Source organism: Corynebacterium sp. HMSC30G07, assembly GCF_001806945.1.
GTDB lineage: Bacteria > Actinomycetota > Actinomycetes > Mycobacteriales > Mycobacteriaceae > Corynebacterium > Corynebacterium riegelii.
Map to the genome: position 1 here is coordinate 1 of NZ_KV786459.1, position 45073 is coordinate 45073.

The 45073-nt window shown below is 61.1% G+C and carries 32 protein-coding genes; 17 read left to right on the plus strand and 15 right to left on the minus strand.

Features of this window, described 5'->3' with window-relative positions; all coding sequences use genetic code 11:
• Window positions 1–407: 407 nt before the first annotated feature.
• The 7 genes from HMPREF3104_RS04745 to HMPREF3104_RS04775 form a co-directional block, all read right to left on the minus strand.
• Window positions 408–1691, minus strand: coding sequence for a pyridoxal phosphate-dependent aminotransferase (locus HMPREF3104_RS04745; protein ID WP_070494607.1), 1284 nt, complete (start codon window positions 1689–1691; stop codon window positions 408–410).
• 9 nt (window positions 1692–1700) lie between these two features.
• Window positions 1701–2354, minus strand: coding sequence for a DUF1707 SHOCT-like domain-containing protein (locus tag HMPREF3104_RS04750; RefSeq protein WP_070494608.1), 654 nt, complete (start codon window positions 2352–2354; stop codon window positions 1701–1703).
• Between the two features lie 32 nt (window positions 2355–2386).
• Entirely contained in the window at window positions 2387–3313 is a 927-nt protein-coding gene (locus HMPREF3104_RS04755; RefSeq protein WP_070494609.1) for a substrate-binding domain-containing protein, read from the minus strand.
• Window positions 3306–3620: a hypothetical protein gene (locus tag HMPREF3104_RS12450; RefSeq protein WP_052205901.1), complete on the minus strand. Its 315-nt coding sequence runs from the start codon at window positions 3618–3620 to the stop codon at window positions 3306–3308. The genes HMPREF3104_RS04755 and HMPREF3104_RS12450 overlap by 8 nt, the downstream gene beginning before the upstream one ends.
• Before the next feature lie 34 nt (window positions 3621–3654).
• Complete coding sequence (locus HMPREF3104_RS04765; RefSeq protein ID WP_083278938.1) at window positions 3655–4902, minus strand: Na/Pi symporter; 1248 nt, start codon at window positions 4900–4902, stop codon at window positions 3655–3657.
• A 172-nt stretch (window positions 4903–5074) separates the two neighbouring features.
• Window positions 5075–6907 (minus strand): ABC transporter ATP-binding protein, encoded by a 1833-nt coding sequence (locus tag HMPREF3104_RS04770; protein WP_070494610.1) that lies wholly within the window; start codon window positions 6905–6907, stop codon window positions 5075–5077.
• Window positions 6904–8571 carry an ABC transporter ATP-binding protein gene (locus HMPREF3104_RS04775; RefSeq protein WP_070494611.1) on the minus strand — a complete coding sequence of 556 codons (1668 nt, stop codon included), beginning with the start codon at window positions 8569–8571 and terminating at the stop codon, window positions 6904–6906. The genes HMPREF3104_RS04770 and HMPREF3104_RS04775 overlap by 4 nt, the downstream gene beginning before the upstream one ends.
• Before the next feature lie 659 nt (window positions 8572–9230).
• Here HMPREF3104_RS04775 and HMPREF3104_RS04780 point away from each other — a divergent pair.
• Window positions 9231–10313 carry a Fic family protein gene (locus HMPREF3104_RS04780; RefSeq protein WP_083278939.1) on the plus strand — a complete coding sequence of 361 codons (1083 nt, stop codon included), beginning with the start codon at window positions 9231–9233 and terminating at the stop codon, window positions 10311–10313.
• A 46-nt stretch (window positions 10314–10359) separates the two neighbouring features.
• On the opposite strand, the gene HMPREF3104_RS04785 is transcribed toward HMPREF3104_RS04780, so the two are convergent.
• Complete coding sequence (locus HMPREF3104_RS04785) at window positions 10360–11724, minus strand: FAD-dependent oxidoreductase (protein WP_070494612.1); 1365 nt, start codon at window positions 11722–11724, stop codon at window positions 10360–10362.
• Between the two features lie 259 nt (window positions 11725–11983).
• Here HMPREF3104_RS04785 and HMPREF3104_RS04790 point away from each other — a divergent pair, with 259 nt between their 5' ends.
• The 15 genes from HMPREF3104_RS04790 (at window position 11984) to HMPREF3104_RS04865 (ending at window position 34305) form a co-directional block, all read left to right on the plus strand.
• The gene (locus HMPREF3104_RS04790; protein ID WP_070494613.1) at window positions 11984–13660 is read left to right on the plus strand and encodes a nitrite/sulfite reductase; all 1677 of its coding nucleotides are present in this window, start codon (window positions 11984–11986) and stop codon (window positions 13658–13660) included.
• Window positions 13661–13933: 273 nt separating this feature from the next.
• Window positions 13934–14713 carry a phosphoadenylyl-sulfate reductase gene (locus HMPREF3104_RS04800; RefSeq protein ID WP_371441039.1) on the plus strand — a complete coding sequence of 260 codons (780 nt, stop codon included), beginning with the start codon at window positions 13934–13936 and terminating at the stop codon, window positions 14711–14713.
• Between the two features lie 15 nt (window positions 14714–14728).
• A complete protein-coding gene (gene cysD / locus HMPREF3104_RS04805; protein WP_070494615.1) occupies window positions 14729–15637 on the plus strand; it encodes a sulfate adenylyltransferase subunit CysD in 909 nt (302 codons plus the stop codon).
• A complete protein-coding gene (locus HMPREF3104_RS04810; protein WP_070494616.1) occupies window positions 15637–16920 on the plus strand; it encodes a sulfate adenylyltransferase subunit 1 in 1284 nt (427 codons plus the stop codon). Before cysD ends, HMPREF3104_RS04810 begins: the two co-directional genes overlap by 1 nt.
• Before the next feature lie 13 nt (window positions 16921–16933).
• Complete coding sequence (locus HMPREF3104_RS04815; RefSeq protein WP_070494617.1) at window positions 16934–17638, plus strand: sirohydrochlorin chelatase; 705 nt, start codon at window positions 16934–16936, stop codon at window positions 17636–17638.
• Window positions 17631–18575, plus strand: coding sequence for a sulfite exporter TauE/SafE family protein (locus HMPREF3104_RS04820; RefSeq protein ID WP_070494618.1), 945 nt, complete (start codon window positions 17631–17633; stop codon window positions 18573–18575). Before HMPREF3104_RS04815 ends, HMPREF3104_RS04820 begins: the two co-directional genes overlap by 8 nt.
• Window positions 18576–18895: 320 nt before the next feature.
• Window positions 18896–19513, plus strand: coding sequence for a hypothetical protein (locus HMPREF3104_RS12280; RefSeq protein WP_141738131.1), 618 nt, complete (start codon window positions 18896–18898; stop codon window positions 19511–19513).
• Window positions 19514–19516: 3 nt separating this feature from the next.
• On the plus strand, window positions 19517–22204 hold the full coding sequence (locus tag HMPREF3104_RS04830) for a vWA domain-containing protein (protein ID WP_070494620.1): 2688 nt from the start codon (window positions 19517–19519) through the stop codon (window positions 22202–22204).
• A gap of 42 nt (window positions 22205–22246) precedes the next feature.
• A complete protein-coding gene (locus tag HMPREF3104_RS04835; RefSeq protein ID WP_070494621.1) occupies window positions 22247–25933 on the plus strand; it encodes a tubulin-like doman-containing protein in 3687 nt (1228 codons plus the stop codon).
• Window positions 25934–25961: 28 nt separating this feature from the next.
• Window positions 25962–28655, plus strand: coding sequence for a hypothetical protein (locus HMPREF3104_RS04840; protein ID WP_070494622.1), 2694 nt, complete (start codon window positions 25962–25964; stop codon window positions 28653–28655).
• 3 nt (window positions 28656–28658) lie between these two features.
• Window positions 28659–30917, plus strand: a complete 2259-nt coding sequence (locus tag HMPREF3104_RS04845) for a SaeA-related protein (protein WP_070494623.1) — start codon at window positions 28659–28661, stop codon at window positions 30915–30917.
• Window positions 30917–31897, plus strand: a complete 981-nt coding sequence (locus HMPREF3104_RS04850) for a GAP1-N2 domain-containing protein (protein ID WP_070494624.1) — start codon at window positions 30917–30919, stop codon at window positions 31895–31897. Before HMPREF3104_RS04845 ends, HMPREF3104_RS04850 begins: the two co-directional genes overlap by 1 nt.
• A gap of 15 nt (window positions 31898–31912) precedes the next feature.
• The gene (locus tag HMPREF3104_RS04855) at window positions 31913–32875 is read left to right on the plus strand and encodes a hypothetical protein (protein WP_070494625.1); all 963 of its coding nucleotides are present in this window, start codon (window positions 31913–31915) and stop codon (window positions 32873–32875) included.
• Entirely contained in the window at window positions 32872–33972 is a 1101-nt protein-coding gene (locus HMPREF3104_RS04860; protein WP_052205940.1) for a TRAFAC clade GTPase domain-containing protein, read from the plus strand. The genes HMPREF3104_RS04855 and HMPREF3104_RS04860 overlap by 4 nt, the downstream gene beginning before the upstream one ends.
• A gap of 18 nt (window positions 33973–33990) precedes the next feature.
• Window positions 33991–34305, plus strand: coding sequence for a hypothetical protein (locus HMPREF3104_RS04865; protein WP_070494626.1), 315 nt, complete (start codon window positions 33991–33993; stop codon window positions 34303–34305).
• A gap of 15 nt (window positions 34306–34320) precedes the next feature.
• Here HMPREF3104_RS04865 and HMPREF3104_RS04870 read toward each other — a convergent pair whose 3' ends face one another.
• From HMPREF3104_RS04870 to HMPREF3104_RS04900, 7 genes are all read right to left on the minus strand, one after another.
• Entirely contained in the window at window positions 34321–35100 is a 780-nt protein-coding gene (locus HMPREF3104_RS04870) for a hypothetical protein (protein ID WP_070494627.1), read from the minus strand.
• A 16-nt stretch (window positions 35101–35116) separates the two neighbouring features.
• Window positions 35117–37030, minus strand: a complete 1914-nt coding sequence (locus HMPREF3104_RS04875; RefSeq protein ID WP_070494628.1) for a hypothetical protein — start codon at window positions 37028–37030, stop codon at window positions 35117–35119.
• 13 nt (window positions 37031–37043) lie between these two features.
• Complete coding sequence (locus tag HMPREF3104_RS04880; protein ID WP_070494629.1) at window positions 37044–38645, minus strand: Hsp70 family protein; 1602 nt, start codon at window positions 38643–38645, stop codon at window positions 37044–37046.
• Between the two features lie 13 nt (window positions 38646–38658).
• Window positions 38659–39354: a nucleotide exchange factor GrpE gene (gene grpE, locus HMPREF3104_RS04885; protein WP_070494630.1), complete on the minus strand. Its 696-nt coding sequence runs from the start codon at window positions 39352–39354 to the stop codon at window positions 38659–38661.
• Window positions 39351–41357 (minus strand): hypothetical protein, encoded by a 2007-nt coding sequence (locus HMPREF3104_RS04890; RefSeq protein ID WP_141738133.1) that lies wholly within the window; start codon window positions 41355–41357, stop codon window positions 39351–39353. Before HMPREF3104_RS04890 ends, grpE begins: the two co-directional genes overlap by 4 nt.
• Window positions 41358–41468: 111 nt before the next feature.
• Window positions 41469–42005 carry a type 1 glutamine amidotransferase domain-containing protein gene (locus HMPREF3104_RS04895; protein ID WP_070494632.1) on the minus strand — a complete coding sequence of 179 codons (537 nt, stop codon included), beginning with the start codon at window positions 42003–42005 and terminating at the stop codon, window positions 41469–41471.
• A gap of 53 nt (window positions 42006–42058) precedes the next feature.
• The gene (locus HMPREF3104_RS04900) at window positions 42059–43435 is read right to left on the minus strand and encodes an AI-2E family transporter (RefSeq protein ID WP_083278940.1); all 1377 of its coding nucleotides are present in this window, start codon (window positions 43433–43435) and stop codon (window positions 42059–42061) included.
• A gap of 90 nt (window positions 43436–43525) precedes the next feature.
• On the opposite strand from HMPREF3104_RS04900, the gene HMPREF3104_RS04905 reads away from it, so the two are divergent.
• Window positions 43526–44863 (plus strand): thioredoxin domain-containing protein, encoded by a 1338-nt coding sequence (locus HMPREF3104_RS04905; protein ID WP_070494633.1) that lies wholly within the window; start codon window positions 43526–43528, stop codon window positions 44861–44863.
• The last annotated feature ends 210 nt before the right edge of the window (window positions 44864–45073 follow it).

Below are 45073 nucleotides of genomic sequence, written 5' to 3' on the forward strand. Positions count from 1 at the left end.
TCGGCGAAAACGATCGCAAAAGAGGGCCAATCTCTCCTACTCGGTGAAGCCGATTTCATTAGAAAAGTTAGCCAATTTTCGGGCGGCAGAATCTCGACGATCAAACTCTCGATCGGCACTTTCCAAGACATTCAGGATGGTCGCGGCCTGATCTTGGGAAAGTATGACTGATGACGATGATGCCATTGCTGCCTCGTTCATTGCGCGGCGAAGAGCGTTCGCGTTTCTACGGAACGTCTCTCTGGGTACTGGCACCGAAATCATGAGTGCAGCATACACCGGCAGGGCGGAAGCGGGAAGGCCAAACCAGCCCGGCCAGATGCTTGAAGACCCCAATCAGGCTGGACCCCCGACTGGAAGGCCGCCTCACCGGACACATTCCGGCCGGTGTAGGGGCTGGTAGGCCCCTAGTGCTGGTGGTAGTCCGCCAAGAAGTTGCCCAGGCGCTCGATGGCGTTTTCCAGCTGGGATGCCCACGGCAGGGTGACCACGCGGAAGTGGTCCGGGGTGGGGTAGTTAAACCCGGTGCCCTGGACCATGAGGATCTTCTCGGACTTGAGCAGATCCAGCATGAAACGTTCATCGTCGTGGATGTTGTACATCTCCGCGTCGATCTTGGGGAAGCAGTACAGCGCACCTTTCGGCTCCACCACGGAGATGCCGGGGATTTCGCGCAGCTTCTTCACCGCAACGTCGCGCTGCTCGTGCAAACGCCCACCATCTGCAGTCAGCTCATAGATGGACTGGCGGCCACCAAGCGCCACCTGGATCGCGTGCTGGCCTGGCACGTTCGCACATAGACGGGTGCCGGAGAGCAGGTCAAGGCCTTCGATGAAGCCTGCCGCGCGTCGACGCGGACCCGTAATAATCATCCACCCAGAGCGGTAACCACACACGCGGTACGCCTTGGATAGGCCGTTGAAGGTCACGCACACCAGGTCGGGGGCGACTTCGGCCATGGAGATGTGCTTCGCACCGTCATAAAGCACGCGGTCATAAATCTCATCCGCAAGCACCATCAGCTCATGCTCACGAGCAATGTTGGCAATGCCTTCAAGAATCTCACGCGAGTACACCGCACCCGTCGGGTTGTTCGGGTTGATCACCACAATCGCCTTGGTGCGCGGCGTGATCTTTGAACGGATGTCCTCCAGCGACGGGTTCCAGTTGTCCTCCTCATCACACATGTAGTGGACCACCTTGCCGCCGGCCAGGGTCGAAGCAGCAGTCCACAGAGGGTAGTCGGGGGCGGGGATGAGGATCTCGTCACCGTCGTTAAGAAGTGCCTGAGTGACCATGCTGATCAGCTCACTGACGCCATTGCCCAGGTAGACATCATCAACGTCAAAATCCGGGAAGTCCTCAATCGTCTCGTAACGGGTCACCACGGCGCGACGTGCGCTGATGATGCCTTTAGACGTGGTGTAGCCCTGCGACGTTGGCAGATTGGCAATCATGTCACGCATGATCACGTCCGGCGCCTCAAAACCGAAGATCGCCGGGTTGCCGGTATTCAGCTTCAAGATGGTGTGGCCGTCACGCTCCATCTGCTCCGCAGTCGCCGTCACCGGGCCACGGATGTCATAGAACACGTTCTTGAGCTTCTCCGCCTGATCAAAATGGCGGTGCTTTTTCAACTGCTTCTTCACCTTCTTTTTACCGCTCTTCTTACCGCTGCCGTTTTTCGCCATGTGGCAATACTAGTCCCGCGGCTTGAAACGATTCATCGTTTGCTGCGCCATATTCAACGCATCCCCCGTCAACCGGTCAATCTGCGCCCTACGCTCCAATTTGCGCTGCGCCAACTCGTACGCCTGGGACTGCTCAAGCTCCAACTGACGCGCACGCACCACCTGGCGGCGCTGCTTCTCCAGCTCACGGATGGAGGGCTGGTACCAATTGTCGGGCCCAACCTTCATCACGTACAGCAACACAAACAGCGTTGGAATGACCAAGAGCAGCAGGCTAGACATCATGGGCCCCGCTAAGGCGCTCGCGGCAAAACTGGCACCGACCGTGCCCAACGTGCCCAGCCAGAACACGCCCGCGCGGGTCCTTTGACCTTGCCTACGCGCAAGCACAATCTCGCGCGCCGAGTACAGCTTGTCCGCACCCTGGCCACCAAACTCCACAGGTTGCAAGGTGTTTGCGGGCTGCGTGCTCGGCGGCGCCGACGGCAGGTCCGCCAAGATCGGGCGCAGATCATTGTTCGTCTGCGCGCTGGCAACCTGGTTGCAGCGCTGGTCGAACTCGTCCATGGTCAACCGGCCCTCGCCAAGCGCGCGGCCAAGGGTGTCCATGGCGTGCATACGCTCAGCGTCGCCGATCCTCATATTGCCGTAGGGAGTGCTCACAATTCCTTTATCCTAGCGGCCCAGCAGGTGCCTTACTGCCAGCGCTGGTCAGCACCAGTGACGCGGTCCGCGTAACGCTGTTGGGACGCGGCATACTCCTCTTCCGGCAGCTGGTAAAAGTACACGCGCGGCAACACAGCCTCGACCTTGTCTAGGTACGTGGTCACAAACGCGTCGACCTCATCGCGCTGAGCGGCGTCCTCGCTGACGTAGATGAACAGCGGACGTGCCAGCGGGTAGTTGCCGCTACGCGCTTCGTCTAACGACGGCGCAACGCCGTCCACCAGCACATTATCGATGTGGGTGCGCGTGTGATCCTCCGTAGCCAAGTAATTGCCAATGCCCATGAAGCTCAACGCATTGACGTCTTCAGCAACCCAACCCGAGAGCTCCTGGATGTCATCGGTGGCCTGGTAATCATCACGAATCTCATCGTTGCCAAGCACCAGCTGCTGGAAAATGCCCAAGGTGCCGGATCCTTCCGGACGCCCATACAACGCGATTTCCTCATCCGGCCAGGACGGATCGATGTCAGACCACTTGGTTACATCCGAATCCTTCGCCCAGATGTCATGCAGCTGCTCAAGGGTAAGGTCCTGCGCCCAATCGTTGTCGCGGTGTTTGACCAGCGTGATGGCGTCCAGCGCAATCGGCAGCTCAACAAAGTTCACACCGTTGTCAGCGCACAGCTGCTGCATGTCCGCCGGGACAGGCACGGAGGAGTCATTGATGTCAGCATCGCCAGCGCAGAACGTGGCGAAACCGTCGGTGGAACCAACCGCGTCAATCTCCACATCAAAGCCGTAACGGTTGGCCATGTACGCACTGATCGGTGCAACGGTAGAGGAACCAGTGATGCGGATTGGCTCACCGCCTGCGGCGTCTGTCCCGCCGGAAGCACAGCCCACGGTCAGTGCGGCAACGGCAGCCAGTGCGGTAAGCACGAGTGGTTTACGCATCCTTCTTGCCCTTCCCCATCTCATCACGGAACTCACGCAACAGCTTGAACAGGTTGCTCCACGAGCCCTTCGAGTTAGCCCAGTACTCCGGGAAGTGCTCGAGCTCCTCTTCCTGCTCCGGGGTAACGTTCGGGTTGATCTTGCGACCGTGACGCTCCTCAAGCTCGGAGCGAAGCTCCTCAGCGGTTTCTTCAAGCTCCTGCAGCAGGGCGTGCAGGGCCTCATCCGGCGCCGCGTTGCGGATCAGGTTATCCGCCAACGGCGACAGGTCTGGGGTTTCGTTGTCCTCTGGGTTGCTGATGTTCATGAGTTAGGTCCTTTGAAGTCTTTAGGTGAAGTCTTTAAGTCAGCGCGTTAGAGATCACAACAGCAAGAATCGGAAGGATGAAGAAAATACCGCCAATCCAAGCCACGACGTAGAGCTTGTTCTTGGTAGCCAGCTCCGCCAACCAGTCAGAACACAGCGGCGGCAGTTTACGCATGAACGGGATGCCCAAGATCAGGATCGCCGCAAAGGTGTTGAACAAGGTGTGGACCAAGGCGCCGGCCATCGCGGCTTCCGCCTCAGCACCAGACGCGGAGAACGCCGCGATCAAGCCTGTCACCGTGGTGCCGATGTTGGCGCCCACCACAAACGGGAACAGCGTACGAACCTCAAACTTGCCGGACGCTGCCAGCGGCACCGTCAGCGCCGTGGTGGTGGAGGAGGACTGCACCAAGGTGGTGATCGTTGCGCCGGAAAGCACACCGACGAACGCGTTCTTACCCAGTGCGGCGTACAGGATCTCCTGCGCCTTGCCCACCAGCAGTGCAGTCAAAATGTTGCCGATGAACTGGATGGAGAACAAGATCAGCACAATACCTACGACGGCAAGGGCGACGCCTCCCCACACGTCTCCAAGCGGGGCGGCCAACGTGCCGGCCAGGCCAACGAGGGGTTCCGTGATCAGGTCAATGAAATCACCGATCGCCTCAAAGATGCCGGAGACAACACCATCACCCTGGCCAGATAGCGACGGCGAGATCGCGGTTGCCGTCTTGCCCAGGAAGCCGGTGAAGATCTCCAGCGGGAAGAAGATCAAAATAGCGATCAGGTTAAAGAAGTCATGCACCGTGGCCATGGAGAAACCACGCTGGAACTGCTTCTTGTTGCCAGCCAGGCCAAGCGCGACCAGGGTGGAGGTCACCGAGGTACCCACGTTGGCACCGAACAGCATCGGGATCGCAATATTCAGCGGCAGGCCACCCGCGATCATGCCCACCACAATGGAAGTGGTGGTGGATGAAGACTGAATAATCGCCGTGGCAACAATGCCAATGGCAAGGCCGACGAACGGGTTCTCCGCAAAGGAGAACAGTTCCTGGGCGCGGTCACCGGCGATGCCCTTAAAGCCATCGCCAATCATGCCCACGCCGTTGAGCAGAATCCACACACCCAACAGCACGGCAACCCAGTTAGCTACCTGCTTTGCCGTGCCCGTAAACGGGAGGAAACCGAGGGGATCCTTGTGCTCGGCGTCATCCTCAACTGCGCGGACGTTGTCCGGGGAGGGGGATTGGCGCCTCATGTTCGCTTCCTTGATGCTCATGCCTACTGCTTCTCGCTGCTCTCGACCGTGTTGAAACGGGTTCAAACGGGTTCAAACGGGTTCAAACCATCTACCGCATAATTCCGCTGGACACGGTACATGGTGCGAGCGAACGGCAGGTGAGATCAAAGTGAACTTTAGGCAAACAATGTAAAGCCGAGCCGGAACCGGGTTACATCGCCTTGTTCATCTCGTAGTACGCACCGCGTTTGCGCAGGAGATCGGCGTGCGAGCCCTGCTCCACAATCTTTCCATCGCGCATGACAATGATCACATCCGCATCCCTAATCGTGGACAGGCGGTGCGCGATGACAAAACTGGTGCGGTTAGAGCGCAACGCGTTCATCGCGTGCTGCACCAAAACCTCGGTGCGGGTGTCTACGGAAGAGGTCGCCTCGTCCAGAATCAACAGCGTCGGCTGGGACAAGAACGCACGCGCAATGGTGATCAGCTGGCGCTCGCCCGCAGAGATTGAGCCGCCGTCCTGGTCCACCACCGTGTCATACCCATCCGGCAGGGAGTGCACGAAACGGTCCACGTACGTTGCCTTCGCCGCCGCGATGACCTCCTCATCAGTGGCATCCAGGCGGCCGTAGCGGATGTTTTCCATGATCGTGCCCTTAAACAGCACTGCGTCCTGCAACACCATGCCGATGTGGCCGCGCAACTCTTCGCGGGAGAGATCGTTGACGTTGACGCCGTCAAGCAAAATCGCGCCCTGGTCCACGTCGTAGAAGCGCATGATCAGATTCACCAGCGTGGTCTTGCCCGCGCCGGTCGGGCCGACAATCGCAGCGGTCTGGCCGGGCTCAACGCGCAGGTTCAAGTCCTGGATCAACGGCTCTGAGTCATAGGAGAAGGAGACGTTTCTAAACTCCACCAGCCCGGTCGGGCTGTCCAGGTGCTCGGTGGCTGCGTCATCAGGCTCTTCTTCAGCATCCAACAGCTCAAAGACGCGCTCCGCGGAAGCAACACCGGACTGCAGCATCTGCATCATGCCCGCAAGCTCGCCCAAAGGTTGGTTGAATTGGCGGGAGTATTGGATGAACGCTGTGGCGTCGCCAAGCGAAATGCGCCCGGAAGCAACCTTCACCCCGCCCAACACCGCAATAGCCACGTACGACAGGTAGGAGACGAACTGCATGATCGGGTGCATCGAGTTCGCCAAAAACTGCGCCTTCTGTGCGGCGCCTGCGAGCTCCTCGTTGCGCTTGGCAAACTCCTCGCGCAGCTGGTCCGTGCGGCCGAAAATCAACGCCACATCGTGCCCGGAGAAAGACTCCTCCACGTGCCCGTTCACATCACCCGTGGCCTTCCACTGGGTGGTGAACTGCTTCTGCGAGCGCGTACCCACAACCGCCATGATCAGGCCGGTTAGCGGCAGCGACAGCAGTGCCACGAGCGCGAGCTGCCAGGAAATCGCGAACATCATCACCAGGATGCCCACCACCGTCAAAAGCGCGTTGAACAGGGAAGACAAGGACTGTTGCAGCGCTTGCTGGACGTTGTCCACGTCATTGGTGGTGCGCGACATCACGTCGCCACGCTGGCGCGTGTCAAAGTAGCGCAACGGCAAGCGGTTGATCTTCGCCTCCACCCGCTCACGCAGGTCAAACACCGCCCGCATGGTCAGCCGGTTCAGGATCGCACCCTGGGCCCACATGAGTATGGACGCCCCCACGTACAATCCCAGCACGATCAAAATCAGCGTGCGCAGACGATCAAAATCAACCCCGTGCGACATCGCACCCGTGAAAATCACATCCACGGCCTGGCCCATCACCCGCGGGGCGTACACCCCGAGCAACACCGACGCAGCGTTCATCACAAACACCGCGATCAGCGCCACCTTGAACGGGGCAAGCAGCCCTAACAGACGCTTCGCCGACGGCCAGAAATGCTTCGCCTTGCGCGGCGCCTTGTTGGAGAAGTCATCGCCGGCCATCTTCTCCTCGTACTCGGCGAGCTGGTCGTCCGTCATGTGTTCAGTGGTTTGATCACTCATGCGTTGACCTCCGCCTGGCTGCGCTCAATCTCGCGATACGTCTCGCTCGATGCCAAGAGCTCCTCATGCGTACCGCGCGCAACAATGCGCCCGGCCTCCATCACCAAAATCTGATCGGCGTGCTTGATGCTGGCCACCTTCTGCGCCACAACAATCACCGTCTTATCAGCAACAATGTCGGTCAGCGCCGCGTTGAGGTTCGCCTCCGTCTTGGCGTCGAGGGCGCTAAAAGAGTCATCAAAAATCAGCACGTCCGCATCCGCCACCAACATCCGCGCAATGCACAAACGCTGCCGTTGACCACCGGAAACGTTGGTGCCGCCCTGGGAGATCGGCATATCCAGATCCTCCACAAACGTCGCCTGCGCCACGCGAAGCGCCTCCCACAGCTCTGCATCAGTCGCATCCGGGTTAGCCATGCGCAGGTTCGTTGCCACAGTCCCCGAGAACAACCAGGGTTTTTGCGGGGTGGCGGCCACGGTGGCGTCGATAAGCAAAAGCCCCGAAGTAGGCGAGTACAACCCCGGAATCAACCCAACAAGCGTGGATTTACCCGCACCCGTCGAGCCGATGATCGCGGTAGTCGTGCCGGGGGTCGCCGTAAAAGTTATGCCCTCCAGCACCGGCAGCTCCGCACCCGGGTAGGTATACGACACATCTCGGAATTCGACGGAGCCCTTCTTGCTTGCCGACGCCTGCGTTACCCCCTCCCTCACCTCATAGCTGAGAACCTCACGTACACGCGTCGCACAGACGAGGGCGCGCGGCAGCATCATGAGCATGAACACGCCCATCATCACCGCCATGAGAATCTGCATCAAATACTGCATAAACGCAGTCAACGCACCGACCTCAACCAGACCGCTGTCCACCCGGTGACTGCCAAACCAGAGTACGGCCGCGGTAGCCAGGTTCAGGATCAGCATGATCACCGGGAACATGGTGACAAAAACGCGGCCAATGTTCAGGCTCAGCTTGGTAATGTCCTGGTTCGCCTCAGTAAAACGCTTCGTCTCGTGCTCTTCGCGGCCGAACGCGCGGACTACCCGGATGCCCGCGATCTGCTCACGGAGCAGCCCGTTGATGTTGTCCAGCTTCTCCTGCATCTGTTTGAACATGGGCATGAGCACCGCCGCGATGATGGCAACGACCACGGTCAGCGTAAGCACCGCCGTGACCACCAGCCAGGACATACCGGCGTCTTGACGAAGCGCCATGAAGATGCCGCCAACCGCCATAATCGGCGCCGCCACCATGAAGTTCATAAACAGCAGGAACGTCATCTGCACCTGCTGCACGTCATTGGTTGCGCGCGTGACCAGCGTCGGCGTGCCAAAGTGCGACATGTCCTCCGCGTTGAAGCCGCTGACCTTGGAAAACACAGCGCTGCGGATGTCGCGGCCCGTCTGCATGGCTACTTTCGACGCAAACCACACCGCCCCAATCGCCGTCAGAACCTGCGCGAACGCCACCAGCAGCATCGTTCGGCCGGTGCGCCAGATGTACGGCACGTCGCCGGTGGCCACGCCGCGGTCAATGATGTTGGCGTTGAGGTCTGGCAACGACAGTGTTGCCAACGTGGTCAGCAGCTGCAGCGCTACCACCAGGGCGATCGCCCACGCGTAGCGCTTGCCAAACCTGCTGGTCAGGCGTATCAAATCCACCGCGGCCTCGATTCTGTTGGTGGTTGTTGGTTTTCTAGGGTTTCAGCCTTTTGAACCTACCGGTTATTCCTGGGACGCCGAAACGGTCGGTGATTTGCCCCTCTGGCGCGGGCCCGGTTCCGGCCTCAGCGGTCGGCCTTGGCGACTCCCTGACAAATCGTGCAGCGCGCCCTTAGCGCCAGGGCAAAGCCGCAGGTCGCTGATTTCGCACCGTCGGATTTGTCAGGATCGGCGGTCGCCCGCTGACAAATCGTGCAGCGGGGGCCTTAGTGCTTCGGCGAACGTGCAGGTCGCCGATTTTGCCTCGTCGGATTTGTCAGCGCAGAAAGCCACTAAGTGCGCGCGCCCCGACACCCTGCTATCGCGGAGGCTCTGTCTTTTAGTGAATAGATGCTCGGTCAGAGGCTCGGGTTTTGGAAAGTCAACGCTCTGACCGAGCATCTACTCACAAAAATGCCGAGGCTGCCCTAAAGGGGTATCCGCACCCCGGTTCACAGGAACGCTGGACAACCTTCAAAACAATACGGTTATGTCGAAAACGGGCCGCAATTTCGACACGTTCCCGTCGATATGTCGAACGGTTCGACATGTCGGAGGCGTTATGTCGAAAATGAGGCGAAAATTCGACACGTCATGAGGTATCCGCATACGCTGCTGTCATGGCGTCCTTTGATCCGAACGTGCCCTACAACCAGTTGCCGCCGCCCCCTCCAGCGGGTGAGGTGGAGACTGCACGGGTGCTCAAAGCGGTTATTGCTGCCTCCAGGGAACTGGCGGCGCTTAACACTGCGTGTGAGCTGATTCCAAACCCGGACACTATTACGGCGACGATCCCGTTGCGGGAAGCGCAGGCTTCGACGGAAATCGAGAACATTGTCACGACGAACGATGAACTCTTCCGTGCAGAGTGGGACGTGGATCCAACGCCAAGTCCAGCGACGAAGGAGGCGCTGCGTTACACGGTTGCGCTACGTCATGGTGCAAGTCGGATTGATGATCAGCCGGTTTCGGAGAAGCTGGCGATGGAGATTTGCTCGCAACTGCAAGGCCAACCAGCGGCTATTCGCTCAACGCCGGGTACGTACATTGGTGACCCGTTCACACAGCGCCGACGCTATACACCGCCGGAGGGCAAAGACGCTATTGAGCGCCATTTGAGCGCATGGGATCGCTACATTTACTCGCCACACGGATTGGATCCGTTGGTGCTGATGGCGTTGACCCATTACCAGTTTGAGGCGATCCACCCGTTCTATGACGGCAACGGCAGGACCGGCAGGATTCTCAATATTCTGCTTTTGCTGCAGACGGGCGTGTTGACGCTTCCGGTGCTCTACATGTCCGGCTACATCGTGGATAACAAGGAGCGCTACTACGAGCTGCTTGCGGCTGTTACCGAGAATGACGCCTGGGAAGATTGGATCGTCTTCATGGTTACGGCGGTGGAGCATTCGGCGGCCGCTGCCAGGGCGTTGATTAATGATTTGCGGGAGGAACAGCAGCGAACGGAGCAGGTGATTCGCGACGCCGGCGTGTCACCCGCACACGAACTGAGTGAGTTGCTGTTTCAAAAGCCCTACATTCGGATTGCGGACGTGGTTGATGCTGGGTTGGCCCATCGCCAGACAGCATCGACATGGTTGAGCAAACTTGCCCAGGTTGGGGTACTAGAGGAGTTGGATGCGGGCCGGACCAAGATTTTCCTGCATCGTCGCGCAGTGGCGATCTTGACCCGGCGCTAGCCCCTAAAGGCCAACCTCAGACCAACCCGAGACCCCCGGGTGCCGGTTATTCGCCGGCGCGGGAGTGGCCGAGCATCTCTTCCCACTCCACGATCTTCTTACGCTCGCGCGGGAAGGTGGTGTCGGCGGCACCGAGGGCACGCTCGGCCTCGTCAAGCTTGTACCAGCCTTCCCAGGTGGCGTAGTCCACGCCGCGGGAACGCAGGAGGTCGAGGATGGCGTCGGCGCTATCGTTGGTCGGGGTGGCAAGGTTGCCAGCTACACCGTCGGCGACCAGCATGTCGGTGGTTTCCTTGGCGTCGGACTTGGTGTTGCCAATCAGGCCGACAGGCCCGCGCTTGATCCAGCCGGTGGTGTAGAGCTTCGGCACGATCTCGCCGTCGGCTTCGGTGAGGACGTGGCCGCCGTCGTTAGGAATGACGTGGCGCTCAAGGTCGAACGGGACGCCCTCAACTGGCTCGGAGCGGTAGCCAACGGCGTGGTAGACCTGCTGCACTGGCCAGTCGGTGAACTTGCCGGTGCCGGTGATGCCGCCCTGGCCGTCGAGTTCTTGGCGTTCGGTGCGGATGCCGGTGATCACGCCGGCGTCGTCAAGAAGAACCTCAACCGGCTCCTCGAAGAAATGGATGTGGATCTTGTGCGGGCTGTCGTCCGGCTCGCGCATGGCGTAGGACTCTAGGACGGAGCAGACCAGGTCGACGGACTTGTCGGCGCGGCGGACTTCCTCAGAAAGTTGGTCGTAGTCAATATCCTCCGGGTCCACCAGCACCTGGATGGTCGGGGATTCATCCAGCTCGCGCAGCTCCTTCGGCGTGAACTTTGCCTGGGCGGGGCCGCGGCGGCCGAACATGTGGACCGTTTTCGCCTTGTTCTGCTTGAGGGACTCGTAGACGTTGTCCGGGATTTCCGTAACCGCCAGCTCGTCGGCGGTCTTGGCCAGCACGCGGGAGATGTCCAGCGCCACGTTGCCAACGCCGATAACGGCAACTTCCTCGGCGCTTAAGTCCCAGGAGCGCTCGAAGCGCGGGTTGCCGTCGTAGAAGCCGACGAACTCGCCGGCGCCGATGGACTTGTCGCCGCCCGGGATGAGCAGCTGGCGGTCGCGCACGGCACCCGTGGAGAACACCACTGCGTGGTAGTAGTCGGTCAGTTCTTCGACGGTGATGTCGCGGCCCACGGTGACGTTGGCAATGAGGCGCAGGTTGTCTTTGTCCAGCACGTTGTGCAGGGACTTCACAATGCCTTTGATGCGCGGGTGGTCGGGTGCCACGCCGTAGCGGATGAGGCCGAATGGCGCTGGCATCTGCTCGAAGAGGTCGACGTGAATGTCCAGCTCTTTGTTGTTGATCAACAGGTCGGATGCGTAGATGCCGGCTGGTCCGGCGCCGACTATGGCCACGCGCAGGGTCATGAGTTGTGTCCTTTCGTTATATGTATCCTTGCCAATATAGCCGATAGACAAATCGGTCTGCTAATCGGCGCAATTTTGGCACTCCACCACTCAACCACCCTTCACGTCGCTGGCAAAGAATAACATTCAGCAATAAAGCCCCACTTAAACCCACTTTCTACTCACCGACATTGCAATAGACCTACCGGTACGGTTAGCTATCGAAACAACGCAAATAAACCGTATTTAGTAAACCGATCGGTCTAGTTAGGAAGTGGCCATGAGCGCACCAGCAGTCACCAAGCCAGCTACGAAAGCCCGCACCCCAAAACCGGAGGGCCAGTGGCTTATCGACGGCCAAGCGCCCCTCAACACCGACGAAGCCATCAAGCAGGCGTCTGAAATCTGGGACGTTAAGCAGCGCGTGATTGACACCTACGCCAAGGGCGGATTCGACTCCATTGACCGTGAGGATCTCTACCCGCGCTTCAAGTGGCTGGGCTTGTACACGCAGCGCAAGCAGAACCTGGGCGGCGAGTTCACCGGCGAGGACAACCAGGTGCTGGAAGACAAGTTTTTCATGATGCGCATTCGCTTCGACGGCGGCATCTGCTCCACCGCGCAAGCCCGCGCGGTAGGGGAGCTCTCGCGCGATTACGCCCGCTCCACGGTGGACCTGACGGATCGGCAGAACATCCAGTTCCACTGGGTGCGGATTGAGGACGTCCCGGCGATCTGGGAGAAGCTCGAAGCCAACGGCCTGAACACGTGGGATGCCTGCGGGGATGTACCGCGTGTGGTGTTGGGCTCGCCAGTAGCCGGCATTGCCAAGGACGAGATTATTGATGCCACCCCGGCCATCCAGAAGATCCAGCAGATCTATACAGACCCGGAGTTTCAGAACCTGCCGCGCAAGTTCAAGTCCGCGATCTCCGGCAACGCGCGCCAGGACGTGGTGCACGAGATCAACGATCTCGCGTTTATCGGCGTCGAGCACCCGGAACTCGGCCCCGGCTTCGAGTGCTACGTCGGCGGTGGCTTGTCCACCAATCCGATGCTGGCGCAGTCCCTTGGCGCGTTTATCACCCTTGAGCAGGTGCCGGAGGTCTGGGCGAACGTGGTGCGCATCTTCCGTGATTACGGCTACCGCCGCCTGCGCAACCGCGCGCGCCTGAAGTTCTTAGTGCAGAAGTGGGGCGTGGAGAAGTTCCGCCAGGTCCTCGAAGAGGATTACTTGGGCTACAAGCTTGCGGACGGCCCACACGCGCCCAACAACCTCGTTGACCGTGACCACATCGGCGTCCACGAACAAAAGGACGGCAACGTCTACATCGGCGTGAAGCCAACGCTTGGCCACATGTCCGGTGAACAGCTCATTGCCGTGGCCGACACGGCTGAAAAATACGGCGTGACCCAGTTGCGGTTTACCCCGTTTAAGGAGCTGTTGCTGTTGGGTGTGGATCGCGGGGACGTCGATAAGCTAAAGCTCGAACTTGAAACCTTGGGGTTATCCAGTGAGCCGAGCGAGTTTCGTAGGGGTCTGATTTCATGTACTGGCCTGGAGTTTTGCAAGCTGGCGCACGTGACCACGAAGTCCCGGGCGATTGAGCTGGCCGATGAGCTGGAGGAGCGCTTCGGGGATTTGGATTCTCCGATCAGCATTTCGCTCAACGGCTGCCCGAACGCGTGCGCGCGCCACCAGGTCTCCGACATTGGTCTTAAAGGCCAGATGGTGGACAACGGCCACGGCGAGAAGGTCGAGGGCTTCCAGGTACACCTGGGTGGCACGATCGGTGAGGGCGCGAACTTTGGCCGCAAGCTGCGCGGACACAAGGTGCTTTCCAGCGAGCTGACGGACTACGTCACCCGCGTTGTGGGCAACTACCTAGACAAGCGTGAGCCTGCTGAGACGTTCCGCACCTGGGTGCAGCGCGCTGATGAGGAGGATCTGAAGTAATGCGCCGCGCGCCAAACCCCAACCGAAACTTCCCCACGTACTGCCCGTACTGCGGCGGCGAGGAGCTGGAGCCGAACGAGGAGACGGATTTCGCCTGGAAGTGTAACGAGTGCCTGCGCGTGTTTGAAGTGAAGTTCCACGGCCAAGACGCGCCCGATACGCCGCCTGCGCCTGCGCGCTCTACCCCCGAGGCCTTGCAGGAATCACTAGTCAGGCGTGGTCACACTGCGGTGCTGGCCGGGAGCGGGAATACTGACGGGGATGGAAAACGAGATGAATAATATGCTGCACCTGAATACGGCCAGCTTCCGCGATCCGGAAGTCAGCCCCGAAGGCCCGAAAACAACCGAGCCGCTGGACCCGGACATTGCCAAGCGCAACGCCGAGCTGGTTGAGCGTTTTGGCACGCTGCTTTTTAGCGCCTCCGCGCAAGAAATCCTCGCCTGGGCCCACGAACACGCGCCGGGCCCGCTGGCGGTGACGCTGTCGATGGAAAACACGGTGCTTGCGGAGCTTGCGAAGCGCTACCTGCCGGGCGCGGACTTCCTGTTCTTGGACACGGAGTACCACTTCCCGGAAACACTTGAGGTGGCCGATGCGGTGGAGCACCGCTACCCGCAGCACCGCCTGGTGCGCGCGAAAGCGCAGCTAAGCCGCGCGGAGCAGGACGAGGTGTACGGCCCGAACCTGTACCTGCGCAACCCGGGCGCGTGCTGCCGGATGCGCAAGGTGGAGCCGCTTGCGGTGCACATGAGCCCGTACGTGGGTTGGATTACGGGCTTGAGGCGTGCGGACGGCCCGACGCGGGCCGAAGCCCCCGCCCTAAGCCTTGATGCCACGGGCAGGTTGAAGATTTCCCCGCTGGTGACGTGGACGCTGGAGGAAACCGAAGCGTTTGAGCAGGACAACGATCTGATTATTCACCCGCTGACGCGCCAGGGGTATCCGTCGATTGGCTGTGCCACCTGCACGATGCCGGTAGCTGAGGGTGAGGATCCGCGTGCTGGCCGCTGGGCGTTTGCCGCGAAGACTGAGTGCGGTTTGCACGAGTAAGTAAGGAGCAACACGATGACTGAACGTTCACCGCTTTCACCGCACTTGCGGGACTTGGAAAATGAGTCCATCCACATCATCCGTGAGGTAGCTGGCCAGTTTGACAAGATCGGCCTGCTGTTTTCCGGTGGCAAGGATTCCTGCGTGGTGCTGCACTTGTGCATGCTTGCGTTCGCGCCGGCGAAGATGCCGATTGAGCTTTTGCATGTGGATACGGGCCATAACTTCCCGGAGGTCATTGAGTTCCGGGACCGCCTGGTGGAGCAGACCGGTGCGCGCCTTCGCGTGGCGCACGTGCAGGACTGGATCGATCGGGGTGATCTGACGGAGCGCCCGGACGGTACGCGCAACCCCTTGCAGACGGTGCCGTTGGTAGAGACCATCGCTGAGGTTGGCTATGACGCGGTGCTCGGTGGTGCCCGCCGTGATGAGGAGCGTGCCCGCGCGAAGGAGCGCGTGTTTTCTGTGCGCGATTCTTTCGGCGGCTGGGATCCGCGCCGCCAGCGCCCGGAGCTGTGGGACTTGTACAACGGCGGCAAGCTGCCGGGCGAAAACATCCGCGTGTTCCCCATTTCCAACTGGACGGAAGCGGACGTGTGGGAGTACATCGGTGCGCGCGGCATTGAGCTGCCCAGCATCTACTTCGCGCATGACCGCGAGGTGTTCAACCGTGACGGCATGTGGCTGACTGCCGGCGACTGGGGTGGGCCGAAGGAGGGCGAGCAGCTTGAGACCCGCCGCGTGCGCTACCGCACCGTGGGCGATATGAGCTGCACGGGTGCCGTTGATTCGGATGCGGCCACCATTGACCAGGTGCTTGTAGAGATTGCCAATTCCACCTTGACCGAGCGCGGCGCAACCCGCGCGGATGACCGCTTGAGCGAGTCCGCAATGGAGGACCGCAAGAAGGAGGGTTACTTCTGATGACTGCGACCACTCATGCACGCGAGGCGTTAGCCAACCGCGCGACGCTGCGCCTGTGCACCGCCGGTTCTGTTGATGACGGCAAGTCCACCTTCGTCGGCCGCCTCTTGCACGACACGAAGTCCGTGCTTGCAGACCAGCTTGCTTCCGTTGAGCGCACCTCCGCCGACCGCGGCTTCGAGGGCCTCGACCTGTCGCTTCTCGTAGACGGCCTGCGCGCCGAGCGCGAGCAGGGCATCACTATCGACGTTGCCTACCGCTACTTCGCCACCGACAAACGCACCTTCATCCTGGCGGATACCCCAGGGCACGTGCAGTACACGCGCAATACGGTGACGGGCATGTCCACGTCCCAGGTTGTGGTGCTGCTTGTAGATGCCCGCAACGGTGTTGTCGAACAAACCGTGCGCCACCTGAACGTGGCAAGCCTGCTTGGTGTCAAAACGGTGATCCTGGCCGTGAACAAGATCGACTTGGTGGACTACTCCCAGGACGTGTTTAACCAGATCAAGGCCACCTTCGACGCAAAGACGGCGGAGCTGGGCATCGAAGACCCGCACGTGGTGCCGATCAGTGCGCTCAAGGGCGACAACGTTGCGCAGCGCTCCACGGAAACACCGTGGTACACCGGGCCGACCGTGCTTGAGCTTTTGGAATCCATCCCGGTGACCCACGGGCGCGCCGATGGGTTGGACTTCCGCTTCCCAATCCAATACGTGCTGCGGGAGCACGCCAGCGACTACCGCGCCTACGCAGGCCGCGTCACCGCCGGATCTATCAGCGTGGGCGACGAGGTGCTCGCCCCACACGGTCGCACCACCACGGTTGCAGGCATTGATACCGCCGACGGTGAGGTGACCACCGCCAACACCGGCGACTCGATTGCACTGCGGCTTAGCGACGAGATCGATCTCACCCGCGGCGACCTGCTGACCTCGCAAGCTCGGCCAGCAGAAACGAGGGAGTTCGCTGCCACCATCGTCGCGCTTACGGAGAAGGACCTGCGCGCCGGGCAGGCAGTGAAGCTGCGCTACGGCACAGCACTTGTGCGTGCGCGTATTGCCAGCGTGGAGCGCATTCTGGACATTGACAGCGCGGACAAGGACACGCTGGATCCGGAACACGTGCAGCTCAACGACATCGCGCATGTGACCATCCAGACCGCCGATGAACTTCCCGTGGAGCCGTACGCCGCCCGCGGCGCGGTGGGCAACTTCCTGCTGGTAGATCAGGCAAGCGGGAACACGCTTGCGGCCGGCCTGGTGGGCCGTCGCCTGCGCTAGGACGGATACGGCCATGACTGCCCTGATCACCCTCGCTCACGGTTCGCGCCACCCGCGCGCGGCCGCCGGCGTTGAGGCACTCACCCGCGCCGCAGCTCGGCGCCTCGGGGTGCGCGGGCAGGCCGCCTACTTGGAGTTCGATGAGCCCTTGCTTATCGACGCCACACGCCACACCCCCGAACCCACCATCATCGTGCCCCTGCTGTTCACCGATGCGTTCCACGCACGCTATGACGTGCCGCAGCATGTGGCCGAAGCGCGCGAGGCGCAGGCACGTGAATCTGCTGGCTCGCAGGCGTCGTTGACGCTGGCCAAAGGCCTTGGCATCGACCAGGACTTGGTGGACGTGCTAGCGGCGCGCGTGCTGCAAGATGCGCCCGTTGGCGCCCACGTGGTCCTGTATCCGGTGGGGACGTCGGATCCGGTGGCGGCGGGGCGGTATGGGGAGGTTGCGGATGGCGTCGAAAAGCAAACTGCTCGGGCGGTCAGTGTGGTGGCCGCAACGCGCGGGGGAGTAGAGGAACTGCGGGCGCTGGAGCGGACGCACGGTGCGCTGCATGTTCTGCCGATGTTTGTCACGCACGGGCTGCTGCTAGACCGTGCGCGTGCGGCGCTACCTGGGGCGAGTTTCTCGGAGCCGTTGGGCACTGATCTGGCCGCGATTGTGGCGAAGCGTTTTAGCCAAGCACTGAACGATTTGGAGGTGACCCATGCGTAGTACAACAACCCTGCTGTTTATCGCAGTGGCCGGATTTACAGCGCAGCTTGTAGACGGCGGCTTGGGCATGGGCTTCGGCGCCACCTCCACCACGATTCTTATCATGCTCGCCGGGCTGACACCGGCGGCGGCATCAGCGGTGGTGCACACCGCGGAGCTGGGCACGACCCTGGTTTCGGGTGTGGCGCACTGGCGCTTCGGCAACGTGGATTGGCGCACGGTGGCCGCAATCGGCATCCCGGGCGCGGTCGGTTCCTTTACCGGTGCGCTGCTGCTGTCCTCTTTATCTATGGAGCACGCTCGCCCGGTGATGTCGCTAGTCCTGGCGGCAATCGGTGTCAACCTGATGCTGCGTTTCGCCCGCGGGCTGACGCGGCGCAAGCTGTCACCGAAACCGCACTCCAAGGGATTCCTCGGCGCGCTGGGCCTGGCCGGCGGGTTTATCGACGCCACCGGTGGCGGCGGCTGGGGACCCGTCACCACCTCCACCTTGCTATCTGCGGGACGCAGTGAACCGCGAAGAATCGTGGGCACCGTCAACACCGCCGAATTCCTAGTCACCGCAGCTGCCACCGCAGGCTTTGTGGTGGGCATGTGGAGCCAATTGCTGGCCAACCTGGCGGCGGTGGTGGCGCTGCTGGTCGGCGGCGTGATTGCCGCACCGATCGCCGCGTGGCTGGTTACTCGCATCAACCCGATCATCCTCGGCGGGTTTGTAGGCACGCTCATTACAGTGCTGAACCTGCCAGTAGTCCTTGCCGCTGTGGGCCTTGACCAGCAGCTGTGGGTTGTGCGTGTCCTGCTGCTGTGCCTGGGCGCGGTGCTGTGTTGGCGAGGCGCCGTTAAAGCGCGGGCGAACTCGAAAGCGGCCTCAGTTGCCGAGGGCGCGACGCCGCTGGTGGTGGACCCGCCGCAGCGCGTGGCCGTGGTGGAGTAGGTGGTGCGCGGCGTGGCGGCGTGGCGGGGTCGGTTGCGCGGCGGGGTCGGTTGCGCCCCCTCCCGACGCGTTTGCAGCTACCTACACCCGGCTACCAAGCGAAAAAACGGCAGGTAGCTGCATGTAGGTAGCTGCATTTGGCGTGGGCGCACTTCCCGCATCGGCTCGCACGCCGAATTCGTACAAACGTGCAGGACCCCGAGACAGTGTGGGTGGCCTTTGCTAACATTTTTCTTCGTCACGGCAACTTCCGGAAGTGCATATTTATACATACATGCAGGAAGTTGCCAGCTTGTTTCCAACCGATTGGAGTCAAACCCATGTCAACGCCGAATAATGGCTGGGGATCCGGAGGAGGTTGGGGTGCGCCTCAACCAGGGTCCGGCCCTTCGCCGCAGCCTGCAGCCCCAGGTGGCGGGTGGGGCTCGGCCCCGTCAGGTGGCGCCTGGGGGAGCCCGTCACCACAACAGGCGCAGCCGTCCCAGCCGCAGCAGCCCTCGTGGGGTCAGGACACGAGCCAGTCGCTGGGGCGCGATTCGTCCTTCGGTAACTCCTTCGGCGGCGGTAGCAGCGCAGAGCCGGAGTACGGCGACCAGTCGGATGAGTTCACCACCACATCCGCACCGCACCTGATGCTGGTGCCAAGTTTGGCGCTGGCGGTTATCTCGCTGGTGATGTTGGCGATTGCGGGCTTCGGTCCGTTGCGAAGCATCGATGCCCAGTGGGGCGTGCTCAGCGGCGTTGCCTGGGCGCTGTCCGGCATCGTCGGTGTCTCCGCGTTGGGCCTGTACTTTTCCAAGAACACGCAGGCGCGCGCTGAAGGCTTGTACGAAATCGTTGGTTGGAAGCAGGCACTGTTCTACGTCACGGTGGCTGCGTTGGTTATCGCCGTGGTGCTCTCCAGCATCATGTTCGCGCTTTGGTTCGGGAGGCAGTAGTTCATGGGTGTAAACGTTTCCCGCATTGCACGTCGTGGTTTGGCCGCGGCGGCGGCCGCATCGCTTGCGGCGCTCACCGGCATGGGCGTTGGCTTAAGCCAACCTACACCGCCGAATGAGGCCTTGCCGCAGCTTGGCGCTTGTATGGCTGAGCGTGGTGCGCTTGATGTGGTGATCTTGATGGATGAGACCGGCTCGTTGGTCGGTGAATTCAATGAGGCTACCGGTTCTATTGATACGTCGGTGCCGGGTACGGACGATGATCACAACCGCATTCCGGCGGCGCAGAGTTTTGTGGATGAGCTGGTGGCTCGCCAAGCAGACACGGGCGCGGATGTGCGCGTGCGTGTGGCTGGTTTCGGTCAGGAGTACCACTCGGGTGCAACTGACTCAGCGAATTACGGTCCGTGGCAGGAGCTCAACGAGTCGAGCGCTGACAAGGTCAAGGGCGAGATTGCGCAGTTCCAGGATCGTTGGGAAGAGGTGTACACCAACTACGCCAACGCGCTTGAGGGTGCGTACAACGATTTCGCGCGTTCCGGTTCGGAGAACCCGTGCCGTCTGCTGGTCACGTTCACGGATGGTGAGTTGACTGCCCAGGAGGGGGAGGACGCTGCGCGTGAGCGTATTTGCCGCGCGGGTGGCATTGCGGACCGTCTGCGTGCCGGTGGCATTACCAACGTTGGTATCGGTTTGTCCTCGCCGGATAAGCCGGCTGATTTCGGTTTGATGCGCGGCATCACTGATGGTTCCGGAGGCGAACCGTGTGGCCAGCCGCCATTCAACGGCGCATTCTTTGAGGCTTCCAACGTAGGTGGCCTGTTCGCGGCCTTCCAGCGCGCGCTGTCTTCCGGCCGTGATGCGGTGCATGAGGGTCCGGCGGCGCAGCCGTTTGAGTTTACGCTGGATCAGTCGATTGATGCTGTGCGGTTCAACGCGATCGCGGAGGAGAATCTTGGGCAGGGCGCGCACCTGGTGCTGACTGCGCCGGATGGTTCCACGATTGATTTGGCGCAGTCCGGCCGCGGTGAGGCTGCCGGTGCTGCGGTTGAGTGGACCACGGCTACCGAACCGACGCAGCGCGTCAGCGGCCGCATGCGCCTGAGCCCGGGTGCTGATTGGTCTGGCACCTGGAAGCTCGGCTTTGTTGATTTTGATCCGGAACAGGCCGAAGGTCGCGTGATTTCTCAGGTGGAGATCCAGCCTGACCTGCAGGTTCGTTTCCGCTCCGATGAGGTGTCCGAGGGGCCCCTTTCGCTTTTCGACGATCAAACGATCCACGCCGAACTCATCAACGGCTCCGGCGACGTCCATCCGTTGGCTGGCGAAGCCAAGACCACCATCGTGTTTGAGGCCGATGGCCGCGAGCCGGTCGTGTTGGTAGAAAACGCCGACATTGCGGGCGGGTCGATTGAGATCCCGGCGTCCAAGATTGAGGGCGCACCGGTCTCTGGCCGTCTGGAAGCACGCACCGTGGTGTCCACCTCCGGCGAGCCGAAGACCACGTTCAGCCCGTTCATCAACCAGCAGGCGGTGACGGTCTCCCCGCAGAACCTGCCGCAGGTGGCGGGTCCGGTGCAGTTCGCGTCTGAATCCGTGACCGGCCAGGGTGAGATCACCGTCAAGGGCCCGGGCAAGGTGTGGATTGAGCCGGGTACGCAGATCCGCGCAAACGCTCTGCCGGATGGCGTGGATGCAGTGAATGTGGCTTCGCAGTATGACTCCGAAGACAACGCCCTTGAGGTGGCTGCCGGTGAAATGGCAACCCTGCCGGTGACGTTTACGGTTGCTGAACCCACCGAGGGCATCATCAATGGCAACGTGGACGTCAGCGTTGCGGACCTCAACGGTGAGGTCGACGCGGCACATGTTCCGGTTTCGGTCAACGGTTCCTACACGGTGCCGCTGAACACGGCGAAGTTCACCGGCGCGCTGATCGGTGCCCTGCTTGCGGCGCTGTTGATCCCGCTTTTGGTGTTCTACCTGATCCGTTTTGTCACCTCGCGCATTCCTACGCGCCGTCAGCTTGGATCCCAGCTCTTCCCAATTGAGCTGGAGGGCACCAACGCGCAGTTTGTCAACGGTCGCCCGGAGCTGTCTTCCCAGGAAGCACTGATGAACCCGGCGCAGCTGACCTCTACCACGTTTAGCGCGTCTGGCTACAACGCCAAGGTTCGTGGGTTCCACCCCAACCCGTTTGCGGATGCGCCGGTGTTGGTGGAGCAGGTGCCGTCGATAAGCAGTGATGGCGAGCAGGTCAAGGGTGCCGCGAAGCTGCCGCTGGCGCTGCCGAACACGTGGTTTGTTGCGGCAAGCAACCGTGGCCCGAACTCCTACGACGTGGTTGCGCTTCTGAACCCAGGTACCCCGGAAGCACAGCTGAAGCAGATGGCCACGGAGATCTCCACCAACGCGCCGCAACTGGTGCGTGAGCTGCATGACCTTCGTGCAGCGGGGGCTGACCCGTTTGATGATCTCGGCGGAGGCAACGGCGGCGACAGCAGCGGCGGCCCTGGTGGCCCGACGCCTCCGCCGCCACCGCCAGGCTTCGGCCAGGGTGCACAGCCAGGTCCGCAAGCAGGCCAAACCCCGGGTGGTTTCGGCTCCGGTGGTTTCGGCTCTGGCCCGGGACCGCAGACGCCGCCGCCACCGCCACCGCCGCCGTCGCAAGGCGGATTCGGCTCCAACTAACTTCATAACTTCACGGCACGCAAAGGAACGTAAGGAACAGCAATGTACAAGGTTTTCGTAGTCGGTTGCGGCGGCAGTGGCGCCAAGACGATGTCCTACATGATGGATGAGCTCAAGGCGACGCTGGAGAAGCAGGCGCCGCAGTGGTGGGCGAAGAACAAGCGCTTGCCGGATGCGTGGAAGTTCGTCTCCATCGACGCGCCGCTGGTGCCTGAGGTAGTGGAAAACTCTAAGCTACCGAGCGTGACCGAGGCTGGCGGCGACTACGTGGCCTGTGGTTCCAATGCGGGTCTGCCAAGTGTGCGCCAGAACATTGCTGCCGCCGCAGCCAGCGAGGCGAAGCTGGGCACCTTGGCCAACTGGGCGCTGAAGGACCACACGCTGGATAACCTCAACGTTGCTCGTGGTGCCGGCCAGTACCGTGGCGTGGGCCGCATCTTGATCCTGAACCGCCTGAAGGAAGTGAACGCGCAGCTCAACCGTTCCTGGGCTGAGGTCATTAGCGCTGAGACCGATGCTGACCTAGCAGCAATCGCTGCTGAGACCGGCCAGAGCAAGGAGACGGACGGCCCGATCGTCTTCATCATCTCTTCCATGGCGGGGGGCTCGGGTGCGTCCATGGCTGTGGACGTGTGCCGCCTGGTCAGCGCGCTGCCGGGTATTGATAACGGCGGTGTTGGTTTGTACATGGTGACCCCGGACGTGTTCACCGGCGGTGCCGATGCACCGATGGACAAGATGGCTGGCACGAACCCGAACGCCCTGGCAATGTTCGCCGAGCTAGCCGCAGGCCAGGCTGGCGCCGGTGCCCAGACGGACGCCGCAACCTACCAGGCGCTTGGCCTGAACATTCCCGTCAACTCCTTGCCGGTTGGCCGTATCTTCCCGGTTGGCCGCACCGTGGGTACGGATGACCGCATCACGGAGATTGGCAACGGCACCCCGTCTGACATCTACCGTTCGCTGGGCCTGGGTCTGGCCTCCCTGTTTACGGACCACCAGGCAATGGCCAACTACGTGGCCCACATCATGAACAACCCGCAGTCTAAGCGCAGCCCAATGTATGGCTGGGGTGCGGTGGAGTACCCGTTCGTGCCCTGGAGTACGTTCGGCTACGGCCGCGTGGCAATGGGCCGTGAGCGCTACGCCGAGTATTCCGCGCAGCGCCTGGCGCGCTGGGCGGTGGATCACATCACGTCTGGTCACTTTGACCGCCAGGAGATTGGTAAGGACGAGGCGCAGCAGCTGCGTGACCGTGTGGAGAGCAACTGGGCTGGCTTCCGCGACAGTATGGGCACCGTGTTGCCGCTGGCAAGCGATCCGATGGAGTGGATTGGCCGCAACTTCGGCGGCGTGATCAATGATTGGGTTGCTGGCAAGGTCAGCGCGATTACCCAGTCCATCCCGAACGCCAACAAGCAGAAGGGCAACGAATGGCTGGCGGTTGTAGAGCGCGAGCTTGGCAACGCCTCTCAACGCATCAATGCAGAATTCACGCGTGACCAGCGCTCTGAGCGCCCGTTCTACGGCGCGCTGGTGGAGTGGGCTGGCCCGGAGGCGCTGCAGCGTCGTCTGCTGGACCAGTTGCGCCATGAGGTGGGCAAGCACGGTGCTGCCTACGCGCAGGAGCTGCTGCACCGCCTGCAGGGTGAGCTGAAGAACACCACCGTGCCCAAGCTTGAGCAGTACCAGGTACAGCCGTGGATTACGTTGGACGGCCGTCTGCGTGACCGCATCTCTGGTCTGGGCCGCATCCCGGACAGCACCGAGTACCTGCAGCTGATCCGTACCGCTATTGATCCTGCGCTTCGGCAGTTCGCTGTGGCGTTCATTGCAAGCCAGATTGCTGAGCTGCTGCGTTCCTTTGACAATGACTTCATCAAGGCACTGGACGCCGAGATCTCTCGCCAGCGCGATGAGCTGCGTTCCCAGCGCATGGTTACCTCTGACCCGGAGATGGGCATTTCTCGCTTGGAGACGATCTACCCGTCCCTGTGGCCTGCCGAGGGCGACGGTGCTGTGGATTCCCGCTTCGGCGCGCCTGCGACGGAGGCGTCTATTACGCCGATTGATGAGTTCAAGGACCGCTTCGAGGAGCACATTCAAAACGCACGCCCGAACGGTGGGGATGACACTGTCTCCTTCGACACGGGACTTGGCCAGGCCGGCCGCGCCGTCGTGTCCGGCGATTGGCACCAGGGTGCGGATCCGGACCCGGCACCGCGAGACCTGCTTGCGGTACGTGACGGCATGTGGTGGATCCCGCAGCAGCACACGGTGAACCCGCACACGGGTGAGCGCGTGGATTATCGCAAGCCGCGCTTTGACTTCAAGATTGGCTCCAAGGAAGTGCTGGAGCGTTCCCGCAAGTTCATCAACCGCACCGGCACCTCGTTCGCAACGTTCGTATCTGAGTCTTTGGCGGATTACGTGGATGCGGATGGCCACCCAGCACACGAGCGCGCACGTCGTGAGGACCTGCTTGAGCAGAAGTTCTCACTGGCCCTTGAGCTTGCGCTCCCGTTGGCCCAGGTGGATAAGGCAGTGCTGCAGGAGCTTCTGGGCATCTCTGTTGCCTATGACTTCGTGTTCACCACGATTCCGTTTAAGAACCACCCGTTGGAGCGTCGTATGAAAGACGCGTTGACGGCGTTCAAGGGTGGTGCGGCAAACATTGACAGCCACAAGTCCTTGGATGACGCGTTTGGTAATAACGGCGGCCTGCGTGAAATCAGCATCACCGGTTCCTTTGAAAAGTACCCGCCGGTGGTCTTCAGCTCTGTGTTGCCGCGTGCCGCTGCGCAGTGGGATGCGTACTCCACCCCGACGGATCGTGATGAGTTCTGGCGCATGCGCCGTGCACGTCCACTGTCTGCAGCCCTGCCGATGAGTGACATCGAGCGTGGTGCGATGATCCGCGGTTACTTCGTGGGCAAACTGACCGGCCGCATCTACCACTCGGAAGAGGTGCGCGCGACGGCGGATAATGATCCGATCCAGGTCTATGACGTGCGTACGAACAGCCAAACGCGCGATAAGTGGCTGACCATTGCCACCCCGCTTCTAACCCCGCCGCACGCGCTGGGGCACCGCCGCAACTACCTGCCGGCAATTCTGGAAAACGCCACCATGGCCTGGGCAAAGATTGCGCAGCCGCCAGTGATGGGTTCTATCCAGCCGTACCTGGCGTTGCGTGCGCTGTGGGATGAAGGTGACATGCCTACGCAGTGGCGTCCGCAAGCAGGCCTGTATGGGGATAACCAGATTGTGAACCATACCAGCGGCCAGGATGTGCTGCGCCACTGGCTGTGGAGCGGCCAGCGCCCGAATGGTGAGTTCCTGATGGTGGAGGGCACCGGCCCGAACGTCACCCCGGAGCAGCGCCTGGCTGCTGCGAAGGAGTGGCTGCAGAAGGAACGCGAGCTGGCTGTGGCGTACAGCCCGGCCAGGGCTGGCTCGGGCGATGGCTTCTTGGGCGGCCAGACGGAGAACCCCTACGGCGATATCCGTGACATGCAGATTGCGTACGCACTGCCGCTGTTTGCGGATCTCGCGCCGGACTACATTGCGGCTATTGATGATCTGTTGGTGTCGCTGGACTGGGCGTTTAACTCCGGTGATCCACGTGCAAGCCAGCAGTTCCAGCCGCAGCCGACGCAGCCTACGCCGCCGACTGGCCAGGCGTTTGACGGTGGCGGCGCAGCGCCGCAGATGCCGGGTCTGGACTAAGCAATAGGCAGGAGAACAAGCAAACATCATGGCAAAAGCAATTAGTACTTTCCTGCACAAAGGGCCGTTTTCCCGGCGGCTTCGCCAGTGCATCGCTGACTTGGCAGCGCTTGGCTTGGTGGGCGAGAGCATCTGGATCGACGCAGAGGATCCCACAACCGGCGTGCTCATCGGTAACGCTGATGAGGGCAAGCCGTTCTACGGAAGCCTCTCGCAGCTGTTGAACAAGGTCGGCGGCGTGCCGGTGCACGTGGTCACCCTCAACGTGTTGGGCCAGGACCAGGGTGTGGGCACGCTTGAGCAGCGCCACATCTCTGACCTGCAGCAGCAGATCCGAAACACGGGTGTCAGCGAACTGCAGGGCGCGGATTCGGCGAATGTGATTGTTGCGGAGGTTGGCGCGCGCGTCGGTAAGCAACTGCCCACTGTCGCTGGATTCCGTAATCTCATGCTGGCTCCGGAGGAGTCTGAAAGCCCGGACATCCCGGCATCGGAAATTTTCAAGGCGGACAACAGTGCGCCGGAGGATTTCGCACTGTCGGCGGCCTGCAAGCTGGCTGGTCTGTGTGGGTTGTGGAAGGGCGCGACCTCTATCCCGGTGGCGGATCAGGCGGCTGGTGATGGGTTGCGTTTGGTGCGTACCTACTACCGCCGTGTAGACGCCCAGGAGATCCAGGCCCAGCTCAAGGACCAGATTTTCAACGTGGCGCAGCTGCCGCAGGTGCGTACCACGCCGGCAGGCCAGCCGCTGCATGTGACGACGCTGCCGAATCTGGCAGGGATGAACCAACAGATTGCACAGCAGATCCTGCAAAACCACCGCGAGCAGATTGAGGCGCCGCGTACTGAGGCGTTGCGTGAGGCAACCGAGTACAAGAAGGCCACCGAGGTTGCCAAGGACGTGGGCAAGCTCTATCTGCGCAACCTGGTGCGTTGGCCTGTGATTGCGTTGCAGAACTTCACTGCAGACGTGCGCGACAAGGTGAACTCTGAGGCTCAGAAGCTGCTGGGTGCGGATTCCCGCGTGCGTGTTGGCGGCCCGGAGACCATGCCGGCCACCCCGCCTGTGGGCAAGGAGACAGTGCAGGGAGCTTCTGCTTTCCGGCGCGATCTGTACCGCCCCCTTTGGGACGAGTACATCGACACCTCTTTGGCGTTGGCTGATGCTGATCTGCGCAGCTTTAATGATGACGGCAAGCAGGTCCCGCCGTACCTGAAGGCGTCCAATCAGGCGTTGAACACGGCGCGTTCGGCCCAAGACATCATCCCGGGCCCGAGTGCTGCGTTTACGGCAAATGACCTGCCGGCTGGCTTGCGTGGTCAGGCAAGTGAGCTGCCGCTGCAGCCCTATGACATTAAGGGCATCCGCGGTTTTGAAGAGAAGCTGCGTACCTCCGAGTTCCGTGGCGCGCACGATGGCGTGCAGCGTTTCCAGGCGTGGAAGCGCAAGAACTCCCAGTCTTTAGCGTCGCGTGTAGGCGAGCAGCTGGTGATTACAGAAGACCAGCTGTGGAATGACTACGCGGTGGCACGTGATCGTTACTACGAGCTGGAGGGTCGCGAAAGCCGCATCACCAACACCAGCGGTGGTGCAAGCTGGTGGCGCTGGCTGGGGTACGTGGTGTTCTGGTCTGGTGCGATCTTCGCGTTGGCGTGGGGCATTGGCAACTGGTGGCCTGATGCCGCCAACCCGATGGTGCCGCGCTGGTTGTTTGCACAGAACTTGAATGAGGCGCCGACCAAGGTCAAGGCCTGGATGTTTGGCCTCTGGTTTGTGCTGTGGCTGGTGTGCTGGCTTATCCAGGTGTGGCTGGAAACGCTGGCGATTTTCCGCACGGTGAACGCGCGTGCACAGATCCGCTCTGAGCGTGAGGCTGCGAAGACCAACATGGATGCCGCAGAGCGCGCGTACGTGCAGATCCAGCACGGCTACCTGCAGTTCTTGTCTATCTCGAAGATCTACGGATCCCTGCTTGAGCGTCCGTTTGGCACCATTGCGTCGGTGAAGACGAAGTCGCCGGTGCCGATGAACCAGATGCCGGCGTCTGTACGCATCACTGAGGCAGTGCCGGATTCGGCGGCGATTGAGCGTTTTGTTGCTTCGGTGCGTGAAGAGTACTACCGCCAGGGCTGGCTGGAAGAGCGCGTGGATGCTGGTTTGAAGCGTGCGTTTGAAATGGTCAACGCAAGCTACGGCGATCAGGGTGGTGACAGGCATTCCTTCCTCATGTCTCAGGGCGAGGATTCCCAGGAGCTTCTTGACTTGTTGGCGAAGGCCATGACGTCCCCGGAGTTTGTGGACGTGGACCGCACGGGTGAGAAGTGGGAGATGGTTGTTCAGCGTCTTGAGCGCAACGACAACGGCGTGCGCGATGCGTTGCTGAGCAAGCAGCAGATGTACCGCGCTGGTTCCTTGGCCGCCGCGCGTGAGATGCCCGCACTGGCAAACGTGAAGGATGCTGGCACGTTCAACGGCACTTTTGTTACGTCCACTGGTTGGGCGGGCGGCAATGCGAATGTGATTGATACGTCGCAGACGCAGCACAGCATCTCTCGCCAGACTGGTGATCAGGTCGGTGTGGCGGAGCTGCTGGTGCAGTTCGGTCACCCGGGGGATCGCTCCTCCTTCGTGTTTGCTGGTGATGAGGCAGACGCTATGCGTGGTAACGGCACGTCGGCGCCGTCGCCAAGCGATGGACTGAAACTTCCGGGATTGGATTAAGACATGGATGAAGAGTTGTTGGCGCTTAACGCCTGGCGTGAGCAGGCACTGAGCCGCGGCATTGATAAGCAGTTGCTGCCCTCGGCGTTTGAGCTGGGTACCTTCCTTCGTGCCAAGAATGATCCTGAAAAGTGGCAGGACAAGCCCACGCTTGCCATGTGGGGCGATTCCTTGACCAAGCTGTTGCAAGCGGTTGCCACTGGCAATTTTGTGAAGGGCACGCCGCTGCCGGACCTGTTTTTCAAGCAGGCGGCACAGGCCCAACCAGCACCGCAGCGGCCAGCTCAGCCAGCACAGCCGGAACCCGAGCCAGTGAAGCCAGAGCCGGAACCCGCACAACCGGAACCCGCAAAGCCACAACCGCAACCGGCTCGCCAAGAGCAGTCGAAACCGCTGAACCTGCGGGCTGAAGACTTCGCGGAGCGTGACGTGTGGACCCACCCGGAGCCACTGCGCGTGGAGGGCGGCGAGGTCATGGTTCGCGCGCGCGGCGATGAGGAAGGCACGCTCGAGGTCTCATGGGTGGCGCCGGAAAGCGGTGCGAAGGTTCGCATCTTCCGTCTCCTCAGCCGTGATTCGATCATGAATGACAATGAGCTGGAGCCGAACTTCGGTCTGCTGCGCACCATTACCGCTGGCCGTTTGTGGACGGATGAGGCCGACATGGACCGCGCGATCCGCTCGTATCACGTGTGGCTCAACGAGGGCGATAGTGAGATTGAGGCGCTTCGTGCAGAGCCAAAGCTGGTGGGTGTGGGCGTGTACGTCCAGCCGGTGCATGACCTGCATGTGACGTTTGAAGACGGCCGCATTTACGGCAGCTACGCCGAAATCGACGGCACGGAAAGCGTGGAGATCTTCCTGCTGGATAACGTGCATGGGCGCGTGCAGCAGTTTGAGAATGAGAACAACCTGCGCGGCTTCCAACTGACGCCGAAGTCCACTGGCCGTGCGTACGTGTTCCAGGCGCGCAGAAAAGTTGGCGTGCACATGTCTGCCTATTCGGATGAGCAGGCAGTGGACGTGCCGGCGGAGCTGACACAGATCACGCCACAGATTTCGCTCGACGGGGACCGTTTCACGCTGTCCTGGGATCGCCCAGGCGCTGGTGAGGTGCGCATTTACCGTTCTGCTGAGCCGGTGGCCGATGGTGCGGCGGGCCAGCTTGTGGATGCTGACAACCTCGGCGAGTACGGATTGCAGGTCGGGGACTGGTCTAACAGGCTGGAACCGCGCGACGCTACGGAGTTTGCCACGGACTGGAAGAGCGACGCCTACTCCATGTACATCACGGCGGTAAACGTGGTGGAAAACCAGGCGATGATTGGCACCACGGCATCGTGGGTACGCTGCGGTGAGGCGCATGACGTACGGATCTTTGAGCGTGTGGACGAGCAGTTGATCACGTTTGCCTGGCCGGAGCATGCAGCCGGCGTGGAGTTTTTCACCGCGGATATCTACAACACGGACAACCTGGATTTCAGTGACCCGGACGCTATCCAGAACAACCCTTCTGTGCAGCACTTGGGGCGTATCAGTGAGAACCAGTACCGCCGCCGCGGCGGGTACCAGGTGAACCTGCAGGTTCCGTCGTTGCTGATTTTGATGCCGTACCGTTCGCACCAAGGCAAGACTGTGCCGGGTAAGCCGACGGTGTTGAACTACCCGGGCCTGCTCAAGATGAGCTATGAGATTGTCAACGAGGCTCCGGCGGGCGCACCTGCGCAACTGTCGGTGCGTATTCACGCAAATGACCGGGCGGATACCTTTGGGCAGAGCTTCGTGCTCATGGCGCAGGAAGGCACGCTGCCGATTGACCCGACGTGTGAAGATCTGCAGCTCAACGTGTGGCGTAGGGCGGCATCGTTTGGGGCGCCTTCGGCGGAGCGTCAATACGCAGAGAAGATCTTTGATATCCGCGAACCGTTCACGCGCGACCGCCTGAGTGGCCAGGAGATGCCGGGCGAGTCTTTCGCAATTGACATGAACCAGCTGTACGGGCGCCGCAACATCTTCTTGCGCCTGTTCCTCTACACCCCATCTGGTGGCTACCAGCGGGTCTATGAGCAGCAGTCTGTGGGTCAGGGCGAGCACCCGCAACCGGTGCCGGTGCTCTTGGACCCGCCGCTAAACCAGCTGTACTACAGCGAGGAAGCACCAACACAGCAATATCAGCAGCAATACCAGCAGTCAGAACCGCAACCGGAGCCGGAACAGAAGGAATCCGGTGGACGTTTCAGCCTGTTTAGGAGGAAGCGCTAATGGTGGAACAGCAAACACAACAACGCACCCGCTGGTCGCAGCTCACGTACGCATCCTTCGGCCCGGGCATGGGTGATGGCTGGGGTTTCGGCCCAAGCCGCAACGTGCACCCTAAGGATGAGGAGTTTGTGAACCACTTCGTACGCGGTTCACTCAAGCCTGTGCAGGAGGTCAGCGACTTCCTCACCAGCGACGAGGTGGAACAACTGCCGATTCGTATGGAGTACATCCCGTGGTACGAGCGCGCCGTGTTTTTGCACACGCGTCCGGCCGGGAAGGATTCCTCCGGACGCCAGGGCAACACGTTTACCCACATCTACGTGGACCATGCCGCACAGGTGGATAACTCGACGTTGATCTACCCGATCCAGGCGTACCACTCGCCGGATTTCCGGATGCCGTTCCTGTCCAAACGCGTTGACGCTGTGCAGTTGAGCGAGGATAACAACGGTCCGGACGCCGGCCCGCACTTTGACATTGACTTGGCGTGGGAGATCATCCGCTCCATGTTCATGGGCATTGACCGCACCAATGTGGTGTGGAAGGTGCTCGACACGCTGGAAGCGGGCGAGAAGCTACCGGTGTTGGTGGTGAACAACTCCATGGACGCGCAGACGTGGCTGACGGTGATTAGCTCGTTGATGTCCAGGAAAGAGGCGCGTGAGCTGTTCCGCTTCTCCACGTTTGAGCGCGCCGCCACGCTGCAGGTGGATCGCTACAGCCAGTTCCGCGGGCGCGCCGTTGTGGCAATCCCGGTGGAGGATGCGGAGGCTGCAGCGCGTATGGATGGCGTAGAGGTAATCAATACGAAGGATGCTGGTGAGGGCTATGGGGTGGGTGGCACGTGGGCGTCGGCAAGCAAAAATGCCCTTGAGCACTACCCGAGCCACGGTGAGCTCATCGCGGCGCTGGATGCGCAACCCCCACTCAACCCCGACAAGCCGCGGCTGGGCGACGCCATGCGGCAGCTGAATCTTTAACCCGAAGGACGAAACATGGAACACCTACAGCAAGGCGCGGAAGCGTTCGTGCACGGCAACGGCTTCAGCGCGCAGATTAAAGTACACATCACCCCACCTGCGGAGTTTGCCTACGAGATTGAGGGCGTGGAGCAGCACGTTATGCGTGCACAGACGGTCTACGCGCGTGGGTTTGATGGCCCGGGGCAGCTGACCATCCGACCGGTGGCAACCACGCAGTTTGTCACTGACGCGCAGGCGCACATCGTGGTCGAGCTCAAACCAGCGACCGGCCATGCGGAGACGGTGGAGCTGCAGCGCTTCAAAATCGCAGGGCTCAGCGAGTTCACGCCGCTGCACTTCACCCCACAACCCGGCGGCCTGCTGCTGAAGTCGGGCCAGGTGGAGCAGCTCGCATCCGAGCAAAGCCGCGTGTACAGCGAAATTATCCGTGAGATCACCCCCGAAGAGGAGCTTTCGCTTGACGACGCTTCAGGCGCTACCAACGAACCCCGCTCCGTGTTGGTGTACGTGGATCAGTCTTCATCGATGGAAAACGCGAGCCGCCCAGAGCAGATCCGTGCGGTAGCGAAGTTCCTCGCGGAATTTTTGAGCAAGCTGGAGATCGAGCTGTCCGTGGCGGGGTCTTCGCTGGCGCAGCAGCCGAAGCGCGTGAGCTCCTCCTCGGCAGCGCAGGAGGCCATCCTTGCGCTGACGCCGCGTTCTGAGGTGGGCTGGCCGCGCTCCCTCAACGCGGCGCTGAAGGATTATGACCGCGTGGTGGTGATCTCTGATGACATCCCGGCGGAGGTGGAAAACCCGGGCGTGACCTTGGTCAACCTGGATCATTTGCCGCAGCGTTTCGACGGCATCGAGGTCGGCCCCAGAATCGTCGAGGCCGTAGAAAACGACAACCACACCTACCTGCGCAACCTCTCTGAGTACCTGCGCGACAGGCTCTACCTCGCTGGTGTTGACGCTTCGGGGGCTGCGCGATGACCCAGGCTTTCACCATCCCCACCCGCTGCCCGTACTGTTTTGAGTACCTTGACCCGGCGACGTTGCAGCACACCACGCCTGAAGGGCAGTCTCGGAACTGCGCCCGCAAGGAGTTGCCATATGGCTGGCAGGGCGCAGGTGTGATCACCGTTGCCATGGCGGGTGCGCGTGCCTCCGGCAAGAGCGTATACCTAGCGGTGATGATTGAGCTGCTGAGCCAGTTCACCAATGAGGTCAAGGGAAACTGGCGCCCGGCTACCTCGGATACGGAAGCGATCTATGAGGAGCACTTCCGCACCCGACTGTTTGAAGAAGGCAAGGCGCTCGAGTCCACTCGCCGTATTGGGGATAACGCCACGTACACGCGTGAGCCGTTGATCTTTTCCATGGATCGCCCGCTGCTTATGGGGCAGCGAAGCCAGCAGGAGATCTTCCTGGTTTTCCGCGACATTGCTGGTGAGGATCTGCAGGACAATGACATCGCTGCTGTGAAGGATGAGCTTGCTTTCTTGAGCAACGCGGACCTGGTGGTGTTCCTCTTTGACCCGTTGGCGGATGAAGACATTCGCCTGGCGCTGGCGGGTCTGCCGGGCATGACCCAGCCGGAGGACGGTGCACGTACGGACCCGGCGATGGTGCTTCGCAACGTGCTTGCGATCATTGAAGCTAATCGACGCCCCGAGCAAGCACCCCCACGCATCGCCGTCACCATGTCCAAGTTCGACGTGTTGCAGAAACTCGCCGAGACCCAGGGCGAACCCCGCAATATGGACGTGATCATGCGTAACCGTGGTGCCGCGTTCAACCGTGAAGGCGCTGGCGTGAACCGCCCATGGGACCAAAACGACAACGACCTGTTGCACCAAGAGATCCGCAGCATGCTGGTCACCTTGGACGCCCGTGGTCTGTTTAACCAGCTGGAAAGCTGGCTGCGCCAGGGCAACCCGGAGGACTTCTACCGTTGCTTTGCGGTGTCTGCCTTGGGCTTCCAAACCCGCGACGATGAAGTAGATTCCAGCGGCATCGCCCCATTCCGTTGCCTCGACCCGATTCGCTCCCTGCTTGCCGCGTACGGCATTGACGTTCCCCGCGTGTAAGGCACGAAAGGACCAACCATGACTAACAACCCAGCCAACGGCTACCCGGCGACCGGCTACCCAGCCCCTGGATTCCAAGGCGGCCCTGCCACCATGACTTCGCAGCAGCTTGCGCAGGAAGACCAGGTACACAACGAGAAGCAAGCCCAAGGCGAGCGCAAGCGTGCCGCAATGTGGGTGAAGGCAACCTCCGCGCTGGCGGTGATTGCCGCGATTGTGTACGCGGCGATCAAGCTGTGGACGTTTGTGCCATGGGTTGTAGACGGCATCAACGAAGTCGGCTCCCTGGGTGACCAGACAGCCACCCCGGTAGTGACTGAGCCCACCCAGTAGCTCTAGCCAATAACGCTAGAACCAGTTCCAGTACAGGTACGTCCCCAGCAGCTGGGCAAGCCCGGGCACCGGGGTGGAGAAGTCCGGCTCCGCGTAGGAGCGCTGGCTGAGCTGGTGGATCTGGAGGTCTGCTACGTCAGCGACGAGTTCTTCGGGGACGTTCATGCCGGCGACGTAGGTGGAGCCGCGGGTGTCTGTACGCACGGCAACGCTCAGCGGCACAATGCTGTCAGGCAACTGGTGGTAATACGTCAACACGCGCAGGTCATCGTGCCATTCGGCGGTGATCGTTTTGCCTGCTGCAGCGCCGAGGTTGCCTTGGTTGGCGCAGGACTGGATCATCGTGATCAGTTCTTGGTCGTAGTCTTGGGCGGCATTTCTGGCGTCGTTTACCTCGATGGTGATGTACGGCTTGAGGTCTTCGGGTGCTTCAGGAGCAACGACAAAATCCTGCGGCAGGTCCGTAAACGCGACGGTGGACCTGGCGGTGGTGTCAGCCGCAGTAAAGAAGTAGGGCGCGTTGCTCAAGCACTGAGTGTCATAAATATCGCTGGGGATGCGCGCCTCAAAGTCAACGTAGCCACCGGCATCGCCGTGGCGCATGGTGTGGCGCACCGAGTCGTATGCGTACTCGCCGGTGAGATCCTTCGAGGTAAGCAACGCCGCGTCTAAGGAGGCGTGCTCGCCCGTGCCTTGTTTCCACGGCAACTCCCACGCGGGTGCCATCTGGATGATCAGGACCACAGCCACAACCAGCGCAATCACCGCTTGGACAAGCTTTGCAATGAATGACATGTCTACACCCCTGCTCCTAGCCCTGCTTGACCATTCCCAGCTTGATCATTTCGGCGCGGTCTTCCGCGCTCATGTGCAGGCGTACCGTGCCGTCGGTATCCACGGCTGCATAGCCGCTCGTGACGCCGTCCGTCCCGGCGGAGAGCGGAACCATGCGCCGCCCGCCCACGTACAAGCCGGCGTGTGGCGCCTCAAGCCCGTCGCTCTTCAAAATGGCCAGGGCCGCGTTGCGCACCCCTTCCCACTTGCGGGCCAACACCAAACGCTGCCTATTAAAGCCCATGGTCGCGGCAGCAAAATAGATAACGATGAGGTCGATCGCGGTGAAGAAGTAGCCGTCTGCAAGCGTGGAGAACAGCCCACCGGTCAGCGCTAACATGCCGAGGAACCAGCTGCGTTTGCGAAGCGCACCAATCAGCCAGGCCAGTCCGACACCCACAATCAGCCCGGGGATCAGGCGGTATTCCGGATAGATCGGCCACGGCCAGTGAATGGCCATGTACTGATCCAACAACACCGACGGGATGATCAGCACCAGCGCAAGCCCAAGCGTGCTTTGCATCGACGGCGGCAGGAAACCCAGCGGGCGCTTGATCCCGATATCGCCCAGCGGCGGCATCTGTTTGTCAATCAGCGGCTCGATGCGCTCCGGGACACGCCCCATGCGCGCAATCTCGTCTTCCAAGGGGGCTAGCCGCGGGTCGTCGTGCGCGAACTTGCGTACGGTAACAATCTTGGCTTTGGCACGCTCAACGTCACCCTCACGCAGCGCCGCACGCGTGTTGTCCACCGCCTGCGAAACCAGGTTCACTCGCGCCTGCAGATCGGTCAGAATGTCCGCACCAATGCCGGATTTCGGGGTGCCATGCCCGGACCGTTTGAGCTCTTCAAGCTTATCGACGGCCTCCGTCAACCTCCCCTTCTCCATCAATTCCGTGAGCACCGTGAAGTACATCCGGTCGTAGACTTCAGCATCTTCGCGAGGATCTGGTTCAGGCACTGCTTCCGGCTCTGGCGCTGGGCGCGTCTCGCCGGTGAACAACGCGATGTCATCGGCCGCCAGGCCGAAGGACGCAAAGCGTGCGGCAACGTCCTGGGGGAGTGCGAACCGGGTGCGAATCGTGTTCCAAATGTCCAGGTGGAAGGCGATGATCGTGTTGTGCAGCTTGGCGTCATCCGTTGCGTGCGTGCGCAGCTTTGATGCCGCGGTCTTCTCCCGTTGTGTGCCGGCGCTGCGCGTGAAGAAATCAATCGCCGCGTCAAGGTCTAAAGCCGTAACCTGGCGCTTCGCCTGGATAAAGTACGGCGGGGTCAGGCTGTACTCGCTGGTAGGCGCACCATCCGCGTAGTTTTCCGGCCACACTGCCTGCATGATGCCAAAGGGGAACACGCTTTCAATTTCCGACTGCAGCGGCGCCGGCAACGGGTCAATCACCCGCACGCCCTGGCCACCCAGCTCGTGGATAATCTGGCCCATGGCGGACACCGGAAGCCCGGCCGCCTCACGCATCGCATTGACGTGCTCCGATGTAGCGAACCTCAGCGAGCCAAACACGTGCGCAAGCTTCCCACTGAACTCGCTGACCTGCTGCCCAAGCGCGGCGTTGCGCAGCTGCTCAAGTTGCGCCCACGTCTCCGCGTCGCTCAAGTCCACAGCAGGGGAGCCCGCAGCCAACTGACGCAGGCTCGCAACTATCAGACTTGCGGGCTCACGGAACTTGCTGCTTGGCGACGTCGCATGCCTCCCCAACTCCTCCACCACCTCCGCATACCGCGAAGACACATCAGCGTCCCCAGAACCAGCACCATCCAGCTGGAAGAGACGCGCAGGCTCCAACGCAGCAACGTCCTCCAGCGTTTTCGCTGTGGCCCACTGGGCGGGGTAGGGGGTTTCGTTGAGGTATTTCTTCAACGCGACGTCGTCAAGCATGAGCCCTCTGCTCCTACTCCGAGCGGATCATCCCGGTGACCATGTTCTTGTACTGGTCCACGCGCTCGTCCGAAAGGGCCGAGATCTGCGCAGTCAGCTCAACGCTTTGGCCAGTGGTCGGCTCGCTGCCCTCAAGGGACACGATGCCGTCATTGGTCACCTTCATAATCATGTAGACCGGCGAGCCCTTCGGCAGGTTCGGCAGGTTCTGCAGCACCGCACCGTTCTCACCCGAGATCAGCTTGTTGGCGTCCATGTCCTGGGACACCACCTCGCCCGCCTGCTCATAAATATCAAAGCGGATGCGGGTGGTGTTGTCGTTGGACGCAAAACCCTGCGCCGTAGCCTCGGCGGGAAGTTCCGCGCCGGCCTCAAGCACGTGCATGACGTACGGCACTTCGCGCTCCGGATCCCAGAACTTCACACCCACTGCCTTCGGCAGGACGTTCTTGATCTCCATGCTGCGCGCACCCGTTGGCGTTGCCACCGTGATCATGGAACCGCCGGTCTGGGCGGAAGTGTCGTTCGGGTTGACGCTGATGTCACCACCAGCCGCATCCACCAGGCCCTGCGCGTAGATCGCAGCGCCCTTCGCCACAGCCAGGTCGAACTCGGTCGGGGTCAGCTCCCAGCCGAAGCGGGACTCCAGCGCCTCCGACACCATCGGCATACGCGAGGAACCACCAACCAGCAGGTAGCGGTCAATCTGCAGGTTCGGACGCTTCTTCTTCGCGGATTCAATGGCGCGCTCCACCACGCGCAGCGTCTGATCCACTAGGTACTGCGTCGCAGACTCAAAGTCTTCGCGCGTGATCTCAACGTTGGCCTTCACGCGGTTTTGGTAGTTGCACAGAATCTTCGCGGACTTACGGCGCGTCAGGGCAATTTTTGCCTGCTCAACGCCGCTCTTCAGGTTCTGGACAAAGTCCTCGTCATACGTTGGGTCCTCTTCCAAACCACTGGTGACAACGAAGTTCATCACGGCCAGGTTGTAGAGCTCCTCGTCCCAGTCCGCGCCGCCGAGCTGGCGGTCACCATCCACGGCGAGCACCTCAATGCCGTCCTCATTCATCTCCATGATGGTGGTATCGAAGGTGCCGCCGCCCAGGTCATAGACCAGAAGCGTTTGGTTGTCGCCGTGGCGGGTACCCGAAGACAGCGCCGCAGCAACCGGCTCGGTGATGATGTCCAACACGTTCAGGCCCGCGATCTCGCCCGCCTGTTTGGTGGCGGTGCGCGCCTCCACACCGAAGTACGCCGGCACCGTAATCACCACACCGTCCGCCTTCTCACCCGTGAAGTCCTCCGCGGTCTCCACCAGGTAGGACAGGATCAGCGCGGAGATGGATTCCGGTGAGTGCACCACGTCATGGATCTTCACGTCATAGTTGTCACCCATCTGACGCTTGATCAGCTGCACGGTCTCGTCCGGGCGCAGCTCAATCTCGTTTTTCGCCTCACGGCCGACGACAAAATTCGAAGCGTCATCAAACAGCACCACGGACGGGGTGGTCTGGTCGCCCTCGAAGTTCTGGATGACCTGCGGGGTTCCCAACTCATCAATATGCGCAATCGCAGAGTAGGTCGTACCCAGGTCGATGCCGTAAACCTTCACTTCGTCTCAGTCCTTACTTGTCTGTTTGGGGGCTTTCGCTTGCCGACGCCACATAGCGGTACACCGCCACCTGCGCCGGAATCGCCGTATTCTGTGCACCAGGGTGACCAAACCCAGGCGCAAGCACGCAGTGGATCGTGTCATTCAGACTAGCGTCTGACGTTTCCACCCGACGGACCGTCTTGTGCAGCTTCCGATCAAACGCATCACCAGGCTTCGCCTTGACGTCCGCAAACCCCAGCACACGCAGCAAATCCTGCAGCTGCTGCTCAAAGTACTCGTACATATCGCGCGTCTGCTGCTGCGCCTGCTCGGCCGTCAGGTCGCTCAAGTCCTGCTGCAAACCGTCCTCGGTGTGCTTGAGCAGATCCACAACCACCTTCGCGGCGGGCGCGAGCGTTTTGGAGATGATGTCCATGCGCGCGGTCTCGAGGGCGCGGATGGCGGTGTCGCGTGGATCGTCGTCAAGCAAAGGCTCTGTGGTGCCCTCATCCAGCTTTGCGGTGACATACTCGCTGAGCTGGCGGAACTCCGTGAGCATCGAGGTTTCCAGGGTGCGCATGTTCGCGCGCATGTTGTCCACCTGGTTGTTCAGCTTGTCCAGCAGCGTGCGCGCGGAAACCTCGTCCTGTTGCTGTGGCTGTTGTTTCTGTGGCCTGGGTGGGGGTGTGTTTACGTGCAGATCGCCGTCGCGGAAACCTCGTGTCACTGCTCCAACTCCTTCTGAGCGATCCAGGTGTTACGGCCAGCGAACTGGCCGCCGTGCGCCATCTGCGCAAGGGTGAGTGAGGAGATCTCACTGCTGGTCACGCCGTTATCCGTAACCAGGTAGAGGCCCTCGCCGGTACCCCGACGTGTCGGTTTCAGCGGCGGCACAATGCGCTCAGATCCCAAGTACAGCCCGGCGACGGGCGCGCCCATGCCTGTGCGCTTCAGCTCCAGATCCGCCGCCTGAATCAGCTTGTTAAAGGCGTCAGCTGCCTTTTGTTTCTTGCGGTTTTCAAAAATTGTGCGCGAGGCAAACTGGGTTGCGCCCACCGCGATCGCACCGAACAAGCCCGAGGTAAACAGCGCCAAGACCGCCGGGCCAAGCAGCACAGCCCAGCCGACGCAGCCGTCCGCGTCAACGTATTCCTCCAGGAACACGGCGGCGATGGCCAGCACCACAATGCCAATGATGGCCGTTGCCGGGTTCGGGTCCCACGCCGCGATATCTAGAAGCGCAGCGGGGATGCCCAGCACCAGCGGGGTGATCCACGGGTTAGAGAACTTCGGCGGCAAGAAACCCAACGCCTTGTTCTGGCCTTCATCTGCAACCGGCTGGAAGTGGGTGCTTAACACCTGGTCAACAAAAACCGGGTCGTGCTCCATCTCAGCAACCTGAGTTGCAAGCTCACCAACCGCACGCGAGTCCACGCAGTACTCAGCGATGGCGTCCAATTCCGTACGAGCCGCAATCGGGTTACGAGCCTGAATCGCCTGCTCCAGCGAGGACGTATCCCGATCCAACTGCCTTGCCCTGGAGTTAATGCTTTCAACAATGTCCGCACCTACTGAGGAGCGCGGCTTCTCACCAGAGGCAAGCATCTGATCAAGCTGGTACTTCGCCTGCGCCAAGCGGCCATCATCCATCACACGCTGCAGGGAGCCGAACGCTTCCTTGTCCAGCTCGCGCGCACGTTCTTCAGAGACCTCCGGGTCAGCCCACTCCGCAGTCAGCTTGCTCACGCCGCCAAACGCGGCCTCCAGCTTGTCCACCTCGGCGCTGTCCACACCCAGGCCGCGAAGGGTTTCGGCAGCTTGGGAAACGGTAGCGCCACGGTCCTGCTCATCTTCAAACACCTGCAGGTAGTAGCTGGCAAGCCAGTTGCGCAGCTGCTCATCGCTCTTGATCTGGGAGGTCAGGCGGGAAGCCAGCAGTTTCTGCTGGCCGTACTTCTGCGGGTTGCGGGTGAAGTACTCAAGCGCTGCGTCCAAATCCGCCTTGGTTACAGGACCAGAGGTGCCGGACACCTTCTGCTCCAGCAGCGAGATGGTTGCGTCTGCGTCCTCATCAAACGCACGCGGGTGGATCGCATGTGCAAAGCCCTGCGGGAACGTGCGGGTAATCTGGCTAAACAGCATCGCCGGGATATCGTCCACCACCGTGATGGAACGATTCGCCATCAAAGGCTTGAGCAAGCCAAGCGCGGTGTCCTCCGGCAGGCCGCGGTAACGAATCGGGCGTGCTGCCTCTTTACGGCTAATCAGCGGGAAGTCGCTGAAACGCTCCTCCAGCTCATCAGCCGCGGCATATGTGCCCGTGTTGATGTTTTCCAACCATGCCGTGTGCGCAAGCTTGTACAGCTGCGGGTTATCAAGCGTCCACGCGGAGTTTGCCTGCGCCAGAGCCTTCAGTCCTGCCGTGACTTTCTGCGCCGCAGCACGTTGACGTCCCGTGCCAGAAGCCAGGCGGTCCAGCTCCGCCTGCACTTCCTGGCCGCGGTCAGCCACGAGCTCCTCGTTGTCACCCTGCGGGTCTACCTGCAGCAGCCCGAACAGGTTTACAGCAGGAAGCGCTCCGGTGGCCGCGCTTTCTGCAGCAGCACCGGATGTACCCTGCACGGCGCTTGCGAGTGAGTCCCAGTCAGCAGCAGAAGTCCCGCCCAAATAGGCGTTGAGAGCGGTTTTGTTGAACTCTGCTGGACGTTCCTCGAACTCAGATGTTGTCATCGCGCGAATCTCCTCGAGTGACACGGCTTAAAACTTAGGCACAAAAACACATGCAGTATATACGCCGTGCACACACCCCCGCCGGGGAGCTTCGCGCGCTACGTGGGCTGCCTACTTGGCAAACTCCTCAACCAGCGCCGCGTTAAACGCCGGCAGGTCGTCCGGCGTACGCGAGGAGACCACACCGGAGTCAACCACAACCTCCTCATCAACCCAGTCCGCGCCAGCGTTGATCAGGTCGGTCTTCACGTTCTTGACGGACGTCAGCTTCACGCCGCGGATCACGTCCGCGTCCGTAAGAATCCAGCCACCGTGGCAGATCACGCCGATCGGCTTGCCTGCGTCCTTAAACGCCTTGACCAGGGCAACCGCATCCTCGTCCACACGGATGTGGTCCGCGTTGATGGTGCCGCCGGGCAGGATGAGGGCGTCGAAGTCGTTCACGTCAGCGCTACTAGTCAAAAGCTCCACCGCAACCTTGGTGCCCTTCTTGCCCTCGATCTCACCGGACTCCGTGGACACCACACGCGTGGTGGCGCCGGCGGCCTCGACGGCCTCCTTCGGGCTAGTCAGCTCCGAATCCTCGAAGCCGTCGGTGGAAAGAATCGCAATCGTCTTATTGTTTAGAGCGTTGTTTAGATCAGCCATGCGGCCCACCGTACGTATCTTGTTTAGATCGTGCAGCGGACCTGGCTAGACGGCTAATCCTCCGGCAGGTCCTGATCCAACGGCACCTTGGTGGAACCCAGGCCTTCCTTCACCGGCACCTTCGGGTTGTCGGCGTGTGCCTTGTCGCGCTTGGCCATGCGCATCATGTGGTCGCGGATGGCCAGGAAGGACTCCTTGGAATCCAGGGTTTGTGTCTGCTGCGTTGCCATGGAGATCTCGTCCGCGGTGATCTCGCCGGCGCGCAGGGACACCATCTCCGCCCAGTAGCGGAACCACACTGCAATAACTGCCGCCACCGGCACTGCAAGGAAGGCGCCGATGATGCCGAAGCCGGTACCACCCAATGCCACCGCAAGCAGCACAATCGCCGCATGCAGGCCCATGGCGCGGGACTGCAGGATCGGCTGCAGTACGTTGCCCTCGATCTGCTGCACAGCAATGATCAGGATCAGCACGAACACAGCGTTGAGGAAACCGTTGGACACCAGCGCAACAATGACAGCCAGGGCGCCTGCCGTGAACGCACCGACGATGGGGATGAAGCCAGCGAAGAACGTCAGCACGGCCAGCACCGGCCACAGCGGTACGCCGAGGATGATCAGGCCGATGCCGATGAAGATGGCATCCACCAGCGACACGATCGCCTGCGTGCGGATGAACCCGGAAAGGGTGTTCCAGGAACGCATGCACACCTCAGTTAGGTGCCAGCCTGCGCGCACACCGGTGTATTTGCGTAGCCAGGGGAGGAAGCGGTCGCCGTCCTTAAGGAAGAAGAAGGACAGGATGAGGGTCAGAGCGAGGGTGGTACCCACCGAAGCAATCGCACCGATGCCAGTAAACACGCCCGAGGCGATTGACGACGCCTGCCCCCGCACCATCCCAGCAACCTGATCCAGGGTCTCCTGAATCTTGTTCGGGTCGATCAACTCCGAATCAATGCGGCTGTCCACCCAATCCAGAATCTGGCGGACACCGGTCTGCGCCTGGTCATACAGCTGCTTGCCCTGCGTGCGGACGGTCGGCGCCATCGCCGAGAAAATACCAATGATCGCGCCGAAGAAGCCCACCAGTACCAGCAGCACGGACAGTGCCGACGGCACCTTGTGGTCCCTCAGCCAACGCACCGGCGGCCACAGCACCGTGCAGAAGATCAGCGCCAGAAGAATCGGCAGCAGGCCCATCCACACGAAGCTGAGCAGGTAGAACAGCAAACCCGTAGCAGCAACGACAATGATAAAGCGAAGCGCCCAAGCTGCTGCCGTACGACCATCGGAGGCAATCACTTGCCCACGATCAATCGGCTCGTCAGACATTTCCTGCGCGGCTTCCGCTGGGGTAGGCAGCGTTGCGAAAACGTCCGCGTCTTGGTTCTTGTTTGGGCCTTTATTTGGGTTTTTGGCCTGATTCATTTCAGTCACCCAGATCATTGTGCCAGATAGGTGCTGGCGTGCTACTTTCCATGAGGTTTTATATTGTTTCCCTATCTGAAGGATTCGCAGATGCGTCTTTCCCGTTTCACCGCTGCAACCGTCGCCGCAGCCACCGCCACCTCCCTCATCGTTGCCGCACCTGCAGCCAATGCTTGGGAAACTAAGTACGACCGCGCGGCGGACAAGTGCTCGATTTCGTTTTCTGACCGGGACATCACCCGCGTGAACCAGGCCTACAAGGCATTGTTCACCGAGATGGCCAAGCAGACCGACAACGAGAAGCTCAAGGCCAGCTTCCAGAACGCAGCACAGCGCCCGTTCTTTACCGACGCCGACAAGACGCTGATCATGAGCCCCGACGAGGCGCTGGAAAAGGGTGGTCTGCTCTACGGCGTGGACATCGCCCAGATCGTCTTCCCGCAGGGTATCGAGGCCGCACTGAAGGACCTGGACCTTGAGAAGATCGCTGCCAACATTGACTTCGAAGCTCTGCTTGCAGACGTCGACTTTGAGGCCGTAGCCAACGCCGCCGACGTAAAGAAAGCTGTCGAGGACGCCGGTGGCGTGGACGTTCAGGCCGCACTGAAGACGTTGCCAATTGGTGAGGTGCTGGAAAATGTTGAATGGTCCAAGGTTGAAGCGGACTTTAATGATGCGCAGATGCGCGAGGATCTGAAGGCGAAGATTCCCAACCGGGGTTTCAGCGAGTATTTCGGTTTGATTGGTGATTTCATTGCTGACCCAATCAAGGCAGTGCTAAAGGTCATGGGCTTCGAGGAGGCTGGTTTCCAGGGGATCCTGGAACTGGTTGCAAAGAACCTCGAGGTCAAGAACGTTGACAAGGCATTCTCTGAGGCGTTGGAGAAGGCGGACGTTGATACGCAGGCAGTATTGAAGGAGGCCCTGGAGGCTTCCGGCCTGGATATCAAGGCAGTGCTGAAGAACCTGATGAGCCAGCCTGCGGTGAAGGCTGAGCTGAAGAAGCAGACGGACAAGATCGACTTTGGCAAGGCGCTGAAGGACGCGTTGGAGAAGTCCGGCATTGAACTCAACGTGGAAACCATCCTTGGGTTCAAGACTTCCGAGGTGTCCCTCGCTGCACAGGACGCGTTTGACGCGGTTGGTCCGCAGGTGCTGGCGCCGATTGTCACCATGAACGATGCATTCACCGCGTGCTCTGTCCACTCTGATCAGGTGAAGAAGAAGCCGTCTGGTTCTACCGTTGGTTCCTCCGGCCGCAAGCAGGGTAGCTCCGATGACCACGTGAAGGGTTCGGTTGCATCCGGTTCTTCGCTGGACATGACGGGTCTGACCGTGGTGAGCATCCTGGGCGTAATCGCAGCGCTACTTGCGACGGGTGTTGCTGGCTTCGCAGCCCGCCCGATCGTTGAGAACTTCATGAAATAGTTCAGATGGCCGGTGTTTCCGGTCGATGCAATGTGGTCTAGCAGGACAGGTCTAATAGTGCACGAAGCCTGCTAGGCCACATTGTTTTTCGCCTAAAACGGAGCGTCTGAAATCTCGACCGTGCCCCTTCGGAAAAACGGCCTGTTTTTTGGTTTTGAACCTGAGTTGGGGTCACCGTTGGTCGTTGAAGATCCCTTCGACATTGTGGCC

Coding starts and splice junctions, on each gene's coding strand:
- HMPREF3104_RS04840 (WP_070494622.1), top strand. CDS start 25,962: ATGGCAAAAGCAATTAGTACTTTCCTGCACAAAGGGCCGTTTTCCCGG.
- HMPREF3104_RS04810 (WP_070494616.1), top strand. CDS start 15,637: ATGACTGCGACCACTCATGCACGCGAGGCGTTAGCCAACCGCGCGACG.
- cysD (WP_070494615.1), top strand. CDS start 14,729: ATGACTGAACGTTCACCGCTTTCACCGCACTTGCGGGACTTGGAAAAT.
- HMPREF3104_RS04845 (WP_070494623.1), top strand. CDS start 28,659: ATGGATGAAGAGTTGTTGGCGCTTAACGCCTGGCGTGAGCAGGCACTG.
- HMPREF3104_RS04835 (WP_070494621.1), top strand. CDS start 22,247: ATGTACAAGGTTTTCGTAGTCGGTTGCGGCGGCAGTGGCGCCAAGACG.
- HMPREF3104_RS04780 (WP_083278939.1), top strand. CDS start 9,231: ATGGCGTCCTTTGATCCGAACGTGCCCTACAACCAGTTGCCGCCGCCC.
- HMPREF3104_RS04815 (WP_070494617.1), top strand. CDS start 16,934: ATGACTGCCCTGATCACCCTCGCTCACGGTTCGCGCCACCCGCGCGCG.
- HMPREF3104_RS04870 (WP_070494627.1), bottom strand. CDS start 35,100: ATGTCATTCATTGCAAAGCTTGTCCAAGCGGTGATTGCGCTGGTTGTG.
- HMPREF3104_RS04895 (WP_070494632.1), bottom strand. CDS start 42,005: ATGGCTGATCTAAACAACGCTCTAAACAATAAGACGATTGCGATTCTT.
- HMPREF3104_RS04800 (WP_371441039.1), top strand. CDS start 13,934: ATGAATAATATGCTGCACCTGAATACGGCCAGCTTCCGCGATCCGGAA.
- HMPREF3104_RS04745 (WP_070494607.1), bottom strand. CDS start 1,691: ATGGCGAAAAACGGCAGCGGTAAGAAGAGCGGTAAAAAGAAGGTGAAG.
- HMPREF3104_RS04790 (WP_070494613.1), top strand. CDS start 11,984: ATGAGCGCACCAGCAGTCACCAAGCCAGCTACGAAAGCCCGCACCCCA.
- HMPREF3104_RS04900 (WP_083278940.1), bottom strand. CDS start 43,435: ATGAATCAGGCCAAAAACCCAAATAAAGGCCCAAACAAGAACCAAGAC.
- HMPREF3104_RS04850 (WP_070494624.1), top strand. CDS start 30,917: ATGGTGGAACAGCAAACACAACAACGCACCCGCTGGTCGCAGCTCACG.
- HMPREF3104_RS04890 (WP_141738133.1), bottom strand. CDS start 41,357: ATGACAACATCTGAGTTCGAGGAACGTCCAGCAGAGTTCAACAAAACC.
- HMPREF3104_RS04785 (WP_070494612.1), bottom strand. CDS start 11,724: ATGACCCTGCGCGTGGCCATAGTCGGCGCCGGACCAGCCGGCATCTAC.
- HMPREF3104_RS04860 (WP_052205940.1), top strand. CDS start 32,872: ATGACCCAGGCTTTCACCATCCCCACCCGCTGCCCGTACTGTTTTGAG.
- HMPREF3104_RS04820 (WP_070494618.1), top strand. CDS start 17,631: ATGCGTAGTACAACAACCCTGCTGTTTATCGCAGTGGCCGGATTTACA.
- HMPREF3104_RS04905 (WP_070494633.1), top strand. CDS start 43,526: ATGCGTCTTTCCCGTTTCACCGCTGCAACCGTCGCCGCAGCCACCGCC.
- HMPREF3104_RS04770 (WP_070494610.1), bottom strand. CDS start 6,907: ATGAGTGATCAAACCACTGAACACATGACGGACGACCAGCTCGCCGAG.
- HMPREF3104_RS04830 (WP_070494620.1), top strand. CDS start 19,517: ATGGGTGTAAACGTTTCCCGCATTGCACGTCGTGGTTTGGCCGCGGCG.
- HMPREF3104_RS12450 (WP_052205901.1), bottom strand. CDS start 3,620: ATGAACATCAGCAACCCAGAGGACAACGAAACCCCAGACCTGTCGCCG.
- HMPREF3104_RS04765 (WP_083278938.1), bottom strand. CDS start 4,902: ATGAGCATCAAGGAAGCGAACATGAGGCGCCAATCCCCCTCCCCGGAC.
- HMPREF3104_RS04865 (WP_070494626.1), top strand. CDS start 33,991: ATGACTAACAACCCAGCCAACGGCTACCCGGCGACCGGCTACCCAGCC.
- HMPREF3104_RS12280 (WP_141738131.1), top strand. CDS start 18,896: ATGTCAACGCCGAATAATGGCTGGGGATCCGGAGGAGGTTGGGGTGCG.
- HMPREF3104_RS04875 (WP_070494628.1), bottom strand. CDS start 37,030: ATGCTTGACGACGTCGCGTTGAAGAAATACCTCAACGAAACCCCCTAC.
- HMPREF3104_RS04855 (WP_070494625.1), top strand. CDS start 31,913: ATGGAACACCTACAGCAAGGCGCGGAAGCGTTCGTGCACGGCAACGGC.
- HMPREF3104_RS04755 (WP_070494609.1), bottom strand. CDS start 3,313: ATGCGTAAACCACTCGTGCTTACCGCACTGGCTGCCGTTGCCGCACTG.